The organism is Paenibacillus violae (assembly GCF_032461945.1).
Lineage (GTDB): Bacteria > Bacillota > Bacilli > Paenibacillales > NBRC-103111 > Paenibacillus_E > Paenibacillus_E violae.
The window spans coordinates 230,524-288,194 of sequence record NZ_JAWCUD010000008.1 but is presented as its reverse complement, the minus strand read 5'-3'; the positions used below and the strand labels follow the sequence as shown (position 1 = coordinate 288,194).

The window sequence follows — 57,671 nt, the reverse complement described above, 5'->3', positions numbered from 1 at the left end:
GTTATCTTCATCATCTTCCTGATCGAATGAACTATAAGGAATCTGTCCTTTGAAACGTTGTTCTTTCCGCAAGAAATCAATTAACCTTCTCCGCATGACAGTTTCGGCAAACCCGAGGAAAGATCTCCCCATCACAGAAGAATATTGATTAATGGCTTCGTTAAATGCCCCTAAAGCAATGCTGAATTCATCGTCCCTAGCCGGATCTATATACCTTTTACAGAACCTGCTTGTCACCTTAGCCACATAGGGCTGATAGTCTGAAATAAATTGATTCCTAAGTCTTAGGTCTCCGGATTGAATTTGATGTATGGTAACCTCAAGGGAAGAGGCATAGGATTCACTTTGACCCTGGGATTCCTTTTTTCCAAGGAACCTTTTGAATAGTACCAGTAGCACCTTTCCACCTCACAGTATAGTAATTTCGTCCTTATGTATATCAATTCGGGGGGTACAGCATATGTAAAAAAGAAATAAAAAGCAAATTTATTATAACATAGATGTCCAAATGAGCACCTACTGGGAAATAAAACCTTTGTAGACGATTTCAATTTAAACTAGAATCCTTTACAATTAAGGTAAGGAGGTGTTTCATTTGGAACAAGGTAATCAATTTGGCAAGTTTCTAGAGACGCTGCGAGGCAAAATGTCCTTGCGCAAAGTTGCCAGCAAAAGCGGCCTGTCTCATGCGTACATCCGAGACTTAGAGCTTGGACGTAATCGTACCACGAATGACATCATCAAGCCATCCCCTGACACCTTAAGGAAGCTTTCGCAAGCTTATCAATATCCTTACACGGATCTTTTAATGAAAGCCGGATATCTGGAAGAAGCGTCATCTTGGCAGACGCCTAACGAAATCCGTTTAGATAATGTCTGGTATGTGGAGTTCGGTACGAAATCAATCAAGTACGTCTCACAAGATGGAATGGTGGAAGAAAACGTAGAATCACTCGTGGCTTTTACTAGTTTCATAGAAGCATTAATGGATCTTCAATTTGCAAAAATGGATATGCACCTGTTCGTCAATCTGAACAAAATAAAAAAGTATGCCCCCTCGGAAGGCAAACTTTATTTTGATGCTTATGAAGATGGACCTTATGTTACTATCGCTGCCATGGCGCAGATGAAATATCATCAAACCCTTGTGGATTATGTGGCTCGCAATACGGGCGCTACTGCTCAGGCCGATGGCGATGCCCATCCCTTATCGTTGAAAGCTAAGCTCCTTACCTAGCATAACATAGATGAATAGAGCTGTTGCGATACCAAGCATTTGAATCGGCATCAGTGCGCTTAGCACATTGTTTGGATAGGAATGTCGGTAAATAATTCCAACCATCACGACAATAATAAAAAGATAGAAGCCTGCATTTTCTTTGGTTGGCATTATTCGCGTGTAATGCGTCAAGAATGTAAAACCAAGGCGAAGTTTATGTAAACCTGCAAGAATACCGCATTTCGCGCCTAATGCCAACAGCAGGACGATAACGAACTCATCCGGATCATTTTTCATAGACACATACGACGTGAGCGGAGTCAGTTCCCATATCGCAAAGACGCCTGTCGATACAATCACAGACAGGATATATCCGGATAATGCGAGAATGACGGCAGGTATCGGATAAAATCTCCAAACAGATATTAATAGCACACAGATGATACTTATGTATAAAATAGGCCTTTGGCCAAGGTATGTAACCAACGTTCCAGCAAGGAATGCCAAAGCAATCGGCAACCTGTGCGGCTTTATTTTTTGTCTGAATAGAACCAATGAGAATAGAATCATGGGAACAAAATCAAGACAGGTCAAGATAAATATCGCCCATGTAAACAAAGACTAACCCCTCATTTCTAAGCTTGCTCTTTAGAAATTACGTCACTTAACTCTACAACTAGAATTATACAGGATAATAGCTCTTTTGCGTTCAATGTGGACTAAGTTGGCTGTTTCTGAGCATGAGCTGACAGAATGCATGGATGATCGAGAGAAATGGAGTGCGATGATCGTATGGGGCTTCATTACACCGTTGCCATTGTGGAAGATAATCATTGGGTTGGTAAATTACTTGAAAGCTATTGTCAGCAGTGCGGATTGGATGTCGTCTCGATCGCCGCGGATGGCGAACAATTCATTCGGATGTATGACCAGCTTCTTCCGGATATCCTGCTCGTCGATATTGGCTTGGAAGGCAATCTGGACGGCATTACCATGGTACAGACATTACGCAGAGCCGGTTATCAGCAGAAGGTCATCATGGTTAGCGGAACGACCAATATCGATCATATCCTCACGAGTTTTCATGACCTGGGTTCTGTTTATTTCTTGTCAAAGCCCGTCATGCTGCCTAAGTTTCAAGCTGCCATTCGAAAGGCCATCGCCGAAATTCAATTGGAACGCAATCATGCGCAGCAAGCGCCGCCCCCAATGAAAATAAATTGGATTACTGTAAAAAATCAAAAATCGCAGTTGCCTATCTCAGAGGAATCGATTCTTTTCATCGAGAAAGAGGACAAGCGATTATCAAGAATTCATCTCAAGAATGGTGCACATATGGATTCCAGCACCAATTTATCGGACATCTTATCTCAGAGCTCACCACTGATGTTCAGCCCCTTCAAGGGCTTTCTTGTCAATATGCGGCATGTTGTCAGCTATGTGAAGGAAAGCGGGTTTCCTACATCCCGCAGATTTCTTATTCACTTGAATCATACGCCGATAAAAATCCCTTTAAGCAGAAGTCTGCAAAAAGAGTTCGGGCGATTGCTCCAGGAAATACATGACCAAGTCTAGACTCATCCAAACAAAAAGCCGCTCTCTCTTCCGTTAGGAAAAGATAGCGGCTTTTATCATTAGAACCTCTACATGGGCTTGGAGGTTTTTTTGTTTTTCAGCTTATCGCGGCGTACACTCAGCATTTTCAATCGTTTCATGAGCTGATCTTCCCATTCGGCATCCGCTAAGGATTTGGCCACCATGAGCAGATCCAGCGCCATATCGATTTGGCTGCGCACAATATCCATAGGCTCTTCGCCTTCATGATTCACACAATTGTCATGCAGCAGATGGTCTTTCCCATCTACGTATTCTACAAAATCAACCTCGGCAGCCCCATCACCGTGGGCGTATTCCGCCAATATTTCGTATTCGTTCTCTACCAGATAGTGAACCTCAATGTGGTGACATACCGGGCAGAAGAGAATCGGCACATTATGAATTTGTGTACGGATGTGCTTCAATGTACCTTTTGTTCCAATCATACTAGCGCCACAACAAAAACTCATCGATATCACTCCCTTTGCGTTTTCCGTGAGGAAAACTTGCATCATAGCATCATCTTTGTCACCCGGATTAATCCAATATATTCGCCTTAAAAGTGTGAAATTCCTTTTTTACGAGACATCTAGATTTTAGCAATCCACGCATATTTTTCTGTTGAAAAGCGAATGCTTTTACAAGAAAATGGTCGCCAGAAATGCGATTGCCCAGAAAAGAGGAATAGCCTTGAAAGCTTCACCAATCTCGGAGTATGAGGTTCCTGGAAGATATTACAAGGACTTACTCCATCTTATGGTTGTAGGTACAAATTCGCTCTATGTATATTGGGAAATATCTGACAGGCGCAGGTGGCTGGTGTCCCAGCATTTTGAATGCGACTTCGGCGCCATGCCGTGTGTCATCCGTTTGTACGATGTGACCCATGTACTCTTTAATGGACATAATGCCCATACCTCCTGGGATACAACCATACCGCCCGAAACTACGCATGCCTACTTGCATCAAGCTGGGGCTAATCGCAACTATATCGTGGATGTAGGGACGTATACGTGGGAGCATGAGTTCATCCCTTTACTTCGATCCAATTGTGTCGCAACCCCCAAAGATTCGGAAGAGAATTGGGGAGAACCGAGGTGACGATAAGTTTTGATTAATCGCTTGAAATCAAAGCCTGAGATTAAGGGGTATTTCGCCCTCGTCCTGCATGCTCATCTTCCTTATATCAGCCATCAAAGTCCGGACACTGCGTTGGAAGAACGTTGGTTTTTTGAAGCTATGACAGAAACGTATTTGCCATTATTGGAAGTCATGCAACAACTCTCGCAAGATCAAATTGATTTCCGCATGACCTTTTCCATAACTCCGACACTGTTATCTCTGTTCAGCGATCCGTTCTGGCAAGCCAAATATCGTGTTTATCTCCAAAAGCTTATTACGCTTACAGATAGCGAACAGGTTCGGTTACAACAGGACCCCGTCCTCCTCCCGGCTGCCTACCAGTATTCGCAAAGATTCCAAAAGCTGCAGGATTTGTACGAAAGTTATGACGGAAATGTCATTGTCGCCTTCAAACATTTTCAAGAATTAGGTCATATAGAAATCGTAACATCTGCCGCTACACACGCCTATCTGCCTTTGATGCAAACGGAAGAATCCATCAGGGCTCAGATTCTAACGGCGGTGAAAGATTTTGAGCGTTATTTCGATCAAAAGCCGCGCGGATTCTGGTTACCCGAATGCGGTTATACGCCGGGGATTGAGCGGATTTTGAGCGAAGCCGGCATTCGGTATATTTTCACGGACGCAACCGCCGTTGCTTTTGCATCCCCTCACCCCCATCGTGAACAGTTGGCTCCGTTGCTGACGTCGACTGACGGCATGACGGCTTTTCCATGCGATCTAGCATCTATTCATCAAATTTGCTCACCTGAGGATGGGTATAGCAGCGATTTTCTTTATCGAGATTATTATTCGGCTAACGACGCAGGGTTCAAATACGACCGCAATACAAGTAAAGGCCGGCTCAAAATGCCTTATCATCCGGCACGCGCCTCCGAAAGAGCGGAAGAGCATGCCGATGATTTTCTCAAACATCGCCAAAAGCAGGTGCAAAAAGCGCGTCGCTGGCTGGACCGAAAACCGGTTATCGTCTCCTCTTATCATGCGGAAATTTTTGGGCATTGGTGGTATGAAGGTCCCCACTTTCTGGAGCAGCTTTGCCGCAAAATGTTTCTCGATCAGACGGCGGTGAGAATGATAACACCCAGCGAATACCTAGATGAGTATCCAACGGCCGGTGTCGGCCAATTGAACCCTTCCAGCACAGGGCGCAACCACAACTCTGAAACATGGTTGCAAGCAAGCAATGACTGGATTTACCGTCATCTTCATGAAGCGGAGAAGCGGATGATTCACTTAGCCGCAAATCAGGAGCATCTCAATCACGCTGACAAAGCAAACGCCGATGTGTTCCAGCGTGCATTGAATCAAGCCGCCAGAGAGCTCATGCTGGCTCAGAGCAGCGATTGGGCCTTCCTGATGGACTCGGCAACCTATGCTGATTATGCCAGCCGCCGGATAAAAAACCATCTAGGCTGCTTCCACCAACTTTGTGATCAATTGAATCGTTATCAGATCGATGAGGATTTCCTTGCTGCATTAGAGGAGCACGATCATTGCCTTCCGGATGTCGAGTATCAAGCTTTCAGAAGCGTCAGCCTCCAGTCGCCTATTCCTATTATTCCTAGCAGAAGTGAATGGGAAGACTTACTCGAAGCTACAAAACATCGCCACAATGTGTTCATGCTGGCGTGGGAATATCCGCCCAAACAAGTCGGCGGTTTATCGAAAGCCGTCCATGAACTGTCGGAAGCCCTTGCTTCCCTTGGAGAAATAGTGCATGTCATCACGACGTCCTATGACGGCGCACCTTCTTTTGAGAATAAAAATGGCGTCTATGTCCATCGATTGCCTGTTCAGCATTCCGGTGATACATCCTTTTATCACTGGACTTTCGAAATGAATCTGGCCATGACGGATCATTTGGTCAATTGGGTGCATAATGGCGGCCGCATTGATCTGCTACATGCACATGATTGGATGGTTTTTCACGCTGCGAGAGAAATAAAAATGAGTTACAACATCCCTTTGATAGCGACGATTCATGCGACGGAATGGGGAAGAAATCAAGGGAATTTGGGCTCCGACTTACAGCGCAAAATTCATCAGTTAGAGTGGAAACTGACATATGAGGCCAACCGCGTTTTTGTTTGCAGCTCCTATATGAAAGAGGAAGTTGTCCGCATCTTCAGCTTGCCTCCGGATAAAGTCACCGTTCATCCAAATGGCATTCAGCTCTCTCTGTCATCCGGCAAGGAAACAGGGAAACGTCCTCGTGAAATTGCGAAACAGGATAAAGTCATTTTCTATATTGGCAGGCTTGTTTATGAAAAGGGAATTCACACGCTCATCCATGCCATGCCGGGCATCTTAACGCATGTGCCGCAAGCAAAGCTCATCATTGCCGGCTCAGGACCGATGGAAAACGAACTTCGCGCGTTAGCGGCCCATTTAGGAGATCGCATCTTATTTACTGGTTTCATAGATGATAGCTACCGTGCCCAGCTCTATCAATATGCCAATGTTTGTGTCATACCGAGCTTGTATGAGCCATTCGGAATCGTTGCTTTAGAGGCTATGGCCAGTCGGCGGCCACTCGTTCTCTCGGATACAGGCGGTCTGGCTGAAATCATTCGGCATGGCGTGGACGGCTACAAAGCTCTGCCGGGACACGTCGATTCGCTGGCATGGCATATTTCCGAAATGCTGCTGCATCCCAAATTAGCCGCCAAAATGGCCGACAGCGCCTACCAGCTGCTGCAGAAAAATTACCAATGGTACCATATTGCTGCGCATGTTCAGGAGGATTATCGCAAACTGACCACCAATCTCTCTGACATTCCGGTTACAGTAAAAAGTTAAGCAACTGCAAATGCTTACGAAGCAAGTTTTCTAAAGAAAACTCAAGCACACGCTTACGAAGCAAGTTTTCTAAAGAAAACTCTAAGGAGGACCCACTATGAAGGCTGTTATTATGGCTGGAGGCAAAGGCACACGGCTTCGCCCCCTTACCTGCCATCTTCCCAAACCCATGGTGCCTCTCCTGGGAAGACCGTGCATGGCCTATATTATTGAGCTGCTGCACAAACACGGCATCCAGGACATTGCCGTCACAATGCAGTATAAACCTGAAGTGATTCGCGACTATTTTGGCGATGGAGAAGCGTTTGACGTTAATCTCCACTATTTTGAAGAAATGAGTCCACTGGGTACAGCCGGAAGCGTAAAGCAGGCGCATGAGTTTCTAAACGATACCTTCGTCGTCATTAGCGGTGATGCCTTAACCGATTTCGATTTGGAGCAGGCGCTCGCTTTTCACAAAGAAAAGCAAGCCAAAGCTACGTTACTGCTGACCCGTGTCCCTCATCCGCTGGAATACGGTGTGGTCATGACCGATCAGAACGGCCTGATTACCCGCTTCTTGGAGAAACCAAGCTGGGGGGAAGTGTTCAGCGACACGGTGAATACCGGCATCTATATCATGGAGCCGGAGCTGTTGGAGCGCGTGCCGCCGGGCCAGGAATTTGATTTTAGCCAGCAGCTTTTCCCGGCATTACTTCAAGAAAATAGAGGGCTCTATGGCTATGTCAGCAGCGGATATTGGATGGACATCGGCAACTTGCAGCAGTATCGGCAAACCCAATTCGATATGCTCGATGGCAAAGTACAGCTCCATATCCACGGCACCCAAATCCGGCCTCGCGTATACATCGCAGACGATGTAGAGACCAGTGACACAGCCCGCGTCGTTGGACCCGCTTTTATCGGCAAAGGGAGTAAGATTGAGGACGGGGTAGAACTCGGAGAATACTGCATCGTCGGGGAAAATAATCGGCTTTCCAAGGGCAGCAAGCTCACGCGCAGCGTACTTTGGGACCATAACCACATCGCCCCCCATAACGAATTAGACGGTTCGACGCTAACCAGCCGCATTGTTTGCAAAGAGGCCTCGTATCTCGGCGAAGGGTCGGTCGTTGGCAATCATGTCATCATCGGGGAAAAGAGCCGAATCGAGCCTTATGTGAAAATATGGCCCCATAAACAAATTCGCGATAAATCCCGCCTTCATACTTCTCATATATGGGGGGAGCATGCTGCCAAAACGCTTTTCAAAACCCGCGGAGTCAGCGGCCTTCCCAATCTCGAACTAACACCCGAGATGACCGCCAAGTTCGGAACGGCCTATGGTGCAACTCTTGCTGCCGGTAAAACACTCACAGTAAGCTGCGCCCCGCATACATTCACTCGTTTGCTTAAGCGTGCTTTGACGGCAAGCTTACAATCCGTCGGCACGGATGTCATTGATTTGGGAGATTGCCTGGCTCCGGCAGCTTCGTTTGCCATTCGTCACTTGGGCGCCGCAGGAGGTATCCACCTCGATTGGTCAGGCAAGGAGAACGAACGGTGCCTGTTGGCTTGCATGGATGCCGAAGGGCTCCCTATTACAAGATCCGCCGAGCGCAAAGTGGAAAACAGCTTTTGGCAAGAGGATTACGGACGGGCATCGATGGAACACCTCGGCAGCTATAAAGATGAAACACATTGGTTTCAGACCTATGTCCGTACGTTATCTGAAGAAATCGCAGATGAAGGAGAAAAATTGCCCCTATCGACTATGAGGATCGTCATTGAAGCCAGCCCTTGGCTGCAGCCTTATCTGGTGCCGTTTTTCGAGAAATTGGGACTGGAAGCGATTCATGTGACCGCGGCAAATAACCAGGAACCACTCCCCCTGTTCACATCGCTAGCCGGGGCCAATTTGGGTTTGCGCATGTTGGACGACGGCCGCACCTTGCAGCTTGTGACGGAGAAGGGAGAGCTTGTCGATACGGATTTGCAGACCGTTTTCCTATACCTGTGCTACCTGCACAGTCGGCCAGGAGCAACCATCGGCGCTCCCGTCAGCGCGCCTGAGCTCCTGGAGAGCATGGCCGAGGGACTAGGCGCTACAATCATTCGCACCAAGGAATGGGAACGCTCCATTCTAGAAGCTACGGAGCAGACGCGGATGCATCCTTTGTTTGACTCGCTTTTTGCCATTGGACTTGTCGTTCTTCATCTAGGCAGAACCGGTTTACCGCTGTCAGAGCTTCTATCTCTGATTCCGAGTTTCTATCTGCACCGCGAGCAAATCGATTGCCCATGGGACGCCAAGGGAGAAGTGATGCGGAGTATGATGAACAAGGCCAAGGACACGCCTGTTGATTTAGTGGACGGGATCAAATTTTATCACGAAAATGGTTGGATTTTGCTGCTGCCCGATAGTGAAGACCCTGTTTTTAGGCTTGTCGCCCAGTCTCAGAATCCGGCTCTTGCCGAAGAGCTTGTCCATTCCTACCGAGACCACATTCTAAATGTGCTGCAATAAGCATACTATATGACAGATATATCCATTAGCGGGTGATCCGAAGTCTTAAGATGAAGGGGAGAGCGGCGTGAATATGATTCCAAGTGTTTCCAGGCAGATCGCTTTTGTGCAGTATGACGATCAATCTTCCAGTATGACGGTTCAATATCATACCGGTTTCAAGGCATCTTATACGAATATTAATCAGGATGATTATCTATTGATTCTGAGTTCTGTCAATCGATATGACTCTTTAATGAGGCTTACGGAGACCCGATACATGGAAGGTCAACCTCCAATCAAGTAAAGCACATACAGGAGATCTCCCCCTTCTTGAAAGGAGGAGATTTTTCGTTTCCTAGGTGCGTATGCTACAATGTTGTCCGAATGGTCTATCCCATTTATTTCCCATTACGACCTAAGAAAAGGTGAGTCTGATTCCTACTCAAGCTTTCTCTGCTCATTCAAATGACAGGGATACACTCTACTTGCTGGTGCAGTCATCGGCTAATCTTTTTGCTTATTGGCAGCTTTCTTCGCGAAAAAAAAGGATGGTGCAGGATCACTTCGGAGCGGACTGGCTCCTGCTTCAGCCCACTCTGCGTTTTTATGAAACAACTGTCGAACAAGCCGTCAGCACTCACCGGCCAGATACAATTTCTGAACTCCCCCTTCCACAAGGAGAATGCTGCTTCCTGAACGGTTTCCTACCCGGCCGGTTTTACTTCGCAGAACTCGGCATTAAGAATGAGCAGGGACAATTTCTCCCGCTTCTGCGTTCTAATACGATTCAGACTCCCCATATACATACGAATCAAGAATTTCCTTCAAACGTTTTAACAACGGAAAACCAAGTTACTTACAGGCCTGCTGCCGTTTCCATTCAGCTTAAGGCTTCTATAGCTCATGAGTATTTCTCGGCCTACTCCGTGTACTTACCCAAGTGCACACACCCAGCAGATTCGGAATTCGGAGGCGATCTCGATTGAGCACAAACGTACACGGTTATGTTGCTCTGCTACTGCATGCCCATATCCCTTACGTGCGTCATCATAAAGCGGAAATTACGTTAGAAGAACGTTGGTTTTTCGAAGCGGTTGTGGACAGCTATCTGCCTCTCATTGAAATGATGGATCGGCTGCTTGAGGACGGCGTGCCCTTCGCGCTGACTTTATCCCTATCTCCGCCGCTGCTTGCTATGCTGGAAGATACCGGCTTGCAGAAACGGCTTCGCAAGCATCTGGCCTCCCTCTGCGAGCTGTCCCAGCGCGAAGTGATTCGCCTGTGGGGTCATGCCGACTTCGGCCCAACAGCCAGGCTCTACGCCGATCACTATCATCGGCTGCTTGCTTTGTACGATCGCCTGAGGGGCGATCTGATCGGAAAATTCCGCAGCCTGAGAAGCTCAGGCTGCTTAGAGTTAATAACGTGCGCCGCGACACATGCCTTCTTGCCCCTGGTCAAGAACGACGCCGCTCTGCGCGCGCAGCTTGAAGCCGCCGTCCAGGAATTCAGGCGGCATTTCGGATCCGCTCCGGCAGGCATCTGGCTGCCGGAGTGCGGCTATACGCCTGCCGTGGAGCCTCACTTGCAGGCACTGGGGCTGCGCTATTTCGTGGTGGATGCCCATGCCTTTGCCGGGGCACCCACAAGCTATCCCCTGCGCACGCCAAACGGCGCCTGCGCCTACGCTCGGGACCTCGAAGCCGGCGCTCAAGTATGGAGCGCCGAAAGCGGTTACCCGAGCGACCCCGACTATCGCGAATATTACCGCGATATCGGCTTTGACCTCGGCCACAGCGGCGGGGCCGAATGGGAGTACTTGAAGCCCTATGTGCTGCCGGACGGCGCACGCATTCATACGGGCTTCAAGTACCACCGCGTCACCGGTAAGGGTGACGCCAAAGCGCCCTACCACCCGGCGTTGGCCGCGCAGAAAGCTCAGCAGCATGCTGAGCATTTCGTCGCCAGCCGGGTGGCGCAGCTTCGCGGCTGCGCGGATCAGCAGCCGCACCCGCCGGTCATCGTATGTCCATACGATGCCGAGCTGTTCGGCCACTGGTGGCATGAAGGCCACCAGTGGCTGGAGGCCGTGCTGCGCGGCTTTGTCGCTGCGCGCTGCGAGACGGCGACATTAGGCGGCTATGCAGCCGCCTATGCGCCGACCACGGCCACCACGCTGCCGGAGTCCAGCTGGGGCCGTGGCGGCTTCGCCGAGGTCTGGCTGCAGCCGCGCAGCCAGTGGGTGCATCCGCTGCTGCATGCGGCGGAGGATCGCTTGGTGCTTGCGGCGCATAAGCACCGGAAGCCGGAGCTGCTCAGCGGCCTGCAGGTTCGTGCGCTGAATCAAGCCGCGCGCGAGTTGATGCTCGCGCAAAGCAGCGACTGGACCTTCATCCTGGATGCTGAAACGGTAACCAGCTACGCCGTGAAACGAATCGAGACGCATCTCGCTTCTTTCCATATATTGTTAGATGCTGTTGACGACGAGAATAAAGCTGAAATGACAGACAAAGCACTTTCCGAGCTTGTGCTGACCCTGGAGCGGCAAACGCCTTTTATGCCCGAGGCGCATTACCGTCTTTTTCAGCCTGCTTCATCGATCAGCTTTTTCCCTGATGCCGCCGAGCGTTCATTCCTTGCGCCTTCACAGCCGGAAGCTCCAAAACCTCTACGCGTTCTGATGCTTGCCTGGGAATATCCGCCACGAGTCATCGGAGGTCTCGCCAGAGCCGTTCGTGACCTATCTGTACAGCTTGCTGCAAGCGGTTTGGAGATCCATGTCGTCACATGCCTGTCTCCCGAATGCTTGTCCTACGAGCTGCTCGACGGTGTGCATATTCACCGTGTAGACGTATTTTCTTCTGCTGAACCCCTTCATTTCCTGGATTGGGTGTTTCAGATGAACCTGGCATTCTCGGATACCGTCCAGCGCCTATTCGCTCAAGGACAACAATTCGATATCATCCATGCTCATGATTGGCTCGTCTACTATGCCGCGAAAGAGTGCAAGATGATCCTGCACATCCCTCTTCTAGCCACGATTCACGCGACGGAGTCGGGACGCAATCTGGGCAAGTTGGATACGCCAGCGCAAAAGCGCATTCATGCCCTAGAAAATAAATTAGCGCACGAAGCCGATCACCTGGTGGTCTGCAGCCCCTATATGCTGCAAGAAGTTATGCACCTTTTTCATACTCCTTTTCATAAAATGACCCATATCCCTAATGGCGTTATGCCATTTCGGGTACCCGGCGCTCATGATTCAGCGGTTAACCTGGAGCTTTCTCGCGTACTCTCGGTTATGGATGGAGAGGCTGCTCGTCCCATTATCGCTTTCCTCGGCAGGCTTGTTTATGAGAAAGGCGTGCACCTCTTGATTAACGCCATGCTGCACGTTCACAAGGAGTATCCTAGGGTTCAGTTGGTGATTGCCGGTACAGGACCAGAACTTGAAGCGCTCCAACTCTCGGCTGCCCCGCTCGGCGACAGTGTCAATTTCACGGGTTTCTTGGATGAATGGGACAAAAGCTTGCTATTACATCATGCCGAGCTTTGTGTATTTCCCAGCCTCTACGAGCCGTTCGGCCTTGTGGCCTTGGAAGCGATGGCCAGCGGTACACCGCTTATCGTTTCGGATACAGGAGGTCTGTCCGATATCGTAGACCATGGAATTAACGGATATAAAGTTCCTGCAGGTGATGCTAACCTGCTTGCTTTGCAAATTGTTCAGCTTTTACAAAATCCCGCTGCTGCTTCTGAACTTGCTGCTCAGGCTTTGGCCAAAATCCATGACAACTTTGGATGGGAGCAGATCGGTGCCATAACGGCTACTTTGTACACGAAATTAATCGCTCACGAGCGGTCATCGGGTATAATCCCGCATCAAAAGGAAATAATCAAATAATATGGACATCTATGCCAAATGAAAGCGTATTCGGTCGAAATTTTCAGAATTTTTTCAAAGAAACATTGATTCCTTGGTAATTATTAGGTAACCTATTGGCAGGCCTTGTGCTAACGATGTTCGATTTTGATCAAACAAAAGAGTGGGGAAGTGATTGTATTGCCTAGACATCTGGTCATCGGAAACGGAAAATTTCTTATTAATCTCGATCAGCATTCCTATATGCGAGATCTGTACTATCCTTTCGTAGGCCAGCTTAATCATATTGGCGGTTATCAGTGCCGTGTCGGTATTTGGGTGGATGGTGACTTTGCCTGGCTGAATTCCCCCGAGTGGCAGTTCCAGCTTGGTTATGTGGAAGATTCTCTTGTTACTGAAGTAAGAGCTACGCATCCTGGTCTTGGCATCACTTTACTCATGAATGACGGCGTTCATCAGCGAGAGGATATTTATATTAAACGCATCCAAATTACGAATCACAATCATACCGTTCGCGAAGTGAGAATGTTCTTCAATCAGGACTTGCTCATTAATGAAACTGAGGTCGGCGATACCGCTGCCTTCTATCCTTTGACGAATACGGTATTCCACTATAAAAAAGACAGATATTTCATGTTCAATGGCAGCACCGGAACAGAAGGCATTTATCAATACTCTACAGGTGTCAAAAGATTTTATAACGCGGAAGGCACATGGCGCGATGCGGAAGACGGGCATCTCATGGGCAACGCCATTGCCCAAGGATCTGTCGATAGTACGATCTCCTTTCGACTTTTTGTGCCGCCAAATGCCGACCAAACGCTCTACTACTGGATGGGCGCCGGCAAAACGCTTGAGGAAGTCAAGAAGCTTGACGCCTACGTCAAAGACAGCCACCCCGGCAAGCTGCTCGATCGCGTAACGGTTTATTGGCAGCGCTGGGCGAATAAGATCGAGAGAGATTACGGAGATTTGAATCCCGATGTACAGCGCCTCTTCAAACAAAGCTTGCTCCTTGTCAGGACGCAAACCGATGTGAACGGCGCGATTATCGCCGCGAACGATTCGGATATCATGCAGAGCAACCGCGATCATTACAGCTACATGTGGCCTCGGGACGGCGCCCTGATCGCTTATTCCATGTCCATGGCCGGCTACCAAGGGATGATTATTCCTTTCTTCAACTTCTGTGCGAATGTGCTGTCTCCTGAAGGTTACCTGCATCATAAATATAATCCGGACGGCACCGTAGGCTCCAGTTGGCATCCTTATATTCATTCCGGACGTGTCCAGCTCCCTATTCAAGAAGATGAAACAGCGCTTGTGCTCTTCGCTCTCTGGGCCGATTTCCAGAAAAATGGAAGCCTTGAATTCGCCCAATCTCTCTATCGCAATTTAATTCGCAGAGCGGCCAGATTCATGTCCACTTATATCGATCAGGAATTGAACTTGCCGAAGCCTAGTTATGATCTATGGGAAGAGCGTTACGGAATCTATACCTTTACCGCTTCAGCGGTGTATGGCGGACTTATCGCAGCTTCCAATTTCAGCAACCTCTTCGGGGACGAAGAGCGCAGCAACCGCTATAAGCATACAGCGGAGAAAATTAAAGCCGGTATTCTCAAGCATCTATGGGATGAGAATGAAGGCCGATTCGTTCGCGGTTTGTACATGGAGGACGGCGAATGGGTCAAAGATATGACGCTCGAAAGCTCGGTTTACGGTATATTTGAATTCGGCGTCCTGCCTGCTGACGATGAGCGTGTTGTCGGTACCATGAAAGCGAATAAAGAAGGTCTTAGAATTAAAACAGGCGTCGGTGGCATTGCCCGCTATCATCATGATTATTACTTCCAACGTTCCACCGATATCGAAAATGTACCCGGAAACCCTTGGATCATCTGTACGCTTTGGATCGCAGAGTGGGAAATCGAATACGCCAAAACACTCGCTGATCTCGAAGCGCCTCGCCAGACGTTAGAATGGGTCGTCAAGCACGCTATGGAAAGCGGCGTCCTCTCTGAGCAGTTGGATCCTTTCTCAGGCGATCCGGTCTCCGTCGCCCCTCTTACCTGGTCGCATGCGACTTATGTGCTTGCCGTTGTGAAGTACTTAAACAAATACAAGCAGCTCTCCAAACAATAATGCAACTGGTCCGCCGGGTTAACACTTTTTTTGAATAAGTGCTAACCCGGCTGTTTTTTTGCTGATTCCATTAACTTCGATTCAAACCTTTGCTTTGGACATAGCGTGTAAAATGATGCACCGGGTTCATTGGATGAAAACCAATAAATTGGCTAAACTGGCGGGTAATATCTCATTCTCGTTGGACAAAATCCAATAAAGCTGACTTTTTTGCGCCGAAAAAGGGCCAAATTCAGTCCTTTCACTGGAATTCATCCAACGAGATGACCTTTGTAGCCATTGAAATCGCCGTTTCATTGGAAGACGTCCAATGAAACAGGCTTCAATCCGGCTACACCAATAAAAAAGCCGCAAGACCCTGTAAAGTAGTCCTACGGCTTTCGGCTGTACCCTCACTCAAACGAATAACTCAACGCATACGTCTGCGCATCCCACAGCTGCTCCAGCTCCGAAGGCTCGCTGCATGCTACTCTGAACAGCCACCCTTTATCATAAGGCGACTCAATCAGCATCATCACAGCCCGCTCCAGCAGCATGTTAACAGCAATGACCTCGCCGGATAACGGCGCTAACAAATCATGCTCACTTTCAGCAGTCTCCAAGGAGCCTGCATAATCACCTTGCCCAAGCACCGCTCCGCGTTCCGGAAGCTCGATGAATAGAACCATCCCCCAGGCAAGCAAGCTGATTTCCGTCAGGCCGACGACAGCCTCATTCCCTTCTATGCGTATCCAATAATGATCTCTTGTATATTGCAGATGCGTAGGTACAGTCACGTTCATTCTCCTTCATGAAGAAAAGCTCCCCCCGCCGCATTCGCATGCCAGCTAAGAGGAGCTTGTCTATGTAAAAAAAAGCTTATTTTACGACAAGGTTTTTGTCGCCTGGTTTCCAGTTCATTGGGCACAATCCGCCGGATTGTAGCGCTTGAAGCACGCGAAGTGTTTCTTCTACGCTGCGGCCTACATCGTTGTGGTTAACAACTTCGTATTTCAATTCGCCTTCTGGATCGATGATGAAAAGACCACGAAGTGCGATACCTTCTTCTTCGATTAGAACGCCGTAGTCACGTGCTACGGATTTCGTGATGTCAGCAGCAAGTGGGAATTCCAATTTGCCAAGACCATTGTCGTTAACAGGTGTATTGATCCATGCTTTGTGCGTGTGGATGCTGTCGATGGAAACGCCAAGAATTTCAGTGTCCAATTCTTTGAATTGAGCAGCAGCATAGCTAAGCGCTGTAATTTCTGTCGGACATACGAATGTGAAGTCCAATGGGTAGAAGAACAATACTAACCATTTGCCTTTGTAGTCGGACAAAGATACTTTGCCAAACCCTGTACCGTCACCTGTAGCTGTCTCCATTGTGAAATCTGGAGCTTGTTTACCAACTAAACGCTCTGCCATGTGTATAATTCCTCCTCAAATCTATCTTCTTCGTATAAAATGGTATCATCCGAATAGATGAAAGTCAATAATTAGACCACATACAACATAATAATTACTTTAAAATATGAAAGGTCCTTGAACACGTTTAATTGCGCTTCCTTTTCCATCCTAATCCCACGTATCACTAAAAAAAGAGCTTGCTCGCTGCAGCACAGATGCTTAGCGGGCAAGCTCTTATTCTTATTTACGCATAGCGTCTACAATCAGTTGGCCCATAGCCAATGTTCCGATTGCTTTGCTCTTATCGACAGCGATGTCGCCTGTACGGTTGCCTGCATCAAGCACTTCTTTCACAGCGCGTTCGATGGAATCCGCTGCATCGTGGTAACCGAAAGTCAGGCGGAACATCAAAGCAACGGATAGAATCGTTGCGATTGGGTTGGAGACACCTTGGCCTGCGATATCAGGCGCAGAACCGTGTACCGGCTCATACAAGCCAAAGCTGCCTTCGCCAAGCGATGCGGATGCCAGCATCCCGATGGAGCCTGTCAGCATTGCAGCTTCGTCGCTCAGGATGTCACCGAACATGTTCTCTGTCACGATGACGTCGAAGGAAGATGGACGACGCAGCAGTTGCATTGCACAGTTGTCTACAAGCACGTGCTCAAGCTCAACATCCGGATAGTCAACCGCAATACGGTTAACCGTTTCGCGCCATAGGCGGGAAGTTTCCAGAACGTTTGCTTTGTCAACGGAAGCAAGTTTTTTGCGGCGTGTGCGGGCAATGTCAAACGCTTGACGAGCAATACGCTCGATTTCAGAAACGTTATATGCGCAAGTATCTACAGCTTCTTGACCGTTCGCTGTTTCACGACGGAATTTCTCACCGAAGTAGATACCGCCTGTCAATTCACGAACAACGATCAGATCCGTTCCTTCAAGTACTTCCGGTTTCAATGTGGAAGCTTCTTTCAAGCAGTCAAAGATGAAAGCCGGGCGAATGTTAGAGAACAAACCAAGCGCTTTACGAATACCCAGAAGACCTGTTTCCGGACGCGTTTCTTTCGGGTTGTTATCCCATTTCGGTCCACCTACAGCACCTAGAAGAACAGCATCTGCGGATTGACAAACTTTCAATGTTTCTTCCGGAAGTGGTGTACCTGTTTGATCAATGGCAATTCCACCGAACAAAGCATGCTCTGTTTCAAATTGGTAACCGAAAAGCTCTTCGGTACGCTTCAATACTTTTTCCGCTTCTGCAACGACTTCTGGACCAATGCCGTCTCCAGCGATTACAGCAATTTTTTTCACATCTGCCATGACTGTCATTCACTCCTTAAATTAGTAAAGCTGCTTGGTAAGCATCTCTATCGACTATATGATGCTCTCATTGTAACATAAGATAACCCTTTTCATTAGATATAAAAGCTATTGCTTTAATAGGTTCCTCCTATAACAGCAATCTAGCTCCTTTTAAATACAAGGATATTGACACATTTCCGAGTAGTAACTATAATGGTTACAATGGTGGTGAATGATTTTGAAACAAATCAGTACTCGTTTTTCAATCGCTGTACATACACTTTCCCTGATTGCAGTCAGTTCGAGTGAGGACTGTACAGGTGATTACATTGCGGGAAGTGTGAATACCAATCCTGTGATTATCCGAAGAATTATGGGTTTGTTGAAAAAGGCAGGATTAGTGGAAGTACGTCCAGGGGTTGGGGGCGCTTCTCTGCTCAAAACACCGGAAGACATTACGCTTCTGGATATTTACCGGGCTGTACACGTCATTGAAGATAACCAGTTATTCCGATTTCATGAAGATCCGAATGAGGGGTGCCCTGTCGGGAGGAACATTGAATCCGTTCTTCAGTCGGAGCTCAGCGAGGCTCAATCCGCTATGGAACACAGGCTGTCACAGACAACTTTGAGTCAACTTACCGAGAAGTTCAAATAAGTAAGAGCTCCATATAGAGAGCTTTTATTTTATATATAAGTTGTAACAATTATTGTTATAACGAAGATGATTACAACACATAATTTTAGGAGGATAAGAACATGAAAATTTTAGTCACAGGCGCAACAGGAAAATTGGGATCGAGAGTAGTAGACGTTTTGTTGAAAACAGTACCGGCAAGTCAACTGGCTGTGAGTGTCCGTAATCCGGAGAAAGCCGAAGGATTGCGTGCTCGCGGCGTAGATGTTCGCCTGGGGGATTTTGATCGTCCAGAAACCTTGCAGACTGCTTTTACAGGGATCGATCGCTTATTAATCATCTCGGCGGATGGAGATACAGAAACAAGAATTCGCCAGCACAACAATGCTGTAGCTGCTGCAGAGCATGCTGGCGTTACATTTATTGCCTATACCAGCATAGCTAATGCAAGTGGCAGCACCAATTTCCTGGCCCCGGTGCACCGTACAACAGAAGAAGCTATCGTCAAAACCAGCATTCCTTATACCTTCCTGCGCAACAACTGGTACTTGGAGAATGAACTGTCGAGTATTCAAGGCGTGATGGCTGGAGCTCCTTGGGTGACCTCTGCCGGTTCTGGCAAGGTGGGTTGGGCACTGCAGCAAGAATACGCGGAGGCGGCAGCGGCTGTGTTAGTCGGGAACGGACACGAGAATAAAACCTATGAGCTTTCAGGTCAATTACACACGCAAGATGAGCTCGCATCTGCACTTGGTGAAGTGCTAGGCAAGGAAGTTTCTGTGCAGCAAGTCGATGATGCCACTTATGCGGATATTTTGAAAGGCGTAGGGGTTCCCGACTTCGTTGTCCCTATCCTTGTAAGTATTCAACAAGGTATTCGGGAAGGTACGCTTGAGATCGAAAGCGATGATTTCGAGAAGCTGCTCGGCCGCCCGGCAACGCCAATCCGTGAAGCGCTGGCTCAGATCGTTAAGTCGTAATTTACAATTGGAAAACAGAGCGGTAGTCTAGGAGTTTTTTACGTCCTTACTACCGCTCTGTTTTATACAAATTCACGTTTATTTTTACCTTTCACTAACTAGGCTTTACAATCATAAAAATGAACAAAATAAGACCAATAGCCGATGCACCATAGAAATATTTGCGTGCCTTTATCCATTGCATGAGCTGCTCGGCTGGCAAGTTCGAAGCCTTTTGATTGGCTGGATCGAGTACCCAACCTCCGAGCTTTTTCTGATAGGGTGTAGCGAAACCAATAGCAATAATTTGAATCAACACGTAAGCAACCAGCGATCCGAACAGCCAAATTTGCATGAAGGAGCCGTAATCGCCCAGCCAAATCAGCAGTAATCCTGTCAATACAGCAAGTGATCCTCCTATTTTCGGAAAAATCTCAAGCCGTGCTCCTACACGTAAAGACGAGCGAAGTTCATCCAGCGATTGATTTTTCCTAAGAAGCACATGAGCGAAATACGTCGGGCCAACCCCGATGATGGCTGAAAGCACATGGATCAGAACCAGAAGCTTCATTCTGAACACCCTTTCGCATGTAATATAAAGACAACGAACTGCTTCATCATACAATCGAAGGAATTGTACCATCCATGTTTAATTTGTTAGATCTGGTTTCCCGATCCAGTTAAATGATTAAGTTTTCATCAAATTTAGATTCGCAGCCATGTCGCATGCCAATAACAAAAGGACTATCTCAACAGTAGAAGCATCTACTCTCGGGATAGTCCCTTCTTTTTATACGCTTTGTAGGTAAGATTCCATGGCTTTCGCCAGTTTTTGCATACCAAGAATCGTGTTCTCACGATCTGTGTGTGTATAGTTCAGGCGCATCGTGTTGTACTGTGGGTTCTCCGCATAGAATGTGGACCCCGGAACAAAAGCTACGCCTTCTTTTACCGCAATTTTCAGCAGATCTTCTGCGCGAATACCTGGTGGAAGTTCCACCCAGATGAACATGCCGCCCTTTGGTTCTTCCCACTTCAGACCCGGCCAATTCAACTCTTTCAAAAGACCCGACATGAATTTCATCCGGTCCAAATATTGCTCACGAATCAAAGAGATGTGCGCGTCAAGATCGAAATGCTCAAGCAGATGATACAGGGTTTGCTGATCAATCGTACTGGAGTGCAAATCCGCCGACTGTTTGAAACGAGCGATTTGACGAATAAGCGTCTCATCCCCCATCACCCAGCCTGTCCGGAAAGCAGGTGCTACCGTTTTGGAGAAGGTGCTCGTGTACACCACATTACCGCCTTCGGCTTTACCGCCAAGCGAGAAAATGGATGGATACGTTTCATTCTCATCGAATTGAATTTCACCATAAGGGTCATCCTCAAGAATCAGGACATCTGCTTCACGGCAAATGTTCAGCAATCCTTGACGGCGCTCTAAGCTCCACGCACGGCCTGCGGGATTCGAAAATGTCGGAATGACATAAACCAGCTTCGGATTATGCTCAGCAACCTTGGCAGCCAAATCCTCAAGAATCATACCGTCGTTATCACTATCTACGGAGTAAATCTTCGCTCCTTTAGCTTGAAAAACTTGAATCGCCGCCAAGTAAGTCGGTCTTTCGACCAAGATGACATCGCCTTCATCAATGTATACGCGCGTCAACAAATCAATCGCTTGCTGAGAACCTGTCGTTAGCAGCATCTCGTCTGGCGTGACTTGCATGTTTTTGGCACCCATACGTTTGCATAAGGATTCGCGCAGCGGCTTGTACCCTTCGGTTAATCCATACTGCAGTGCTGACTTCCCGCCGCCAACAACTCGTTTAAACGCATCGCTCACCGCGTCCAATGGGAAAAACTCTTCCGCTGGCAATCCGCCGGCAAAAGAAATAATCGAGCTGCCTTGTGTCAGCTTCAGAATTTCTCTTACCGCCGAGGATGAGAAACCTTCTAGCGATTTAGAAAATCGATATTTCATAAATGGACGCTTCCTTTCGCATTTGTAGAAAGCACCCCTCCTCTAGCTTGGAGGTGAGGTGCTTATCTAGTAGTCCCGTGGACTTAGGGTTATTAAATCAACGTAACGTTGCTTCTATTGCTTGTTGGGGTTTTGCGTTTATCAATAAGTCTGTTCACAGCGTCCAGGTAAGCCTTGGCGCTTGCTTCCAGAATATCTGTCGAGATACCGCGTCCTTGAACGGACACATCGTTCTGTTTCAGAACGACATGCACTTCCCCGAGCGCATCTTTCCCGTGAGAGACCGACTTGATGGAGTAGTCATCCAGCTCGACTTCTTCCTTTGTCGCTTTGTCAATGGCGTTGTAAATCGCATCAACAGAACCATTACCCACAGCGCTTTCCGTCACTTCGCCGCCGTCTTGGAAACGAACGTGCACCGTCGCTGTCGGTGTCATTTGATTGCCGTAGGCCACTTGAAGCGTGCCAAGAGCGAAAATTTCCGGCGTTTCGATCAGTTTCTCTTCGATCAGCGCACGAATATCTTCGTCTTCCACCTGCTTCTTGCGGTCGGCCAAATCCTTGAACTTACCGAACGCCACGTTCACTTGCTCGTCTGCGAGGTCGTAGCCGAGGTCGATCAGCTTCTCACGGAACGCATGGCGGCCGGAGTGTTTACCCATCACGAGCTTACTTTCCTTGACCCCAATGGTCTCCGGGGAAATAATCTCGTAGGTCGTTTTCTCTTTGAGCATCCCATCCTGATGGATGCCGGACTCATGAGCGAACGCGTTAGCGCCGACGATCGCTTTATTGCCTGGCACCACCATGCCGGTCAGCTTGCTGACCAAACGGCTGGTACGGTAGATCTCGTTCAACACAAGCGAAGTTTTCGCTTGGTAGAAGTCCTGGCGTGTTTCCAGCGCCAGCACAACTTCCTCGATCGAGGTGTTCCCTGCTCGCTCGCCAATGCCGTTGATGGTGCCTTCAATTTGATCGGCACCATTCAGAACCGCCGCTAGCGCGTTAGCCGTCGCCATGCCAAGATCGTCATGGCAGTGCGCGCTCAGTTGGATTTTCTCAATGCCTGGGACTGTGTCCTTCAGCATTTTGAAAATATTCCCATAGTCGTACGGTGTCATATAACCGACTGTATCGGGAATATTCACGACCGAAGCGCCGGCGCGGATCGCCATTGCTGTTACTTCTGCGATGAAATCAAGCTCCGTACGTCCGGCATCCTCGAGTGAAAACTCGATTTTGCTGAAATACTTCTTCGCATATTTAATCGCAGCTTCCGCTGTCTCCAGCACTTGGTGCTTTTCCATCTTCAGCTTATGCTTCCGATGGATCGGGGACGTCGCCAGGAACAAATGAATGCATGGGTCTTGAGCGCCCTGCAGCGCTTCACGGACAGCCTCGATATCCGTCTCCTTCGAGCGGGACAGACCGATTACAGAGGCGTTCTTAATCGCTCTCGCTACGGCATTAACGCCTGCCAAGTCACCAAGTGATGCAGCCGGGAAGCCGGCCTCCATCCGATCGACACCCAGCTTCTCTAGTTGAAGCGCGATTTCGACCTTCTCCTGTGTGTTCAGGTTCACGCCTGGCGATTGTTCTCCGTCTCTGAGCGTTGTATCAAAGATGTAGATTTTGCGCACCATGGTCACCTCCTAAAAGATTCTTTGTAAATGAGTTACAACCTTACCCTAACTGCTGACCGTTCCGTTCTTCCGTATTTGTCTCCGATCGTTCCTTGAAACCGTGTCCCCTGATTTGAATAAAACAAAAAGTCGGGACACGTTTTCAAATACGAACGCTACGCTTCTCCGACAAACACTGAGCCCTCCACTTGGCATTTCAGGGAAGGTTCTAAAAATTTACAGATTAATTTTTACTCGTCTACATAGTATTCACAGGGAGTGACTGGGAAATTCTCCGCAATCACTCCCTGTGGGATGAATAACTATATGATTCAATAAGGCATTACATTACTTTTTGATCCAGTGCATCATTTCGCGCAATTGAGCACCCGTAACTTCGATTGGGTGTTGAGCTTCGTTGCGGCGAGTTGCGTTCATGAACGCGAAGTTGGATTGGTTCTCCAAGATAAAGTCGCGAGCGAATTTACCTTGTTGGATGTCAGCAAGAACAGCTTTCATCTCTTTTTTCGTTTCAGCTGTGATGATGCGAGGTCCTGTTACGTAGTCACCATACTCCGCTGTGTTGGAGATGGAGCTGCGCATGGAGGAGATTCCGCCTTCATACATCATGTCAACGATCAATTTCAACTCGTGCAAGCACTCGAAGTAAGCCATCTCAGGTGCATAACCAGCTTCAACCAATGTTTCGAAACCTGCTTTAACCAGTTCAGATGCACCGCCACAAAGAACAGCTTGCTCACCGAACAGATCCGTTTCTGTTTCTTCACGGAAGGAAGTTTCGATAACTCCTGCGCGAGTACAGCCAATACCTTTCGCATAAGCAAGTCCGATTGCTTTTGCATTGCCTGTAGCGTCTTTCTCGATCGCGATCAGACCAGGAACGCCGAAGCCTTCAACATAAGTACGACGTACCATGTGACCTGGGGATTTAGGAGCAACCAAGAATACATCTGTACCTTCAGGAGCTACGATTTGACCAAAATGGATGTTGAAGCCGTGGGAGAACATCAAAGCTGCGCCTTTTTTCATGTTCGGTTGAATGGACTCACGGTATACGCGAGCTTGTGTTTCATCCGGCATCAAGATTTGAATGACATCAGCGCGTGCTGCTGCTTCTTCAACGGATACAACTTCGAAACCGTCATTTTTTGCTGCGTTCCAAGAACGGCCTTCACGAAGACCAATAATTACATTCAAACCACTGTCACGCAAGTTTTGCGCTTGTGCGTGCCCTTGGGAACCATAACCAACAACTGCAATCGTTTTGCCTTTAAGTACCGCTAAGTCTGCATCTTTTTCATAGTAAGTAGTAACTGCCATTTCGTATAAATCCTCCTTTGATATGATGAATCCGTAATGTCTACCCCTTGAGTGGGTGTTTCAACGATTAACCCTGAACAACTAGCCTTTTAAAGCGCTAAAGAGTCTATCGCTCAAAGCCCCACTCAAGGAGGCTTTCCCTACTTTTTCACATTGTTGACTATTCTTTATTTAACTGAACCCCGAATCATCGCCGTCGCTCCCGTACGGGAGAGCTCACGGATACCGTATGGACGAAGCAATTCTACCATAGCATCTATTTTATCTGAATCTCCGACAACTTGCACGATAATTGAAGATGGACCAATATCGACAACCGCGGCACGGAATGTTTCGACAATTCCGAGTATTTCAGGACGCATGATAGGTTCAGCATTTACTTTAATAAGTGCTAATTCTCTAGCGACCATCGGGTTGGAGCTGAGGTCGATGACTTTAATGACATCAATCAGCTTGTACAGCTGCTTGGAAATTTGCTCCAAAGTGCTGTCATCCCCTGTTGTTACAATAACCATCCGGGAAAGTCCGAGTTCTTCGGACTCCCCTACAGTAATACTTTCGATATTAAAGCCTCTGCGTCCGAACAAACCGGATACTCGCTGCAGAACACCAGGCTGATTGTTTACGAGTACGGAAACTGTATGTTTAGTTGTCGTCATCATTCCGAATCCCCCATTAACATGTCGCTAATTGTATCGCCCGCTTTAACCATCGGGAACACGTTCTCTCCTTTTGGTACGACGAAATCAATCAAGACCGGTCCAGGTGTATCAAGCGCTTCCTGCCAAGCTTTTCTTGCTTCTGCCTTCGTCGTGGCACGCAGGCCTTTCACGCCGTAAGCTTCAGCAAGCTTCACAAAATCAGGGCTGCCGGCCAAATCAATATGACTGTAGCGGTTGTCATAAATGATTTCCTGCCATTGACGAACCATGCCAAGTACTTGGTTATTCAAAATAACAATTTTCACCGGAATATTGTTAATTGCACAGATCGCAAGCTCTTGCGCGCACATTTGAACGCCGCCGTCGCCATTGATGGATACAACCAGTTTATCCGGGTTCCCCATTTGAGCACCAATCGCGGATGGGAATCCAAAGCCCATCGTACCAAGTCCACCGGACGTTACCAAGGAGCGAGGGTTTTTGAATTTGTAGAACTGAGCAGCCCACATCTGGTGCTGACCAACGTCAGTTGTAACAATCGCTTCACCGTTTGTCGTTTCGCTGATCATTTCAACCACGTATTGTGGTTTCAATTCTGTTTCCGTATCACCGTATTTGAGCGGGAATTTCTCTTTGTTCGCTTGAACTTCAGCAATCCAAGCTTCGCTTTTCGCAGGCTTCGCTTTAAGATTCGCTAAAGCAAGAACTGCTTTCACATCGCCAACACACGGGATATCCGTTTTCACGTTCTTGCCGATTTCCGCAGGATCCACATCGATATGTGCGATTGTTTTCACCTTCGGTGCAAAACCGTCCAAGTTCATTGTCACACGGTCATCGAATCTCGAACCGATGGAAATCAGGAGGTCCGCATTCTGAATGGCTGTGTTCGCCGTGTACGTTCCGTGCATCCCCGGCATTCCAAGCCATAGCTCGTGGGCACTTGGGAAACCGCTGAGTCCAAGAAGCGTAGTCGCTACCGGAATTTGCGTAGCATTCACGAACTCGATCAGCTCTTTGGAAGCGTCTGAGTAAACAACGCCGCCACCTGCGATGATCACTGGACGTTCAGCTTCTTCGATCGCTTTAAGTAATTTGTCAACTTGCAGCTTGTTAGGCTGAACAGTCGGGTTGTAGCCGCGGATATTTACTTCTGTTACCGGCTTAAATATCGTTTTATGAGCGGAGACATCCTTTGGTATGTCAATGAGAACCGGACCTTTACGACCTGAGTTCGCAATATGGAACGCTTCATGAATGATGCGCGGCAGATCTTCTACATCACGAACCAAGTAGCTGTGTTTCGTAATCGGCATCGTAATCCCCGTAATATCTGCCTCTTGGAAAGCATCCGTACCGATAAAGTTCGTTGCAACGTTCCCTGTAATAACAACGAGTGGAACAGAATCCATATAGGCGGTAGCTATCCCAGTGACGAGATTCGTAGCCCCCGGTCCTGATGTAGCGATACATACGCCAACCTTGCCTGTGGAACGTGCATATCCATCGGCAGCGTGAATGGCTCCTTGCTCATGTCTTGTCAGTAGGTGGTTAAAATCGGAAAAGCCATGCATCGCATCGTAGATGTACAGAACAGCGCCGCCCGGATATCCAAAGACGCAGTCCACACCCTCCAGCAATAAGCTTCTTAGCAAAATCTCAGATCCTGTGATCAGGTCCGGCTTCATCAGCTTGTCAATCAGTTCTTCTTTCGACCTCTTTGGTTCAGTTTGAACATTCATTGTGATCCTCCTCTCAAAAAATAAGTCCATGTTATACTTCGAGCTTTCTTAGACAATAAGAAAAACCCCTGTTCATCCCGTACACGCACGTAACGTGTTAAACGGGACGAAAGGGGTTTAAGCTTCCGTGGTACCACCCAAATTTGCTACATGCCTCACAGCATACAGCCTTAGCAGGTATGTTCGCATAGAACAATACCCTCAGCACGATAACGTGTGCTTTTCCGATTCTCCCTAGTGCTTACAGACAATGCCGTAAGTCTTCAGGAAAACAGCTCCGAGGTGACTTCGTACGTAAGGGATTAAGGCGATGGTTTCAGCAGGTCCAACGCTCTCTGCGCATAAGTGCCCTTATGACTTCTTCCTCTTCATAGCCGATTTATTCGTGAACACCATCCGTTAAGATGATATTAGAGATTATTATATGCATCCCCGGAGCATTAGTCAATAGCATATCGAATAAAACAAACGAAAGTGAGGGAATATACTACCAATTCAGGAAATGAGGGCTTCGCTGATGACATCTTCTCTGCAACCCGCTCTCCCTTTAGCAACCGATTTGCATACGAACATCTCGAGACTGAGAGAAGCGCTTGGCGATTCTCCAGACTTCATTACTCGCCTGCTCGATGTGCAGGTTACTCAGGATCACCTCTCCGTTGCTTTACTCTACATAGATGGGCTTGTCCAATCAGAATCTATCCATAAGCACCTTATAGAGCCCTTATTAAATGTTCAAGCAACTGAGCAGACAAGCGAGCAATATTGCGGAGTTCACGAAATCCTGCAGCAAACCATTTCCGTTGGCGAGATCTATGAAGCCAAATATGATAGTGAGCTGCTGAATGCCATTTTAGAGGGCAGCACGGTTATTTTGATTGATGGATTCGACGAAGCCTTTTTCGCCTGCACGAACGGCTGGGAGAAACGAGCGATCGAAGAACCCCAATCGCAAACCGTGATTCGGGGACCGAAGGAAAGCTTCACGGAGGATATTCGAACAAACTTGACTCTGCTCCGCAGAAAAATCAAGTCGGCTGATCTTCGCTTTGAGAGCATGAAGATTGGCCGTTACACCCGGACTGAGATCATCTTGGCCTATCTCGATGGCGTCTCCAATGAAAAAGTGCTGAATGAAGCACGCAGACGGCTTAAGCTTATTGATACGGACAGCATTCTGGAGAGCGCGTATATCGAGGAATTTATCGAGGATAAGGGTTATACGCCTTTTCCCACCATGTTAAACACAGAAAGACCTGACACTGCAGCAGCCGGTTTGCTTGAAGGACAAATCATCATTATGGTCGATGGAACTCCTTTCGCTTTAATGGCTCCCGTATCGTTCTTTAAGTTCCTGCAATCCAGTGAGGACTACTACCAACGATATGATATCGCATCCTTCGTGCGTCTGATCCGCTACGCATCTTTTTTCGTCTCCATGCTGCTCCCGTCTCTCTATATCGCGATTACCACGTTCCATCAGGAGATGCTGCCCACAACACTGCTCATCAGCCTCGCTGCGCAAAGGGAAGGCGTGCCTTTCCCCGCGCTTGTAGAAGCGTTCCTGATGGAGATCACATTCGAGGTGCTGCGGGAAGCAGGGGTGAGGATGCCCCGCGTTGTCGGGCCCGCCATCTCCATTGTAGGCGCGCTTGTCCTCGGGCAAGCTGCCGTACAAGCCGGTCTCGTGTCTGCAGCGATGGTGATCGTCGTGTCATTTACAGCCATCTCCAATTTTGTCACGCCCGCGATTAACTTGGCTGTAGCAGCAAGGCTGATCCGCTTCATGCTTATGCTGCTTGCCGGTCTACTCGGATTGTTTGGGATTTTATTCGGCTGTATGTTCATTCTTATTCACATGTGTTCAATTAAATCGTTCGGACTTCCTTATATGGCACCAATTTCTCCGTTTATTCCGTCCAATGTGAAAGATATCTTCATTCGTCTTCCATGGTGGAAGTTAATCACGAGGCCGTTGGTACTGACCAAGAACGTTTATAGACAGCGTCCAACAGCAAAAAATCCAAAGAAAAAATAACTGCGCACGGAGGAGACTGGATGCATGCGAACCAAGCGCCGAGTGGTGTTGACAAGCCTGATCTCTTTCGTTATTTGCTGCTTATGCACGAGCTGTTGGGACCGGACTGAACTAAATAAGATCGCCATCACCGCAGCAACCGCCGTCGATTGGGAGAATGATCACTGGAAGGTCTCTTATCAAGTCGTCATCCCTCAGTCCATTTCCAGCACAGGTGGAATGGCGATTCAGCAGGCTCCTGTACTGGTGTTCTCAACGAACGGAGATTCCATCCAATCTGCCGTTCAAAGAGCCAGTTTAGAGATGCCTCGTACGATGTTCTTCGCTCATAACCGAGTCGTCGTCATTGGCGAAAGTGCAGCTCGGAAAGGCATTTCTCCCATCATCGACGTTTATTTAAGAAGCGCGAATTCCAGGGAAACCGTAAGCTTGCTCGTGAGCAGAGACGAAGGACGAAAAATCCTGGAGCAAATTTTACCGCTTGAAAAAATTCCAGGCGCAGCGTTAAGAAACATGGTGCTTAACGAGGACAAAACCGATGGCAACCTTAAACAAGTCATGCTTTATCAGCTCGCGATGAGGATGGCTAGCGATTCCGGCTACTCCACCATCCCTGAAGTGTTTATCTCAGGCAAGGGTATCGAATCGACCTCGATTGAAAATTTAAAGAGCACCAATTTCGATACCAAGCTCAAAATGGGGCGCATTGGCGTTTTTCAAAAAGATAAGCTCGTCGGCTGGATGACTGGACATGAAGGTTACGGACTCAGCTGGCTTAAAGGAGAGATCAATCAGTCCACCTTATTTTTCGGGTGCTCGGAGAAAAGTGAGAAATCTCGCTCCGCCATACGTATTACCAAGGCTTCAACCAAACTGACCCCCGTGAATATCCAAGGCAAGTGGATCATCCAAGCTGCGGTAAAAGCTAGCGGACAACTGCTTGAAAATGGGTGTGTGATTGATGCCTCAAAGCCAGAAGGCAGTCGTGAGATGGAGAAGCTCATCGGAGAAACAATCTCGGAGCTTATGTCGACTTCCTTACGTAAAGCCCAAAGCATGAAAGCAGATGTTCTTGGATTTGCAGGTCTTATCCATCGAAAGGATCCGAAAGCGTGGGAGAAGTTAAAGCCAGACTGGGAAGAATATTTTGCCCAAATCCAGATGGAGTCATCTTTCCAAATCGACATTGAGAACATCGGCATGAACAGCAAGTCCGTTAAGCAGCTTATTGAGATCGACAATCGCTAATGGCACTCGGAAGAAGAAGGAGTCTAACCGCATGGAACGAATCAGCAACTACCAAATTGCCGTTATGATTATTCTTTTCCAAATCGGCAGCACGCCTTTATTTGCCATTGGCAGTAAAGCGAAACAGGATTCATGGGTTGCTATGATCGTCGCGGCAATCATTGGCTTAATCCTGCTGCGAATGTTCCTCTATATCCAAAGCATCGCGCCGGATCAGTCTCTCATCTTCTTAATGCGGATGTGCTTCGGCAAAATAGCAGGCGGCATGCTAAGCAGCTGCTTTCTTATTTATTTTGCTTATGAATCCATGAGAAACGTGCGCGACTTCGGCGAAATCACAAGCGTCACCCTGCTCACGCGAACACCCAAATTTGTCGTCATGCTGCTCGTCATCCTGCTGGCCGCCTATACGATAATTATGGGCATTGAAACCTTTTGCCGCGTTGCCGAAAGTTTAATATTGCCGATAGTTTTTAGCTATAGCATCCTTTGTCTCCTCATTTTTGGTTCCAAATTAGTCAAGCTTGAGCGTATACAACCCATTATGGAAAAGGGCTTCAAGCCAATCCTAACGGCAGCTTTTCCCGATCTGGTCTCTTTCCCTTTTGGCCAAATGGTCGTATTTCTGATGTTTTGGCACCTCATGGCAGACAGCAATAAAGTGAAACGCATCAGCATTTTCACCTATCTTGGAGTAGCGGTATTCCTCGTTGGGATGAATATGATAAATGTGTTGGTGCTTGGCCCTTCCTTGATTGGCAACAGCACCTTGCCCTTTTTGCAGACCGTGCAGTTAATTCAGGTTGGCGATATTTTTGAACGGCTGGACGTCTTCGTGACCCTGCTGCTTTTTCTCGGCTTATTCGTGAAACTCACAGCGTTTTTCTGGGCGGCCTCTTATGGGGTTTCCCAGCTCACAGGCTGCAGAGCCAAGGTTTCTATCTGCATAGTCGGCTCTGTCATATTCGCCTCTTCCTTTCTAGAGCCTAACTACACCTATCACATCTGGTTAGGTCTAGCCGTGAGCGTTAAGCTGTTCCCCATCTTTCAAATTCTGCTCCCTCTCGCCATGTTCATCGCCATTTTATTCCGCAAGCTCAAGAAAAATCCACCTTCAGAGGACACCCCAGCCCCCCGCGAGAATGCGTGTTAAAATAAAAAAAGCTTGCCCCCTTGCGGGGACAAGCTTCCTGTACGCGAAGCCAAGCTTACGCGTTTACTTTTGCTTTTGCAGCTGTTGCCAAATCGTTGAACGCTTTAGCATCGTTTACAGCCAAATCAGCCAAGATTTTGCGGTTGATGTCGATACCAGCCAATTTCAGGCCGTGCATCAATTTGCTGTAGCTCAAGCCGTTTTGACGAGCGCCTGCATTGATACGAGTGATCCACAGTCTGCGGAAATTACGTTTCGTTTGGCGACGGTCACGGTAAGCATACACTAAAGATTTCATTACTTGCTCTTTAGCTGTTTTAAATAAACGGTGTTTGGAACCGAAATAACCTTTTGCCAATTTCAAAATTTTCTTACGACGATGAGCGCGAATAAATCCGCCCTTGACTCTTGCCATTGTTAACTACCTCCTGGGATGTATAAATAATGTTCGAATGCTAAAGAATTAACCTTTGATTAGTGTCAGTTGTTGTTGCAAACGACGTACATCGCCAGGAGCCATTACTGGGTTCGTGGACAAAACGCGTTTTTGCTTGGATGATTTACCGGAAAGCAAGTGGTTCTTACCTTGTTTGTATCTCATCACTTTGCCTGTGCCAGTAATTTTGAAACGGCCTTTCAGGCTGCTGTGTGTTTTCATTTTCGGCATGGTGTGTTGTTCCTCCTAATTTAGTATACCGCCTAGGTTGTTGCCTTCGGCGTTAAGATCATGATCATGCTTCTTCCCTCAAGCTTAGGAGCGCGCTCCTGTGAGGAAATGTCGGCTGTTTCAGTAGCCAGACGTTCAAGCACTCTGCGACCAATCTCCGAGTGCGCTATTTCGCGCCCGCGGAACCTGACGCTGGCTTTCACTTTATCGCCATCGCCAAGGAACTTAATCGCATTGCGAAGCTTCGTTTGGAAGTCATGCTCATCAATTGTCGCGCTTAAGCGAATCTCTTTGATATCCACGATCTTCTGGTTCTTACGAGCTTCTTTCTCTTTCTTCTGTGTTTCGTAACGGAATTTACCGTAATCCATAATGCGGCATACCGGCGGCTTCGCCGTTGGTGCCACATTTACCAAATCCAGGTTCGCGTCTTGTGCGATTTGAAGAGCTTCGCGAATCGGCGTAATGCCAAGTTGTTCTCCGTCCGCCCCAATCAGGCGTACTTCCTTCACACGAATCTCATCATTAATCATATGGTCTTTGCTAATAGTGTTCCACCTCCAGAAAGTATGTACCTCTATCCAATATAAAAAAGATGTGGGCACGGTAACGGCCCACATCTTCATCAATAACAGGTTTAAGCAACCTATTGAGCATTCATGATGATTCATTCAAACCAGCCAACAGCGTAGTTGGTCAGGTGAGAAGCGGGCGCTTCTGCTTTTACTTGAAGTATAATATCATCTCGGTGAAGAAAAGTCAACTGACTTGTTTACTTTTCATTTCATCCAGGCGAATGACGCGTGTATGCTCCGTGTGGCTCCATTGCTTGTTGTTTTGCGTAAAGAACGCAAAGAACGTAATCGGCCACCAAGAGACCATAAACACAGGATATAAGATTAAATATTTATACACTTGGCGCGGCGCCTTCTCAATCATCATAGAGATTGGCAGCAGCACGAAAATGGCAAAACTCACAGAGTTAAAGAAAACCGGATTGATATCAGCAAGCATCGGTGTTTCGGACCAGCCCGGCGTTATGGATTTGATCCACAGCAGCACGGTGATAATCGCTCCGAAGAAGAAGTTATATACGTTAGCGGAGTAAATAGCCGCGTCAATCTTCGTCCAACTGCCTTCTTTGATACCTTGCCACAATAGCGGGAAGAAGTAACGCTTGGCCACGTCAAAGTGTCCTTGCATCCAGCGCAGACGCTGTTTGGCAGATGCTCTGAACGTAAGCGGCTTCTCATCGTAAACGAACGCTTCGTAATTGTAAGTCGGTCTAATTCCCATTTTGATACAACGCATCGAGAACTCCAAATCCTCAACCAGGCTGGTAGCTCCCCATCCAATCTGCTTTAACAGCTTGGACTCAAAACACATGCCCGTACCGCCTAAATAGTTGGCAAGGCCCAAGTTCGTGCGGGGCATCTGCCAGAAACGGTTTGCAAAATAATACGAAATTGCGTAGGAGCCAGTAACCCAAGAATCGTTCGGGTTCTTGCTATCTAAATAAGCCTGAATAACTCTGGAGCCGGAACAAAGATCATTGTTCATGTGAATCAGGTAGTCCGGGCTGGCGAGATTGTCGGCATCGAACATGACCACCGCGTCATACTGGCGTTCGCGCTTCCAAAGCTCCTTCAGCATCCATTCAATCGCATAACCTTTGCCTCGTAGATTCGGGTTGTGACGCTCCATGGCATAAACGCCATGACTGCGCGTAATTGCAGCCGTGTTATCCGTACAGTTATCACAAATCACGAAGATGTCATAGAGCTCTTTGGGGTAATCCAAAGACTTCAGATTCTCGATCAATGCGCCAACGACTTGCTCCTCGTTATGAGCTGCAACCAGGACAGCAAACGATTTTTGCGGCGCAAATTTCTGTTTGTTTCTTGGACGGTACCATCCGAAGAATGTTAAAAAAAACTGATACGCACCGACGAGCGCCAAGCCAATCTGAAACGTAAGCACAATCTTGTCAAGCATGAAGCAAAGTCCCCCTTTTTGTTTATGCACACAAGCTATCTTTTTATACGCATAGTGCGCAATTATGTACAGGTGAATTAACCGTTCTTGATTTTCCTCTCTTTCCCCCTATTTGTCAAAGTCTACAAAAACCGAAAAATAGCCAGTTCTCAGAGATTTAAGGGGAACGGACACATACTTTGCCGTATGTGCTTGAAATCAGATCGTTAAAGTCCTGTTTTCAACGTTTTTCATTTTATTGTGTACAAAAAGTTCACCATTTAGACCAACCAGCAACCCCTCATGTGTTTCGGGTTTATTATAATTCACCCGAGCTTCTCCTGACAACTTTTGCCGGGTTCAATCAAGCAACGGTTCCTGTAAGCTTTTCAGAGGTATCCTTCATAACATTCGCTGGGTTTCCACGCAGAGAGTCCGTCATCGGAAAAACTCATTCACAAGCACCATAACGCCCGACTTACAGCATAACGGACTTCGCAACGTCGATGCCATACGACCTAAGCACTGACTTTCTTTCGGGCATTTTCAGCCTGAACCGCGCAACGTCGACATCAAATCCAATAAATCCCAATTTGAAAGGGGTTACAAAACAATCGTTCTAGGCCCAATGGAACGGGATAGCACTTCGACATTTAGGGTAAAATAAAAGGAATACTCTACCATTATTTCCATCATTACTTCTTTTTACCCGACCTTAAAAGTGTAAACGTATATTTCTAAAAATTTATTACTGCGTTAATCTCCTTTTAATAAATGATCTATATAATTTGAAATAACAGATATCTCAAGTTTCGAAGGAGGCTACTACTCATGAGCAGAGTCGTGAACTGGCTTCAGCATCATGAAACACGCATGTTCCACTTTGTGAATCAACGTATTCAGCACTTCTTCCTCGATCATTTCTTTTCTAGAATTACGCATTTAGGAGGAGCTACGGCGACGATCGTGATTTCACTTTGCTGTGCTTTATTTGGGCAAGGAGCACTGCAAACCGCTGGTATTCAAGCTCTAATCGCCTTAACCATCAGCCATATACCGGTTGCTATCATTAAAAAGAAATATCCGCGGCTCCGCCCTTATCTCGTACATCCTCAAACGATTACGTATAAAAATCCATTAACGGATCATTCTTTTCCGTCCGGACATACAACCGCTATTTTCTCGATCATCATTCCGTTTATAGCAGCCATGCCTATCCTGGGAATCATTCTTTTGCCGCTTGCATTTATCGTTGGTCTATCACGTATCTATCTTGGGCTGCATTATCCTTCCGATTGTTTCGTCGGCAGTTTGATCGGTACGGCAGCAGCACTAACAACTGTAGCTCTATGGGGGTAAAATGAATGGATGCTGGGCAGGGTAAAAAGCGGGTTCTCATCCTCTCCGAAGGTTTCGGAGCAGGTCATACGCAAGCAGCTTATGCGCTCGCAGTAAGCTTAGAAAAGCGATGCACAACGATTGAAACACGTGTATTAGAACTGGGGTCTTTCCTGCATCCGACTATTGCGCCATGGATTATCCAGGCTTACAAAAAGACGCTGACCACAAATCCCAAACTTTATGGTCGATTATACCGCTCTCAGTACAAGAAATCGTTAAATCCGTTGACACAATTAGCACTGCACCGCATTTTCTACGCACAGACCGCGGAGATTATCCAGAACTGGGCTCCCCAAGCAATCGTCTGCACGCACCCTTTTCCCAGCGTCGTCGTGTCTCGGCTCAAACGAGCCGGCCTTGCCATTCCGCTGTGCACAGTCATTACGGATTATGACGTACACGGAACATGGGTCAGTCGTGAAGTGAATAAGTATATGGTCTCGACAGAGGATGTCAAAAATAAGCTGCTTGGTCGGGGAATCCCCGCGGCTCAGGTCGAAATTACAGGGATCCCTGTCCACCCAAGTTTCCGTGTAGCGCACGATAAAGCCATCATCCGACAGCAGTTCCAATTAGCCGCGATGCCAACAGTACTCGTCATGGGCGGCGGTTGGGGTCTAATCGGGGGCGATTCGCTCAGTGAGCATCTCGTTGCCTGGAGAGACCGCGTGCAGTTCATCTTTTGCCTAGGAAATAACGCCAAAATATTAGCGAAACTCTCCGCGGACGAACGGTATCAGCACCCGAACATCCGCCTGCTCGGATTTACGCCAGACATTGACAAATTAATGGAAGTTTCGGACTTGTTGGTTACCAAGCCAGGTGGAATGACCTGTTCAGAAGGTCTTGCTAAGTCCATTCCGATGCTGTTCTACGATCCGATCCCGGGACAAGAGGAAGAGAATGTGCACTACTTTACCGAAAAAGGATTCGGTGAACCTATCCGGTCCGCCGATACGATCTCGAACTGGTTGTCGATGCTCGTCAGCCGCTATACGGATGTCCAGGCCAGACGCGTATGGAATTACCGTCAACGAATGAACACGCCTTCAGCGGATTGTTCAGAGGTTATTCTGCAAGTGATGGGCTAACCTATCATTAAATGTACAAAGAGGCTGCCCCTAAAGTCATCAAATGACGAAGGGGAGCCTCTTTTTTGGTTTTTTATGGCGAGATAACGATGAGTTTATTCCGCTTTCGCCTTGTTCAATTGATCGAGATGAGCGGCCAGCACGTCCTGACCAATCACCACTTCACAACGAAGGATGTTCATACCCTTTGTGGCGAATTTGGTTTCGTATTCCGTCATGACATGATCCGGGTGGAACCCCTCAGCATGTAGGTTCAAAGAAATATTGCGCATTCTTAAACCCATATCGGCAAAAGAATTCAACGAGAATTCAAATAGTGACTGCGAATCTGTTTTCAAATGAATCTCGCCGTTTTCGTTCAAAATTTGCTGATATTTAGCCACAAAACCTGGATGTGTCAGACGTCTCCGGGCATGCTTTTTCTTCGGCCACGGGTCACTGAAGTTCAAATACACCCGCTCCAGTTCACCTTCAGCAAAAGCTTCTTCAATATGTTCGATATTGAACAGCATCAGCTTCAAATTCGGGATGTTATTCACTGATTCTGATTCTTCCTCGGTATTAATCTCATGAGCGATCTTCGCTTTCTCACTCGCTTTGCGGATCAGCTCATCATACATATCGACGCCAATGAAATTAATATCGGGGTATTTCTTGCTCATTTCACTGATGAAACGCCCTTTCCCCATCCCAAGCTCAGCATGAATAGGGTTATTATTGCCAAATAACTCCGCCCATTTGCCCTTATAATCTTTGGCATTTAGAACAACGAGTTCTTTCTGGCGTTCAATATCTTCTCGAATTCCTTTTCTTCCCCGTAACCGCATCTATTATTTGCCTCCTACACGTACAAGCTATCGAATACAAATCATAGACCATTCTTGGGAAAAAATCAAAGGGAATTGAACTTCTTCACAGTAAGTAAGTTCAACAGTCAAGGTGTCTCTCGATAAAGTAGTTTCGGTTTAAAGAGATAGCTTTATGAATGGCAGATCATGAGAATAACATAAAAAAGCTTATTCAGACTCATGCCAGATTCCGTTAGCAACGTTCTATGTTGTATTTTTTACAATCATTTAGCTGTAATTGGGCCTTAGCCCGCCCTTATGTTGTACTTCATACAACGATATAAGCACTAAACTGCTTATATCTCACCTTTTCGCAACAAATCGATGTATTTTGTGCAACGAAAGACAACATTCGCCGTCAAATCAAGCATTTTTGTTGTATATAATGCAATGTAGGCCTGGCCCTATTATGGGTAAACTTCGCCTACACAACAAAAACGCCCTCCATCAGGAAGGCGTCCATTGTTCATTCGTTATTTGTAACTCTCATCTCTGTTTCTATTGCCACCTCTTAATCCTGCTAACCCTATTAACCCTATCAATCCAAGCCATCCCCAGTTCATGCTCTTGTCAGATGACGTGGTCGCATAAGCGCGATAAGATGACGTATCATAATTGCCGCGATTCGTTCCTGTTGTGCTTGTTGTGCTCATCCGGTCCATGAGATTATTGCCATAGCCATTGATTTGACCTAACACGCCAGTACCCGTGCTTTTTCCCGTATACGTGTTAGTCGTTGTTCCGTCTGGTCTGTACAAGCCATCATATCTGTGTGGATTAGTAGTTGGAGCCACAGCATTTGGACTTGTAATTGGAGTTGTAACTCCGTTGTACGTATTCGTGTTGGTCATCGTCCCCGTTCCGTTCAACAAGCCTGTTCCGACGCTAGTCCCCGTCGTAGCGTCATAAGTACTGCCCGAATAGCCCGATGTTGTCGTAGTCCCCGTCCCCATAGTCCCTGAAGTACCCGTATGAGCGTTCATTGTCGGTGTACTCATGTTAGCGTGCGCCCCAACTGCCCCAAAGCTCAATGCTGTCGTTAAAGCTACCGCCAATGTCACTGTACGAAACTTTTTCACTTTTTCATTTCCCCTCTCGGCATATGATCGTCATGCAAAGTTATCATGCTCCGATAAGCCCTCTTTTAACGGGGAAGTTGGTGGAAAGGCAGGGGTCGCTTTCATGTTTATTTTTCGCTACAATAGGGTGGAAGGAAAGGAGTTCTAATCTGATGTCTACAATCATACAAGAATCGCCTCAGCTCTGGGGGGATAAACGTTTCCATACATGGAATTATGAAATGCGCGAAGCGTTCGGCGGCAAAGTGTTTAAAGTCATGCTCGACGCAGGCTTCACTTGTCCGAATCGCGACGGCAATATTGCAACCGGCGGCTGCACGTTTTGCAGTGCCCGAGGCTCCGGCGATTTCGCCGGAAGCCGCCGCGACGATCTCGTTACGCAGTTTAACAAGATCAGAGATCTCCAACATCAAAAGTGGCCGGATGCCCAATATATCGGTTACTTCCAAGCTTATACGAATACGTATGCACCTGTGGAGCAACTGCGCGAGTATTATGAAGTCATTTTACAGCAGCCAGGCGTAGTTGGCTTATCCATTGCAACGCGGCCCGACTGCTTGCCGGATGATGTCATTGAATACTTGGCCGAGCTGAACCAGCGAACCTATCTTTGGGTCGAAATGGGCTTGCAGACCGTTCATGAATCAACGTCCCAGCTGATCAACCGCGCACATGACACTCAGTGTTATTTGGATGCTGTGGCTAAACTCAGGAAGCATAATATCCGCACGTGTGCGCACATTATTTACGGATTGCCTGGGGAAACCCATGACATGATGCTGGACACCGGCAGAGCAGTCGCTCAAATGGATGTGCAGGGCATCAAAATCCATTTGCTTCATTTAATGCGTAAAACACCTATGGTGAAACAATATGAAGCCGGACTGCTCCAATTTCTTGAAAAAGACGAGTATGTGAAGCTCATTGTCGATACACTCGAGTTTCTGCCACCGGAAATGATCGTTCATCGGCTAACGGGAGATGCTCCTCGCGATTTGCTGATAGGGCCAATGTGGAGCCTTAAGAAGTGGGAAGTGCTAAATAGCTTCGATAAACTATTAGCAGAAAGAAATACATGGCAAGGCAAGTATTGGAAAGGCAAGTCCAACAAATAAATAGCGGCTGGGATCAAACCCATTTCGATTTTGAACCGTTTCCTATTATATAGTGAGAGCTTATATGAAGGAGATGGGTGCGATGAAGAAAAGGGTTGGAGCAGCTTTTGTTGGGTTCATGCTAATCCTGTCAGGATGCGGAGCGGCGCCCGAAACAGCGGCGCCGGTTTCTGTATCGCCGTCACCGTCCGTGACGGCAAATGCCACACCTGCCTCTGCGGCGCAGGCGGCGACACCAACAGCCGCGGCTACGCCAGCGGCAGCTACAACAACGCCGGCCACGCCAGTGCCGGCGGCAAGCAGCACGCCGCAGCCTAGCGCAGCGGCTGCGACACCTAGCGCAGCGGCAGCAACCGCTGTGCCGCCAGTGGCGTCGGCTACGGCGAAGCCGACGCCGGTGTCAACACCAACGCCTGCGCCTGCAAGCGAGGCGCCTCCGCCATCCCCGAAGCCGCAGGCTACGGCGGATGCCGGTGTTACAAGCGCAGCGCAGGCTGAAGCGCTGTTCAAGAACAACTGCATGGCCTGCCACGGGGCTGGCCTTGAAGGAGACTTCGGGCCGAACCTGACGAAGGTCGGTTCGCGTAAAACCAAAGATGAGATTGTGCAGCAAATCATCAAGGGCAGTGGCGATATGCCACCTTTCCAGAAAGCCTTAAAGGCTGAAGAGATCGAAACGCTGGCCTCATGGCTGGCAGCCAAAAAATAACTGTCGCTCACCAGCACAACAGCATGGAGGCTTTCTTCATATGGGTTTTGTTTCTGTTTTAGGTTATGCTCATCAACTAATCGGCCAGCGTGTTCAACCAGGCGATACCGCCATTGACGCGACACTCGGCAACGGCGTTGACACCGTCTTCCTTGCGAAGCTGGTGGGACGCCGCGGCCGCGTGTACGGCTTTGACATCCAGCAGCAAGCGCTGGATCAAACGAAGATGCGTCTGGAGAAAGAACTTCCGGACGCATCTTCTTCTGTGCACATGAGCTTATGCAGCCATGCGCTCATGGAGACGGCTGTGCCGGAGGACCGCCACGGCAAGGTGGCCGCGGTCACCTTCAACCTCGGCTACCTTCCCGGGGCCGATCCAGTAACGATCACGAAGCAGGAATCGACGCTTCCTGCTTTGGAAGCCGCGCTCCGCCTGCTTCGCAAAGGCGGCATTGTAACCATCGTGCTCTATAGCGGGCACGACGGCGGCTCCGAAGAAGCTGCAGCCGTCGAAGCTTGGGCACAGCAGCTGCCGCTTGCAGCTTATCAGGTGCTTCGCTACCAATTTATGAATACTAGTGCGCATGCCCCCTATCTCTTGGCTCTAGAAAAAAGATAGACCCATGGTATAATGCTAGGAGAGTAGTAGGTTTACTCCTTTACTACCTATTAAATACATAGAGAGAAAGTAGGGATAGCAGTGAAATCATACCCGCTTCAATTTCAACCTGAAATGAAAGAACGTGTCTGGGGAGGCAGAGCCCTGGAGAAGTTTGGATTTCAGCTGCCGGAAGGCGCGATTGGCGAAGGCTGGATGATCGGCGATCACCCGAACGGAACAACGAAAGTTATTAACGGAGAGCTCGAAGGTCTTGGGTTGGACGAAATCCGCCAAAAATACGGTAAAACGTTATTCGGCACCAAAGGCTTTTCCGAAAAAAACGGACGTTTTCCACTCCTGATTAAACTTTTGGATTGTGAAGACGATCTGTCCGTTCAAGTTCACCCCAATGATCACTACGAACATTTGGCCGCGGGAGAGCTAGGCAAAACCGAAATGTGGTACATCCTAGACGCCAAACCCGGCGCCAAAATTATATATGGCATGAAGGAAGGCGTTACACGTGAAAGTTTAGCGCAAGCCATTAGCGAGAATCGTATTTTGGACTGCCTGCAGGAAGTTCCTGTAGAAGCCGGCGATTCCTTCTACATCCCTGCCGGTACTGTTCATGCGCTTGGCGCTGGCGTATTGGTGGCGGAGATTCAGCAAAACTCCGATACGACTTACCGTCTGTATGACTACAACCGTCCGGGACTGGATGGCAAACCGCGCGATCTTCATATTGAAGATTCACTGAACGTCATTGCTTATGAAGGTTCAGGCTCCACGCGCATGAAAACAAACCTGAGCGAAACCGGCACATGGTTAACGTTAGCCAAGTCTCCTTTTTTCATCGTGGAAAAAGGTTTGGTAGGACCTAAGTGGGAGCTTAGCACATCACCTGAAAGCTTCGTGATTCTCGTCATTGCTGACGGAAATGGCACGCTTCAATGGGAAGATGGCACCATCTCCACCAAGCCAGGCGACTGCTTCCTGCTTCCGGCTGACCTGGGCAGCTATGCGTTAGAAGGAAACATGACGGTAATTCGCAGCTACTTGCCTTAATACCTATCAAGCAACAGCCAGCCGTAAATGGCATACAAAAAGCGCTCCAACCGACATCCAATCGATGTGGTGGAGCGCTTTTTATTTAGGAATACCGTCTATTCTTCCGACAGGGAGCTTTCTTTTAAAATAACGTCGTGTGCGCCGCCCTCTACTAAGCTGGTTGCCGAAACAAGCGCAATTCTCGCTTTGCTTTTCAGCTCATCCAAAGTAAGTGATCCGCAGTTGCACATGGTGGATTTAATTTTGCCAAGTGTTTTATCCAAGTTCTCTTGGAGGCTACCCGCATAAGGGACATAGGAATCCACGCCCTCTTCGAATAAAAGCTTGCTTTTGCCGCCTGTGTCATAACGCTGCCAGTTGCGGGCACGATTGGAGCCTTCGCCCCAATACTCTTTCACGAAGTTGTTGCCTACCTTCAGCTTTCTGGTTGGACTTTCATCGAAACGGGCGAAATATCTGCCAAGCATCACGAAATCAGCGCCCATAGCTAAGGCTAGTGTAACGTGGTAGTCATGCACAATACCACCATCGGAACAGATCGGAATGTACGTCCCTGTTTCTCTGAAATACTCGTCTCTGGCTTCGACGACTTCCATGATGGCGGAAGCTTGACCGCGGCCAATCCCTTTTTGTTCCCGTGTGATACAAATCGAACCGCCACCGATTCCTACTTTCACGAAATCTGCACCAGACTCCACGAGGTAGAGGAAGCCCTCACGGTCGACAACGTTGCCGGCCCCGATTTTCACATTGAAATTTTCTTTCACGTACTGAACCGTTTCACGCTGATATTCACTGTAGCCATCAGAGGAATCGATGACCAGAATGTCTACTCCCGCCTCAACGAGAGCAGGAACTCTTTCTTTATAATCCTTGGTATTGATTCCCGCACCAACAATATAACTTTTGTTAGCATCAAGAAGTTCCATCGGATTTTCTTTGTGCTCATCATAATCTTTGCGGAAAACAAGCGTTTCAAGCTTCAATTGCTCATCGACAATCGGCAAGCAGTTCAGCTTGTGATCCCAAATTAAATTGTTCGCTTCCGATAAAGTAATTCCCGATTTTCCGTAAATCAGCTTATCAAAAGGCGTCATGAACTCACGAATCGGACGATCCAGCGGGTCACGGCTTTTGCGGTAATCACGACCTGTTACAATACCCAGCAGCAAGCCGTTCGCTGTACCGTCGTCCGTAATCGCTACTGTGGAATGGCCCGTCTCTTCTTTCAATGCCAGCACATCGCTTAATGTATGATCGGGCGTCAAGTTAGAGCGGCTTACGACGAAGCCAGCCTTATACCCTTTCACTTTCCGTACCATCTGTGCTTCCTCTTCGATCGACTGCGAGCCAAAAATAAATGAAATCCCGCCACAACGCGCCAAAGCAATCGCCATTCCATGATCGGATACGGCTTGCATGACAGCAGATGAAAACGGGATATTGAGCGAGATTGCAGGCTCCTCGCCTTTATTGAACTTGACAAGCGGTGTTTTGAGCTTAACATTCGCCGGTGTACAAGCCTTTGTTGTCAGGTTAGGAATTAACAGAAACTCGCTGAATGTGCGGGATGGTTCCAAGTAATACGTAGCCACTTTACAATTTCCTCCTCATCGATCCATAGGTAAATTTTTTCAATCGTATCATTGAACCTCACCTGTGGTCAATGGTTTTTTCAGGAAAACGTATATTTACCCCTTCCAGATCTGCGTTTCAGCCTCACCATTCATATATTCCATGTACGAAGGCGTGATGTCGAGGACGACGTAGTTGGGATCCTGCGGACCGTCAAACCACTTTGCCATCTCGTCTGTCCACAGCTTTTCACGCAGCGTATTATCTTTGCTTATCGTCGCTGTCCCTTGAATCTGCAAAATGTCAGAGGATTTCCTCCCATCATATCCGACCAGGATATGGACATTGGGATTGTCCTTCACCTCGTCCACTTTATCCGTCTTCCGATTCGTAGTTAGATACAGGGTCAGCCCTTCATGATGCAGCGCCATATAACGGACTTTCGGCTTCGTTCCTTCAACCGTGGCAAACGAACAAATTTTATTAGCGTCGAGAACTTGTTCAATCTGCTCTTCCAGTTTATTCTTTGTCTCGTTCATTCAGCAAAACTCCTTTCAGATCAGGTGCTAGTTTAGCAAGCAGCTTATGGGTCAACTCCCCTAGATTACCCTGAAAAGGCCTATTTTTATGCGAAAAAAAGCCCCTTCCCATCATCATGACGACGGGCGTGGGGCTTTTTTCTAGACAGTCGCCGTCTGGTGCAACGGCATACTGTAGCAGCTAGCCGGGAGCTGGGCATCCGGCGGGAAGTGTACGATAAGCAGCTCCTGACTGGAGCTGTCGATCTCACCTGTTTGCAGATAAGTCTGCAAAGCGAAAGGCAGTACCTCAAGCATCGCATGCTTGTGGAGATCTTTTTCATTGATGCGCAGCAGATGGAAGTCACCGCTTGCAAGTTCCGGCTGCTCAGCCAGAAGCTTGAGGTAAGCGTTCTGTTCGGACTTCTCCAATGTGAAATCCCACCAGATTTTACGCGGCTTATACTTATGTCCCAGGAAATAATCCAGCTTCATGAGACCTTCAATTACAGGCATGTTCTTCGCTTCGCGTTGAAGGAGGAACTCGCGCAGGCGGGTAAATAGATCCTCGAGCTGATGCCCGATTTTCTGCCAGCCTCGGCCTTCCCAGAAATCTCCGAATTCTTGGAAGAAATCGAAGGCCGACGCAAATTCATGAGCGATCAAATATTTGACCGTATGGTCCATGCGGTGTGCATTCCAATATTTCTCGAGCACGTCCTCTACCCGCTTGATGCGAATTAGATCCGTGAACGGCAGGATGTCATTGCCCAGAATTTCATACGGAGCATGATCCATATACACGTAGCCATATTTATGCGCGTCTTTGCGCATCCCGGTGCCGCGCAGCATTTTGAGGAACCCAAGCTGCAGCTCTTCCGGTCCTAGCTCAAAAACATCATTAAACGTCTTACGGAACGATTGGTAGTCCTCTTCAGGAAGACCAGCGATCAGATCGAGATGTTGATCGATTTTGAAACTGTTTTTCACTTTGGAGACCGTTCGGCTCAGTTTCATGAAGTTTTGTCTGCGCTGCACCAGCTCATTCGTGGTATCATTCGTCGACTGTACGCCGATTTCAAAACGGAACGTGCCCGGTGGCGCATTTTCAGCCAAATAATCGAGAACCTCCGGCCGCATGATATCCGCCGTAATCTCGAATTGGAACACGACGCCGCGGTGATTGGCAATCAGAAATTCGAAAATTTCCATCGCGTAGTCCCGTTTGATATTAAACGTCCGGTCAACAAATTTAATCAGCTTCGCGCCTGAATCGATTAAGTACAGAAGATCCGACTTCGTCCGTTCCATATCAAAGTAACGCACACCCACTTCAATACTGGAAAGACAGAATTGGCAAGAGAACGGGCAGCCGCGGCTCGTTTCGAAATAGACGACGCGGTTCGCTAAACTCGGCAAATCTTCTTTGAACCGATGCGGTGACGGGATGTCATCGAGCTTGAGCTTCGGTCTGCCTGGCATGAGCACGACTTCTTCGCCTTTGCGGTACGCAAGCCCGTACACGAAGTGATATTTGCGCGTCGTCGAAATTTCCGTCAGCAATTGGTGGAAGGTCTCTTCGCCTTCGCCCATAACGATGAAATCCACCTCTGGAATGCGCTCCATCCAGTAGTCCGTATCGTAAGATACTTCAGGGCCGCCGAGCACGATGAGGATTTCGGGCCTGATTTTCTTAATCATTTTAATAATATGAATCGTTTCTTCAATGTTCCAAATGTAACAGGAAAAGCCCAGCACGTCCGGCGCCTTCTGGTACAGGTCGGAGACAACGTTCATCACTGGGTCCTTGATCGTATATTCGGTAATTTCAACATCAAAATCCTTCTCGCAGAACGCTTTCAAATAGCGCAGCGCCAAGGATGTATGAATGAATTTGGCATTCAGCGTCGTTACTAGTACTTTCATTGTAAAAAGACCTCGTTCTATTCTCGTTTATCGTTCTCTCTAATTCTACACGAAAACCGAGGAAATACAAAGGAGCAGTGAAAGATGCACGCTTCGCAACGGTTATAACACCATATCATCGTCGAGCTGCGGATTTTCATAGGGAAACTGCAGATATGAGGCTTCTTGGATCGCATTTTTCCATCTTTCGGCATGAGACTGCAGCTGCTGTTCGACATCTTGAATCCTTTGTTGCAGATCGCTGCTGCTCTCTGCCGTGCCGCTTTGCAGCGCCTGCTGCAGAGATGTGCGTTCTTCAAACCACTGCGTTAATTGATATAAAAGCATAGGGAAAACCACCTTTTCTCACACATTGAGTACAAGTAAGTATTCCCTATGCCGGGGTTGCGCATACCGATGGCAAAACGTCGCCTCAGCCCGGGAGCTGGCTTCGCTGCCATTGAGTAACGCCGATTACTCCTGCTAATTGCCAGACTCCTAACCGCTTTCTAACAATTAATTGGATTTTCCACCGCTAATTTCACCAAATCTCGCAGATTCGTAGTTACCGATGAATTAGCTGGAGCTTCTACCACTACTGCACTCCATGCGGCAGAACAACGCAGATTAACGATAATTTTTCCATCTATCCCAGTTGAGGTGGTTAAGCTGACCCTACGAGAGCAACGCCCCATCCTGCAAAAGCAAAGCCTGCAGCTCGTCAATATCGATCTGGCCCGGCAGTACGCCGTGCTTAACGGCAAGACCGGCAGCCGAACCGGCCGCTTGCCCCGTTGCCATGCAGCTCGGAGTCAGGCGCGTCGTGGCTAACGCTTCATGCGTCGTCGAGATACAGCGTCCTGCGGTGAGCAGATTCTCGATCTTTTGCGGGAGCAGACAGCGGTAAGGGATGTCATAGGCGCCATCGCCTTTGACCCAGGCTGCCGTCACGCCTTTGCCGGAAGGATCGTGGATGTCGATCGGATACCCGCTTCGCGCGATGACATCCTCAAAATGGCGGCCTTGCACGACATCGTCCACCTGCAAAGCGTACTGGCCGTCGATGCGGCGCGTTTCTCGAATGCCGATCTGGGCGCCAACCGATGAGATCGACGCTTTTTCGAAGCCAGGCAAGTTATTTTTCATGAACTCCGCCACCATCAACACCTGCTTGCGTCCAAGCTCTTCCGCTTCGGTCAAATCCTCCACGTTAGTACCGTCAAGCCCTTGTACACGCGTAGTGTTGACCAGCACTTCGTCGGCTTCAGGTCCAGTGAAGAAGAGCACCTGATCGCGATTAATCGGCAAATTCGCTTCCTTCCAGTGCTTGAAGTAACCCAGAACACCGGACAATGGCAGCTCAGCCAGTTCGGAGAACGGTGTTTTTTTATAAAACTCATCCGGATGATCGAGCATGTACTGCTTCACGCCGGCCAAGTCCACGCCGCGCATACGGAATTTCATCGTCATCGGCTGTGTCAGCTTATCCCCGTCACGGCCTTGCAGGCACGGAGCGCCAGACAAGTAAGCCAGATCGGCATCCCCCGTCGTGTCGATAAATACTTTACCACGCACATCGATTCTGCCGGACTTGGACGTAAGCTGCACCGTTTGAATACGGTTATTCGCGGTCTCCACTTGATCGACAAAGCTGTGGAATAGCAGCTTAACCCCCGCTTCCTTGAGCATATCCACCGCCAGTACTTTGTAAATCTCAGGGTGATACGGCGTTATGGTGTTCACGAAGCCAACGGTGTCTCGGAGATGCCCCGGGGAAGCATTCATCGCCATAAGACGATCGATAATCTCCTGAGCAAGTCCTTTGATCACCTGCTTGCCGTCCGTCGTATGAAAGGTCATCCAGGGATATACAAGGGCAGCCGTGGACATCCCGCCAATAAACCCATACTTTTCGATTAAAACCGTCTTAGCCCCGCTCCGCCCTGCAGCAATGGCTGCATTAACCCCTGCCGGACCGCCCCCAACTACAACAATATCCGCTTCTATGATTTTGTTCATTTCAATCTCTCCCTTGTATCGAATTCTGAATTCAGGCTGTTTTCTCGCTTTTCCCAAGTATAGATGAAATTTAACTTTCAATTTAGTTTAAAATTAGTTTAAAATTACTACATACTTGTACAAGGGGACTCCGGAACTTATGCGCAAAAGAATAACACTCCATGATCTCGCCGCTCAGCTTGGCTTAACGATTCAAACGGTGTCCAAGGCACTTCGCGGATTGCCTGGCATGTCTGAACAAACACGCAGTGAAGTATTTAAGCTTGCGCGCGAGCTTGGTTATATGACCAAAGACCAGAAGCAAACGCTGCAGCTCGATCATATCTCTCCGTACCCTGTCGTTCAGCGCAGATTTGTACTCGTTCAAAACAAGATGTCATTGAATTTCAATCGCTTGCTGCTGCAAGGCCTCCATGAACGGTTCATGGAATTTGGACATACCGTCCAGCCGCTGCTTATCCCGCCCGATCTGAAGCCTTCACAATTTCAAAGCTGGGCGGAAGATCAGGAACTGCTATATGCAGAAGGAATTTTCATAGCGCCGAGAATGAATCACGATCTATTGGAGCAGAAGCTGCTGGAGCTGCCGCTGCCACGGATTCTGCTCAATTTCCCCCCACCGGAATCAAAAGTGGATAGTGTCATTTGGGATGTTTACGAAGCGATGTTCCAGGCCGTACGCAGGTTAGTTCGAATGGGACATCGGAATATTCTGTACGTGGGAGATACGCAAGATCAGCGGGGGTTCGTTATTCGATGGCAAGCGTTTTGCGAAGCCATGAAGGAAGCCGGCTATGCAGTCGATATGCGGGAACACGTGACCAAACGCGATGGCACAGACAAGTGGCTGCAAGATGTGGAGCAGCTCTATCAACAGCGCAAGCCTACAGCTGTTATTTGCGGCATCGACGAAGAGGCGGCGCCGGTTTACTATACCCTGCGCCGAATGGGCGCCCAAATTCCGCAGCAATGCTCATTCGTCTCGCTGCTCAACGAGCAAACCGACACGCTGCCGCTGTGCTCACGCCCGCAGCTGCCCATCCGGGAATCGGGGTATCGCGCCGCAGACCGCATGCTCTGGCGGATTGCCAACCCGCATTTACCCTTCGAACATGTGCGGCTGCAGGGGGAGTTTTTCATGGGGAGCACACTATCTGTGCATAAGTATAACGAATAAAAAAGAGGGCAGCTTGACCAAGCTCCCTCTTACTCTTCTTCACTGGTATAATAATTAGCAAGCTTCTTAAATTCGGCTGCTTTCATGACATTGCCCCTCTTCTTCTCCTGTCCGGACATCCAAGCGGCAAGAACGCCCAGCCTGAATTCTGCTCTTGCTTTTTTCTCAATGAACCATTGGTCAAAAATACCTGGCATAATTTCCTTATTGCGCATAAAACGAAACAATCTTTTACAGCTTTCATACATCTCCGCTTCGTTATCCTCATGATGCAAAGTCTGTTTGATATGTTCAAAAAAATCAAGTAGATCGCACTCAATCTTGCATTGCAAATATAAATGCTTACGATCCGTTTTCAAAATTGAGTTTTGATCTTGATCATAGGTAAGCAACTTTTTCAAATAGTTAAGATAGACCTTTAAATTTTTCAGGGCAATAGGCAATGGCAGCGATGGAAATATCGCATCACACAGATCTTCTCTGGTTGAAGACGGGTGTAAAACCAAATAGACGAAGATGTTTTGGGCATACCGTTTGTTCCAGCCATCCAAAATTTCTTGTCCGTTCACGCTCACCCGAAATCCGAATAAAAGTTCCACTTTCACGACGGGTACCGGATTTTGTCTGCTAGGGATCAACGTTTGCAGGTAAGAATCCCACATGTGTTGAATGGAACTTGCCATTTCCGACGGCTCCACACCTTCAGTTTCTACTGGACGATTCCTCTTCCTTTGAATAAAGTCCTTGATCCACTCGACGGTTACATCAGGCTGATCGATAAATATGGCATTCGCCGCATTTGGAACGATGTAAAACGTAGCGTCCGGAATAAGCTCGGCCGTCATATTTTGGAAAGAAGAAGGATAAACTGTATCACATTCCCCAGCAAGCAGCAGAGTGGGACTTTGAATCCATGATAATTCACTAACAGGTCGTTGCTCAATGTGCAACTTAAATAGTTTCATGTAACTTTCAACGGGCACATCTGCATACATATTGTACAAACGCTGAGCTTCCTCATGCCGAAACGGATAGACCGTTAACGAAGGGAGAAGAAAATGTTGGAGCATATAGCCCATACCGTATTTTTCAATCAAATCCATATAGTTCTTAATGACAGTGCTCCCACTCGTCTCTGGAAACAGCACGTTAATCGAGATAAGGACGAGACATTTCACTAACTTAGGGTACCGGATGGCGAAGAAAATAGCCAAGGACCCTCCAAAACTATGTCCTATCAGATGAAAAGTTTGTAGATTCAAGTGCCCGATCAGCGTATAAATATCATGGACAAATAGGTCCCATGAGATCTCGCCTAAGGTTGATTCACTTTTTCCACATCCACGCAGATCAACAAGCAGAAGATGATAATCCTCTTTTAAGCCGTCAATCAAGTGTCCCCATCGTGAGGAGTCAAAACCGTTTCCATGAAAAAAAACGATCGTTTCTTCGGAGTCGCGCGTGGATGTAATAAATTCGTAGTAAAGGCTAACGCCATTGACTTGCGCAAAAGACACCGATGCACCACCATTCCGTTCTATGTTAGGTTCTATCATATAAGGAACGGGGCATTTAAACAATATGACTAGCTGTACAAAAATCTTTGGAGGTTTCCACCTTTCCAACAAAAAAAGCGCAATCCGCAGAGTGCACCTTCCAAAGCTTTCTATTTAATTCGCAATGCGCAGTGGCGTTTTCACAATAACCATGGCGTTCGCGATGGTCACTCTATAGCCCAGATTAACAGCCTCAGAAATAATCATGACAACTTGCTCTTGATGCAAAGCGGTTGCGGGAAAAAACTTTTGGTAAACGGTGCGAACATCCTCATATACCAACTCCAAAACTTCAAACGGAGGTAACACCGTGTTATAGTACTCATCAATAAAAGCATCGCTTTCTATAAATACATCTTCCGTAGGAAGGTTGTAGCCCCTGGCTTCCAGAACAAGTTTGGCAATCCGATTACCTTTAATTGCTGCATAACAAATAATGTTGTCTCTAAAAAGCTGCATTTCTTCCGGATTCAAAATCTTCAATTGCGGCGCTGCACCCGTCAGGAAAACCTCCCACATGGTTTCCAGCATAACTTGCATATTCTGCAAGAGCGTGTCCGCACGGTCGTCGATCGCCGCTTTCGTGTTGCACAAAATCGTTTCACGGTTCTCATTTAATCGCGTATTCACAGTTGCCATATAGGAGTCCAGCTTCGCTTGATTCCGCTTGATGGCTGCAATTTCTTGGGCGACAACGCCTTTTTCCATCTGCTCCTTCACAGCCTCTATGAAAGGTCTCTGCTTCGTTACGTACCAATAATAACGACCAGTACCCTGCTCAAAAGCTCCCTCGATCCAGACAACAGGCTGAGAATCGATCGTATCAAAACCCAAGCTGGTTGTTTGCAGCAGCGGGAACCTTTCCATCGTTTTTTTATTTCGGTCAAAGAATGCGATATAATGGTTCGTCACCGCAAGAATGCCCTGATTGGCGTCTGGGTGACTTGCCTCTGTAAGAAAATGCGGCGTTTCGTTCGTTTGCTCCCGAACATACGTGATTGCACTCGTTCTATACAAAAATTGAATCCCTTGCATGAAGATCCTGCGTGCTTGCCGGAACGTTAAGAAATCGGTCGATTTTCCCATTTTGAAAAGTACCCGCCCTTTCATCTATGTAAGGAGCAATATTTCTTTTGATATGTTCTTACTATACGCTTTCAGAGGTTACACAAAAGTTACAGGCGCTGAGTTTTCCGCTTCTGCACACATGAAATTCCCTGTTAACGTTTCTATTGTTTTTGTGAACATGATATATTGTTAGACATACACGATTAGATCGGCGTGCGTATGTATTGAAAAGGAGGTCATTTTATGCCAAAAAAGCAAGGCAAGCATCAAAGCCCTGGCAAAAATCAAAATCACAACCCCAAGCTCAAAATCAGCAAGAGCCAAACGCATAAACCTGTTTCAACCAAGGCCATTACGGAGGCGAACACGCGCCAGTATACGGTTAAGGAAGCAACGGAACTGCTGCCCTTTTTATTGGAAAAGCTCTCCGGCGTTGGCCGAAATTCCGTGAAAGCCACCCTGGCACGCGGACAGGTTTCCGTGAATGGAAAAGCCGTCACCGCTTACAATCACCCCCTGCAGCCTGAGCAAACGGTAACCATCAGCAAAGAGAAAATCGTAGAAAATATTCCGCTCGCCGGGATGTCCATTCTGCACGAAGATGAGGATGTTATCGTCATTCAAAAGGATTCCGGCCTTCTATCGATCGCGACCAATCCAGAGGAAAACCAAATTACCGCCTACCGCCAGCTGACGGCACATGTGCGTAGCCATGATCCGAAAGCCCGAATTTTCGTTGTGCATAGACTTGACCGGGATACTTCAGGTGTCATGATGTTCGCCAAAAACGAAAAAGCTCAGCAGCATCTGCAAAACACCTGGCAGGATAGTGTGAAAGAGCGTACATACGTAGCCCTAGTGGAAGGGTTGGTCAAAAAAACAGAAGGCACCGTTACTTCCTGGCTGAAGGAGCATCCCAAATCTCTCAAAATGTACTCCACACCTTATCCAAATGACGGCCAGCATGCTGTAACGCATTACAAAACGCTACAAGCGAACCGGAGTTTCTCCCTGCTTGAAGTTAATCTGGAAACCGGACGTAAGAATCAAATCCGCGTCCACATGCAGGACATCGGACACCCTGTCGTCGGCGATAAGAAATATGGATCGAAAACAAAAGAAATTGGCCGCCTCGGACTTCATGCGCGCGTACTTGCCTTTTTGCATCCGACAACGGGTGAGCTGCTGCGTTTTGAAACGAATATTCCGAAGGTGTTCATGAACCCTTTCCGTGAATTACCTGCAAAAAAATAAGCCAGTAGGAGTAATTACAAATGCGAATTGTTGTGCTTGACGGTTATACGTTAAATCCCGGCGATTTGGACTGGGAAGGTCTACACGCTCTCGGAGAAGTGATTGTCTATGAACGCACCACTGCTTCACAGATTGTTGATCGTGCAGCTGACGCTGACATCGTGTTAACGAACAAGACGCCGCTTTCCGCAGCCACGTTACAGCAGCTTCCTAAACTTCGCTACATTGGCGTCCTTGCGACTGGCTATAACATCATTGACTTACAAGCAGCTAAGGAGCATAACATTCTTGTGACCAATGTACCTGCATACGGTACGCAATCGGTTGCTCAATTGGTTTTTGCTCTATTGCTGGAGTTTTGCAACCGAGTACAGCAGCATAGCGATAGCGTTGTAAATGGAGGTTGGTCCAGCTCAATCGACTTCTGCTACACGGTATCTCCACTGACCGAGTTAAGCGGAAAAACGATCGGTCTCATCGGCTTAGGCCAAATCGGCAAGCAAGTGGCGCTCATCGCCAAGGCCCTGGGCATGAACGTAGTAGCAACAGGCAGCGGTAGACGTACGCCTGAGGCTGTCGAAGGTCTAACTTGGGTTTCGCTGGGTGAGCTTCTGCAGCAGTCCGATGTCATCTCGCTCCACTGTCCATTAACCCCGGAGACCAAAGAGCTTATTGATGCAGACCGAATTGCCCTTATGAAACCTACGGCTTTTCTCATCAACACGGCTAGAGGCGGCCTTCTGAATGAGGCCGATGTTGCGCAGGCCTTGAACCATGGGCGTCTGGCAGGCGCCGGTCTCGACGTATTGACGGTAGAGCCGCCGACGCCGGATAATCCCTTGCTGCATGCGCGAAATGTGCTCATCACGCCGCATATTGCTTGGGCAACGAAAGAAGCGCGCGCCAGGCTGATGACGACTGCCGTTAGCAATGTGCGTGCCTTCCTTGAAGGGCAGCCACAGAATTTGATCGGGTGATACTCGCGAGGATAACGATGCAACAGAAATGAAAAGAGGGCCGAGATTCCAACAGGGTTGGGATTTCGGTCCTCTTTTTGTTGATAGTGCTACCTGCGTGTCCTTACGGAAGTATAGGGCGCTATTTGGTGTGAATAGTGGGAAATAGCTGATTTGGCGGAACTACAGGGCGCTATTTCAACCCAAAAGAGTGCTTTTCTCCGAGTATTGGGAGAATAGCGGACTTCAGTTCCCTTTGCTGCCGGGCACGGTGGTTTTAACACTAAATAGGGGACTGTAGTTCCCCTACCTACCTCAACAGTGCCGCATAATCCATCTGCGGCACAATGCCAGCCTCTGCTGCGCGCTGAAGCAGCGTCAAAACAGCGCCATACCCGTCATCACCAAGATTCGCGGTGAACTCGTTCACGTACAGGTCGATGTGCGCCTGAGCGACCTGCGGGTCCATCTCCTGCGCGTGCTGCATGACGTAGTCGCGCGAAGCTTCCGGATGCGCCCACGCGTACTCCACCGAGGCACGGGCCCAGCCCGCAAGCGCCTCAAGATCCATCGAGCGCCGCGCTACAATGGCGCCGAGCGGGATCGGCAAGTTGGTGTCTTCTTCCCACCAACTGCCCAAATCTTTGAGAAGCGCTAACCCGTACGACGGGTAAGTAAAGCGCGCTTCATGAATCACGAGGCCGGCGTCAATCTGGCCGTCCCGCACGGCTGGCATGATCTCGTGGAACGGCATGACCACGATTTCGCCGACGCCGCCGGGAACGTTCTGTTCCGCCCAGAGGCGGAACAGCAAGTACGCGGTCGAGCGCTCGCTTGGCACGGCGACCCGACGGCCGCTTAGCTGAGCCGGGTCAGGGTTTGTTCCGCCGGACTGCGTCAGCACGAGCGGGCCGCAGCCTCTGCCCAAGGCGCCGCCGCAGGGCAGCAGGGCGTACTCCTTCAGCACCCATGGGAGTGCGGCGTAAGAGATTTTGAGCACGTCGGGTCCGGTGCCGTCGGCAGCCAGCTTATTCGTAATGTCGATGTCGGCATATAAGACATCCAGCTCTGGAGCGCCGGGGATTAAGCCGTGCGCCCAAGCATGGAACACAAAAGTATCATTGGGACAAGGTGAATACGCAATTTTCATTTTAAAGCACCTCCGCTAAGACTGAACTTGCTGCTTCTAAAGCTTGTAGAGCGTCCCCGATGCGCCAGGCATCGCGGTCGCGTGGACCAACCGCGTTGGAAATCGCGCGGATTTCAATGACAGGCACGCCGCGCAATGCAGCGGCCGTGGCAATGCCGAAGCCTTCCATGGCTTCGGCGGCGGCTCCAGGCACTCGCGCTGCGAGCTGAGCGGCGGTAGCGGCCGTCCCGGTAGCTGTCGCTACCGTGAGCACCGGTGCTGTGCGCGCGCTAAGGCCGGCGGCTGTGAGCGCCGCCGTCAGTCGCTCGGCTATGTCGGCTGCAACGCTGATGCGCGTTGTGCCGAAGCCGAGGTCGTCGAGGGAGCTGAAGCCGTCCAGCAGCTCCACGCCAAGATCCGCGGCGATGATTTCGCTCGCGACCACAAGCGATCCGATCGCCGCTTGCCCGGGAAATCCGCCGGCAATACCGGCGATAACAACCAAATCATATTGTGCTGCGGCCAGCACCATGGCACCATTAACGGCTGCTGCCGCAAGTCCTACGCCGGCCAAAGCGAATTCAAACCTGATGTCATGGCCAAGCCCCCGCTGCACAGCATCCCTTTCAGGCGCTACTGCCGTCATCATAAGTACACGCATTATTAGGCCAATCCCCTTTTAAACTAAAACCATGATGAATTCTCTGTCTATTATTTTACATGACTAGAACTAAATAAGAAACTTTTGAGCACTTCCGCTCCACCTTCTTGACTTGAATGATTAATTTAATTATCATCTAATTAGACGCATGATAAATTAGTTATTTATGAAGAGGTGCCCACCATGCAGTTAGATAAAATTATTACCTACCATAAAGCACTGTCTGACGCGACGCGAATTCGTATGCTCATTTTGCTGAGAGATGGGGAACTGAACGGTCAAGTGCTTGCGGAGAAACTAGGCGTTACACCCGCTACAATTACGCATCATGCTGCTAAGCTGCGTGAAGCCAGCCTCATTCACGAACGGCGAGACAAGAATACGATTTATTTCGCGTTAAATGAGTATTTTATCCGCAGCAACGCCAGCGCGACAGCCGATCTCATTTTCAAAAATCAGAAAGGAGAAGCCAGCACCATGCAGACCGAAGACACCCGTCAGAACCTGAAGCAATCCATCATTCGCAACTTTTTCACGCAAGACGGCAAGCTTAAGCACATCCCTTCTCAACTTAAAAAGAAGCTAATCGTTCTGGGGCATCTCATTGACCAGCTCGACAAGGGGCGCACCTATACGGAGAAAGAACTTAACGAGTGGATTAAGCAGTATCATCCCGATTTTGCAACGATTCGCCGGGAGTTTATTATGCATCAGTTTATGTTCCGGGAAAACGAAATTTATGAGCTGAATCCGCCCGAAATGTGGGCCAAATGGGAAACTTTATCTTGATCGGCCTCTGCGTCGCAACGTCAAGCGGACACGTCCCCAAATAAAATGAAGCACTATGGACATTCATCCATACATCATTTAGATGAATGACATATAGTAATTTTGTGAAGGGAGGGATAGACATGAGTTATGGATGCGGAACAACCTATAATGGAGCTGCTGTAGTCCTCGTTTTATTCATCCTCTTGGTTATCGTATTAAGTACCTTCGGATTTGGTTGGTAATGACGATTACAAGCGGCTGGGACGATGAATTCGTCTCGGCCGCTTACTTTTTTATGAGCTTTTACGTTATAATGAAAGCCTGTATCATTCTTTACCTATATGACCTACTCAGGATGGAGACGAGGTATTGTGGCTACTCCGATTTTAACCATTGTGGTCCCTTGTTATAACGAAGAAGAAGTTCTTCCGGAAACGGTATTCCGGCTTAGCAGTGTCATCGACGCCCTCATTACAGATAATCTGGTCGCAAGCACAAGCACCATGCTCTTGGTTGATGATGGCAGCAAAGACGCAACGTGGTCGCTGATCGAACGCTTTCACGCCTCAAACTCCTTTGTTACCGGGCTAAAACTGGCGCGAAATGCGGGGCATCAAAGCGCCTTGCTTTCCGGTCTCATGCACGCCAAGTCTTATTCCGATTGTGTCGTATCCATTGATGCGGATCTGCAGGATGACACGGATGTTATCCGAGAATTCGTCCTCAAATTCCGCGAGGGCTTCGATATCGTATACGGTATCCGGCAGGACCGGTCTGCAGATACCTTTTTCAAACGGGCAACCGCGCAAGGTTTTTATAAGCTAATGACTTCCCTAGGGGTAAAAATACATTACAATCATGCGGATTTTCGCTTAATGAGCAAGCGTACTCTCGATAATTTGGAGAAATTCCAAGAGGTAAATTTATTCCTGCGTGGCATGGTGCCGCTGCTTGGTTTCCCGTCCACTCAAGTGTATTACACTCGGAAAGAACGTTTCGCCGGGGAATCCAAATATCCATTGCGCAAAATGCTTGCCTTCGCTTTCGACGGCATCACGTCTTTCAGCGTAACTCCGATCCGCTTCGTTACATTGATGGGGTTCGTCCTGTTCCTTCTTAGTGTCGTTGCCGCCTTATATGCTATTATCGGCAAACTGCTGGGAGCGAACGTAA

At 48.2% G+C, this 57,671-nt stretch carries 53 protein-coding genes, 1 pseudogene and 1 other annotated feature (2 of these 55 only partly in view); of the genes and pseudogenes, 27 read left to right on the top strand and 27 right to left on the bottom strand.

The genetic code is table 11. From position 1 onward, the window contains the following. A protein-coding gene (gene sigI / locus RQP52_RS22720) for an RNA polymerase sigma factor SigI (protein ID WP_315953956.1) crosses the window boundary here: on the bottom strand, positions 1–399 show its 5' portion. Its footprint begins 381 nt before the window's first position; only the first 399 of its 780 coding nucleotides appear in the window; the start codon lies at positions 397–399; the stop codon falls past the left edge of the window. Between the two features lie 196 nt (positions 400–595). On the opposite strand from sigI, the gene RQP52_RS22715 reads away from it, so the two are divergent. Continuing rightward, positions 596–1,237 (top strand): helix-turn-helix domain-containing protein, encoded by a 642-nt coding sequence (locus tag RQP52_RS22715; protein ID WP_315953955.1) that lies wholly within the window; start codon positions 596–598, stop codon positions 1,235–1,237. On the opposite strand, the gene RQP52_RS22710 is transcribed toward RQP52_RS22715, so the two are convergent. Then, positions 1,208–1,789: a hypothetical protein gene (locus tag RQP52_RS22710; RefSeq protein WP_315953954.1), complete on the bottom strand. Its 582-nt coding sequence runs from the start codon at positions 1,787–1,789 to the stop codon at positions 1,208–1,210. The two genes, RQP52_RS22715 and RQP52_RS22710, sit on opposite strands and share 30 nt — an antisense overlap. Before the next feature lie 204 nt (positions 1,790–1,993). On the opposite strand from RQP52_RS22710, the gene RQP52_RS22705 reads away from it, so the two are divergent. After that, positions 1,994–2,794: a LytR/AlgR family response regulator transcription factor gene (locus tag RQP52_RS22705; RefSeq protein ID WP_315953953.1), complete on the top strand. Its 801-nt coding sequence runs from the start codon at positions 1,994–1,996 to the stop codon at positions 2,792–2,794. A 68-nt stretch (positions 2,795–2,862) separates the two neighbouring features. On the opposite strand, the gene RQP52_RS22700 is transcribed toward RQP52_RS22705, so the two are convergent. After that, on the bottom strand, positions 2,863–3,285 hold the full coding sequence (locus tag RQP52_RS22700) for a hypothetical protein (RefSeq protein ID WP_315953952.1): 423 nt from the start codon (positions 3,283–3,285) through the stop codon (positions 2,863–2,865). Positions 3,286–3,505: 220 nt separating this feature from the next. On the opposite strand from RQP52_RS22700, the gene RQP52_RS22695 reads away from it, so the two are divergent. The 8 genes and pseudogenes from RQP52_RS22695 to RQP52_RS22665 all read left to right on the top strand — a co-directional run bounded on the left by RQP52_RS22695 (position 3,506) and on the right by RQP52_RS22665 (position 15,276). Continuing rightward, complete coding sequence (locus RQP52_RS22695; protein ID WP_315953951.1) at positions 3,506–3,916, top strand: DUF4912 domain-containing protein; 411 nt, start codon at positions 3,506–3,508, stop codon at positions 3,914–3,916. Between the two features lie 9 nt (positions 3,917–3,925). Next, positions 3,926–6,760 (top strand): 1,4-alpha-glucan branching protein domain-containing protein, encoded by a 2,835-nt coding sequence (locus RQP52_RS22690; RefSeq protein ID WP_315953950.1) that lies wholly within the window; start codon positions 3,926–3,928, stop codon positions 6,758–6,760. A gap of 97 nt (positions 6,761–6,857) precedes the next feature. Beyond that, positions 6,858–9,266, top strand: a complete 2,409-nt coding sequence (locus RQP52_RS22685; protein WP_315953949.1) for a sugar phosphate nucleotidyltransferase — start codon at positions 6,858–6,860, stop codon at positions 9,264–9,266. Positions 9,267–9,339: 73 nt separating this feature from the next. Beyond that, positions 9,340–9,552, top strand: coding sequence for a hypothetical protein (locus RQP52_RS22680; protein ID WP_246069161.1), 213 nt, complete (start codon positions 9,340–9,342; stop codon positions 9,550–9,552). 121 nt (positions 9,553–9,673) lie between these two features. Then, on the top strand, positions 9,674–10,234 hold the full coding sequence (locus RQP52_RS22675; RefSeq protein WP_315953948.1) for a DUF4912 domain-containing protein: 561 nt from the start codon (positions 9,674–9,676) through the stop codon (positions 10,232–10,234). Further along, positions 10,189–10,890 (top strand): annotated as a pseudogene (locus RQP52_RS36515) (1,4-alpha-glucan branching protein domain-containing protein); the annotation flags it as partial. The gene RQP52_RS22675 and the pseudogene RQP52_RS36515, both read left to right, overlap by 46 nt. A gap of 177 nt (positions 10,891–11,067) precedes the next feature. Beyond that, positions 11,068–13,152, top strand: a complete 2,085-nt coding sequence (locus tag RQP52_RS22670; RefSeq protein WP_379173354.1) for a 1,4-alpha-glucan branching protein domain-containing protein — start codon at positions 11,068–11,070, stop codon at positions 13,150–13,152. A gap of 159 nt (positions 13,153–13,311) precedes the next feature. Next, positions 13,312–15,276: a glycoside hydrolase family 15 protein gene (locus tag RQP52_RS22665; RefSeq protein ID WP_315954025.1), complete on the top strand. Its 1,965-nt coding sequence runs from the start codon at positions 13,312–13,314 to the stop codon at positions 15,274–15,276. Positions 15,277–15,668: 392 nt separating this feature from the next. Here the strand turns inward: RQP52_RS22665 and RQP52_RS22660 are convergent, their stop codons facing one another. The 3 genes from RQP52_RS22660 to leuB all read right to left on the bottom strand — a co-directional run bounded on the left by RQP52_RS22660 (position 15,669) and on the right by leuB (position 17,985). Next, complete coding sequence (locus RQP52_RS22660) at positions 15,669–16,052, bottom strand: glycine cleavage system protein H (RefSeq protein WP_315953946.1); 384 nt, start codon at positions 16,050–16,052, stop codon at positions 15,669–15,671. Positions 16,053–16,134: 82 nt separating this feature from the next. Then, a complete protein-coding gene (locus tag RQP52_RS22655; RefSeq protein WP_127455530.1) occupies positions 16,135–16,683 on the bottom strand; it encodes a peroxiredoxin in 549 nt (182 codons plus the stop codon). A 222-nt stretch (positions 16,684–16,905) separates the two neighbouring features. Next, on the bottom strand, positions 16,906–17,985 hold the full coding sequence (leuB, locus tag RQP52_RS22650; protein ID WP_315953945.1) for a 3-isopropylmalate dehydrogenase: 1,080 nt from the start codon (positions 17,983–17,985) through the stop codon (positions 16,906–16,908). Between the two features lie 220 nt (positions 17,986–18,205). Between leuB and RQP52_RS22645 the strand changes: the two genes are divergently transcribed. Together RQP52_RS22645 and RQP52_RS22640 are read left to right on the top strand one after the other, a co-directional pair. Continuing rightward, positions 18,206–18,625, top strand: a complete 420-nt coding sequence (locus tag RQP52_RS22645) for an Rrf2 family transcriptional regulator (RefSeq protein WP_379173350.1) — start codon at positions 18,206–18,208, stop codon at positions 18,623–18,625. Between the two features lie 101 nt (positions 18,626–18,726). Next, positions 18,727–19,584 carry an SDR family oxidoreductase gene (locus RQP52_RS22640; protein ID WP_315953943.1) on the top strand — a complete coding sequence of 286 codons (858 nt, stop codon included), beginning with the start codon at positions 18,727–18,729 and terminating at the stop codon, positions 19,582–19,584. A 94-nt stretch (positions 19,585–19,678) separates the two neighbouring features. Here RQP52_RS22640 and RQP52_RS22635 read toward each other — a convergent pair whose 3' ends face one another. The 6 genes from RQP52_RS22635 to ilvB form a co-directional block, all read right to left on the bottom strand. Continuing rightward, a complete protein-coding gene (locus RQP52_RS22635; protein WP_315954024.1) occupies positions 19,679–20,134 on the bottom strand; it encodes a DUF2269 family protein in 456 nt (151 codons plus the stop codon). Between the two features lie 219 nt (positions 20,135–20,353). Then, positions 20,354–21,550, bottom strand: a complete 1,197-nt coding sequence (locus RQP52_RS22630; protein WP_315953942.1) for an aminotransferase-like domain-containing protein — start codon at positions 21,548–21,550, stop codon at positions 20,354–20,356. A 92-nt stretch (positions 21,551–21,642) separates the two neighbouring features. After that, the gene (locus RQP52_RS22625) at positions 21,643–23,190 is read right to left on the bottom strand and encodes a 2-isopropylmalate synthase (RefSeq protein ID WP_315953941.1); all 1,548 of its coding nucleotides are present in this window, start codon (positions 23,188–23,190) and stop codon (positions 21,643–21,645) included. 330 nt (positions 23,191–23,520) lie between these two features. Beyond that, positions 23,521–24,513, bottom strand: a complete 993-nt coding sequence (gene ilvC / locus RQP52_RS22620; RefSeq protein WP_127455524.1) for a ketol-acid reductoisomerase — start codon at positions 24,511–24,513, stop codon at positions 23,521–23,523. A gap of 167 nt (positions 24,514–24,680) precedes the next feature. Beyond that, complete coding sequence (gene ilvN, locus RQP52_RS22615) at positions 24,681–25,172, bottom strand: acetolactate synthase small subunit (RefSeq protein ID WP_127455556.1); 492 nt, start codon at positions 25,170–25,172, stop codon at positions 24,681–24,683. Continuing rightward, on the bottom strand, positions 25,172–26,917 hold the full coding sequence (gene ilvB / locus RQP52_RS22610) for a biosynthetic-type acetolactate synthase large subunit (protein WP_315953940.1): 1,746 nt from the start codon (positions 26,915–26,917) through the stop codon (positions 25,172–25,174). The genes ilvN and ilvB overlap by 1 nt, the downstream gene beginning before the upstream one ends. 517 nt (positions 26,918–27,434) lie before the next feature. On the opposite strand from ilvB, the gene RQP52_RS22605 reads away from it, so the two are divergent. The 3 genes from RQP52_RS22605 to RQP52_RS22595 are packed head-to-tail and all read left to right on the top strand — an operon-like array spanning position 27,435 to position 31,356. After that, positions 27,435–28,955 (top strand): spore germination protein, encoded by a 1,521-nt coding sequence (locus RQP52_RS22605; RefSeq protein WP_315953939.1) that lies wholly within the window; start codon positions 27,435–27,437, stop codon positions 28,953–28,955. A gap of 24 nt (positions 28,956–28,979) precedes the next feature. Continuing rightward, a complete protein-coding gene (locus tag RQP52_RS22600) occupies positions 28,980–30,203 on the top strand; it encodes a Ger(x)C family spore germination protein (RefSeq protein ID WP_315953938.1) in 1,224 nt (407 codons plus the stop codon). A 31-nt stretch (positions 30,204–30,234) separates the two neighbouring features. Beyond that, on the top strand, positions 30,235–31,356 hold the full coding sequence (locus tag RQP52_RS22595) for a GerAB/ArcD/ProY family transporter (protein WP_315953937.1): 1,122 nt from the start codon (positions 30,235–30,237) through the stop codon (positions 31,354–31,356). 55 nt (positions 31,357–31,411) lie between these two features. Here the strand turns inward: RQP52_RS22595 and rplT are convergent, their stop codons facing one another. The 4 genes from rplT to RQP52_RS22575 form a co-directional block, all read right to left on the bottom strand. Continuing rightward, positions 31,412–31,771: a 50S ribosomal protein L20 gene (gene rplT / locus RQP52_RS22590; protein WP_127455519.1), complete on the bottom strand. Its 360-nt coding sequence runs from the start codon at positions 31,769–31,771 to the stop codon at positions 31,412–31,414. 48 nt (positions 31,772–31,819) lie between these two features. Then, a complete protein-coding gene (gene rpmI, locus RQP52_RS22585; RefSeq protein ID WP_145658092.1) occupies positions 31,820–32,023 on the bottom strand; it encodes a 50S ribosomal protein L35 in 204 nt (67 codons plus the stop codon). A 32-nt stretch (positions 32,024–32,055) separates the two neighbouring features. Continuing rightward, the gene (infC, locus tag RQP52_RS22580) at positions 32,056–32,556 is read right to left on the bottom strand and encodes a translation initiation factor IF-3 (protein ID WP_127455517.1); all 501 of its coding nucleotides are present in this window, start codon (positions 32,554–32,556) and stop codon (positions 32,056–32,058) included. Positions 32,557–32,606: 50 nt separating this feature from the next. Beyond that, positions 32,607–32,752 (bottom strand) — a sequence feature (ribosomal protein L20 leader region). Positions 32,753–32,782: 30 nt separating this feature from the next. Next, positions 32,783–34,018 carry a glycosyltransferase family 2 protein gene (locus RQP52_RS22575; RefSeq protein WP_127455516.1) on the bottom strand — a complete coding sequence of 412 codons (1,236 nt, stop codon included), beginning with the start codon at positions 34,016–34,018 and terminating at the stop codon, positions 32,783–32,785. Positions 34,019–34,828: 810 nt separating this feature from the next. Between RQP52_RS22575 and RQP52_RS22570 the strand changes: the two genes are divergently transcribed. Together RQP52_RS22570 and RQP52_RS22565 are read left to right on the top strand one after the other, a co-directional pair. Then, positions 34,829–35,356: a phosphatase PAP2 family protein gene (locus tag RQP52_RS22570; protein ID WP_315953936.1), complete on the top strand. Its 528-nt coding sequence runs from the start codon at positions 34,829–34,831 to the stop codon at positions 35,354–35,356. Positions 35,357–35,361: 5 nt separating this feature from the next. Further along, positions 35,362–36,489, top strand: a complete 1,128-nt coding sequence (locus RQP52_RS22565; protein ID WP_315953935.1) for an MGDG synthase family glycosyltransferase — start codon at positions 35,362–35,364, stop codon at positions 36,487–36,489. A 95-nt stretch (positions 36,490–36,584) separates the two neighbouring features. On the opposite strand, the gene trmB is transcribed toward RQP52_RS22565, so the two are convergent. After that, positions 36,585–37,316: a tRNA (guanosine(46)-N7)-methyltransferase TrmB gene (trmB, locus tag RQP52_RS22560; protein WP_315953934.1), complete on the bottom strand. Its 732-nt coding sequence runs from the start codon at positions 37,314–37,316 to the stop codon at positions 36,585–36,587. Between the two features lie 494 nt (positions 37,317–37,810). Next, a complete protein-coding gene (locus RQP52_RS22555; RefSeq protein ID WP_315953933.1) occupies positions 37,811–38,416 on the bottom strand; it encodes a WGxxGxxG-CTERM domain-containing protein in 606 nt (201 codons plus the stop codon). 152 nt (positions 38,417–38,568) lie between these two features. Here RQP52_RS22555 and RQP52_RS22550 point away from each other — a divergent pair, with 152 nt between their 5' ends. The 4 genes from RQP52_RS22550 to RQP52_RS22535 all read left to right on the top strand — a co-directional run bounded on the left by RQP52_RS22550 (position 38,569) and on the right by RQP52_RS22535 (position 41,906). Then, positions 38,569–39,531, top strand: a complete 963-nt coding sequence (locus tag RQP52_RS22550; protein WP_315953932.1) for a TIGR01212 family radical SAM protein — start codon at positions 38,569–38,571, stop codon at positions 39,529–39,531. Positions 39,532–39,613: 82 nt separating this feature from the next. Continuing rightward, positions 39,614–40,240 carry a c-type cytochrome gene (locus tag RQP52_RS22545; protein WP_315953931.1) on the top strand — a complete coding sequence of 209 codons (627 nt, stop codon included), beginning with the start codon at positions 39,614–39,616 and terminating at the stop codon, positions 40,238–40,240. A 40-nt stretch (positions 40,241–40,280) separates the two neighbouring features. Further along, positions 40,281–40,859 (top strand): class I SAM-dependent methyltransferase, encoded by a 579-nt coding sequence (locus tag RQP52_RS22540; RefSeq protein ID WP_315953930.1) that lies wholly within the window; start codon positions 40,281–40,283, stop codon positions 40,857–40,859. An 81-nt stretch (positions 40,860–40,940) separates the two neighbouring features. Continuing rightward, the gene (locus RQP52_RS22535) at positions 40,941–41,906 is read left to right on the top strand and encodes a type I phosphomannose isomerase catalytic subunit (protein WP_315953929.1); all 966 of its coding nucleotides are present in this window, start codon (positions 40,941–40,943) and stop codon (positions 41,904–41,906) included. Between the two features lie 98 nt (positions 41,907–42,004). Here RQP52_RS22535 and RQP52_RS22530 read toward each other — a convergent pair whose 3' ends face one another. From RQP52_RS22530 to RQP52_RS22510, 5 genes are all read right to left on the bottom strand, one after another. Further along, complete coding sequence (locus RQP52_RS22530) at positions 42,005–43,504, bottom strand: IMP dehydrogenase (RefSeq protein WP_315953928.1); 1,500 nt, start codon at positions 43,502–43,504, stop codon at positions 42,005–42,007. A gap of 96 nt (positions 43,505–43,600) precedes the next feature. Further along, a complete protein-coding gene (locus tag RQP52_RS22525; protein ID WP_315953927.1) occupies positions 43,601–44,023 on the bottom strand; it encodes a pyridoxamine 5'-phosphate oxidase family protein in 423 nt (140 codons plus the stop codon). 141 nt (positions 44,024–44,164) lie between these two features. Beyond that, positions 44,165–45,928 carry a B12-binding domain-containing radical SAM protein gene (locus RQP52_RS22520; RefSeq protein WP_315953926.1) on the bottom strand — a complete coding sequence of 588 codons (1,764 nt, stop codon included), beginning with the start codon at positions 45,926–45,928 and terminating at the stop codon, positions 44,165–44,167. A 102-nt stretch (positions 45,929–46,030) separates the two neighbouring features. After that, a complete protein-coding gene (locus tag RQP52_RS22515; protein WP_127455504.1) occupies positions 46,031–46,255 on the bottom strand; it encodes a hypothetical protein in 225 nt (74 codons plus the stop codon). Between the two features lie 327 nt (positions 46,256–46,582). Beyond that, entirely contained in the window at positions 46,583–47,926 is a 1,344-nt protein-coding gene (locus RQP52_RS22510) for an FAD-dependent oxidoreductase (RefSeq protein ID WP_315953925.1), read from the bottom strand. 139 nt (positions 47,927–48,065) lie between these two features. On the opposite strand from RQP52_RS22510, the gene RQP52_RS22505 reads away from it, so the two are divergent. Then, the gene (locus RQP52_RS22505; RefSeq protein WP_315953924.1) at positions 48,066–49,103 is read left to right on the top strand and encodes a LacI family DNA-binding transcriptional regulator; all 1,038 of its coding nucleotides are present in this window, start codon (positions 48,066–48,068) and stop codon (positions 49,101–49,103) included. A 29-nt stretch (positions 49,104–49,132) separates the two neighbouring features. Here RQP52_RS22505 and RQP52_RS22500 read toward each other — a convergent pair whose 3' ends face one another. After that, positions 49,133–50,659, bottom strand: coding sequence for an alpha/beta fold hydrolase (locus RQP52_RS22500; protein ID WP_315953923.1), 1,527 nt, complete (start codon positions 50,657–50,659; stop codon positions 49,133–49,135). Positions 50,660–50,773: 114 nt separating this feature from the next. Next, positions 50,774–51,745, bottom strand: a complete 972-nt coding sequence (locus RQP52_RS22495; protein ID WP_315953922.1) for a hypothetical protein — start codon at positions 51,743–51,745, stop codon at positions 50,774–50,776. 225 nt (positions 51,746–51,970) lie between these two features. Between RQP52_RS22495 and RQP52_RS22490 the strand changes: the two genes are divergently transcribed. Both RQP52_RS22490 and RQP52_RS22485 read left to right on the top strand, forming a co-directional pair. Continuing rightward, complete coding sequence (locus tag RQP52_RS22490; protein WP_315953921.1) at positions 51,971–52,981, top strand: RluA family pseudouridine synthase; 1,011 nt, start codon at positions 51,971–51,973, stop codon at positions 52,979–52,981. Positions 52,982–53,001: 20 nt separating this feature from the next. Further along, complete coding sequence (locus RQP52_RS22485; protein ID WP_315953920.1) at positions 53,002–53,958, top strand: D-2-hydroxyacid dehydrogenase; 957 nt, start codon at positions 53,002–53,004, stop codon at positions 53,956–53,958. A 289-nt stretch (positions 53,959–54,247) separates the two neighbouring features. Here the strand turns inward: RQP52_RS22485 and RQP52_RS22480 are convergent, their stop codons facing one another. Together RQP52_RS22480 and RQP52_RS22475 are read right to left on the bottom strand one after the other, a co-directional pair. Continuing rightward, positions 54,248–55,087, bottom strand: coding sequence for a 1,4-dihydroxy-6-naphthoate synthase (locus tag RQP52_RS22480; protein ID WP_315953919.1), 840 nt, complete (start codon positions 55,085–55,087; stop codon positions 54,248–54,250). 1 nt (position 55,088) lies between these two features. Continuing rightward, entirely contained in the window at positions 55,089–55,727 is a 639-nt protein-coding gene (locus RQP52_RS22475; protein ID WP_315953918.1) for a futalosine hydrolase, read from the bottom strand. Positions 55,728–55,910: 183 nt separating this feature from the next. Here RQP52_RS22475 and RQP52_RS22470 point away from each other — a divergent pair, with 183 nt between their 5' ends. From RQP52_RS22470 to RQP52_RS22460, 3 genes are all read left to right on the top strand, one after another. After that, positions 55,911–56,516, top strand: a complete 606-nt coding sequence (locus tag RQP52_RS22470; RefSeq protein ID WP_315953917.1) for a DUF2087 domain-containing protein — start codon at positions 55,911–55,913, stop codon at positions 56,514–56,516. Positions 56,517–56,638: 122 nt separating this feature from the next. Next, positions 56,639–56,740 carry a YjcZ family sporulation protein gene (locus tag RQP52_RS22465; protein WP_127455494.1) on the top strand — a complete coding sequence of 34 codons (102 nt, stop codon included), beginning with the start codon at positions 56,639–56,641 and terminating at the stop codon, positions 56,738–56,740. Positions 56,741–56,869: 129 nt separating this feature from the next. Further along, a protein-coding gene (locus tag RQP52_RS22460) for a glycosyltransferase family 2 protein (protein ID WP_315953916.1) crosses the window boundary here: on the top strand, positions 56,870–57,671 show its 5' portion. The gene runs 215 nt beyond the window's last position; 802 of the gene's 1,017 nt are visible here — the first part of the coding sequence; it begins with the start codon at positions 56,870–56,872; the stop codon falls past the right edge of the window.

What these genes read in the sequence shown, in the direction of transcription:
- RQP52_RS22710 (WP_315953954.1), bottom strand. Translation starts at nt 1,789, where the DNA reads ATGATTCTATTCTCATTGGTTCTATTCAGACAAAAAATAAAGCCGCAC.
- RQP52_RS22705 (WP_315953953.1), top strand. Translation starts at nt 1,994, where the DNA reads ATGGAGTGCGATGATCGTATGGGGCTTCATTACACCGTTGCCATTGTG.
- RQP52_RS22700 (WP_315953952.1), bottom strand. Translation starts at nt 3,285, where the DNA reads ATGAGTTTTTGTTGTGGCGCTAGTATGATTGGAACAAAAGGTACATTG.
- RQP52_RS22685 (WP_315953949.1), top strand. Translation starts at nt 6,858, where the DNA reads ATGAAGGCTGTTATTATGGCTGGAGGCAAAGGCACACGGCTTCGCCCC.
- RQP52_RS22680 (WP_246069161.1), top strand. Translation starts at nt 9,340, where the DNA reads ATGATTCCAAGTGTTTCCAGGCAGATCGCTTTTGTGCAGTATGACGAT.
- RQP52_RS22655 (WP_127455530.1), bottom strand. Translation starts at nt 16,683, where the DNA reads ATGGCAGAGCGTTTAGTTGGTAAACAAGCTCCAGATTTCACAATGGAG.
- leuB (WP_315953945.1), bottom strand. Translation starts at nt 17,985, where the DNA reads ATGGCAGATGTGAAAAAAATTGCTGTAATCGCTGGAGACGGCATTGGT.
- RQP52_RS22640 (WP_315953943.1), top strand. Translation starts at nt 18,727, where the DNA reads ATGAAAATTTTAGTCACAGGCGCAACAGGAAAATTGGGATCGAGAGTA.
- RQP52_RS22635 (WP_315954024.1), bottom strand. Translation starts at nt 20,134, where the DNA reads ATGAAGCTTCTGGTTCTGATCCATGTGCTTTCAGCCATCATCGGGGTT.
- RQP52_RS22630 (WP_315953942.1), bottom strand. Translation starts at nt 21,550, where the DNA reads ATGAAATATCGATTTTCTAAATCGCTAGAAGGTTTCTCATCCTCGGCG.
- ilvC (WP_127455524.1), bottom strand. Translation starts at nt 24,513, where the DNA reads ATGGCAGTTACTACTTACTATGAAAAAGATGCAGACTTAGCGGTACTT.
- ilvN (WP_127455556.1), bottom strand. Translation starts at nt 25,172, where the DNA reads ATGACGACAACTAAACATACAGTTTCCGTACTCGTAAACAATCAGCCT.
- ilvB (WP_315953940.1), bottom strand. Translation starts at nt 26,917, where the DNA reads ATGAATGTTCAAACTGAACCAAAGAGGTCGAAAGAAGAACTGATTGAC.
- RQP52_RS22605 (WP_315953939.1), top strand. Translation starts at nt 27,435, where the DNA reads ATGACATCTTCTCTGCAACCCGCTCTCCCTTTAGCAACCGATTTGCAT.
- RQP52_RS22600 (WP_315953938.1), top strand. Translation starts at nt 28,980, where the DNA reads ATGCGAACCAAGCGCCGAGTGGTGTTGACAAGCCTGATCTCTTTCGTT.
- RQP52_RS22595 (WP_315953937.1), top strand. Translation starts at nt 30,235, where the DNA reads ATGGAACGAATCAGCAACTACCAAATTGCCGTTATGATTATTCTTTTC.
- rplT (WP_127455519.1), bottom strand. Translation starts at nt 31,771, where the DNA reads ATGGCAAGAGTCAAGGGCGGATTTATTCGCGCTCATCGTCGTAAGAAA.
- rpmI (WP_145658092.1), bottom strand. Translation starts at nt 32,023, where the DNA reads ATGCCGAAAATGAAAACACACAGCAGCCTGAAAGGCCGTTTCAAAATT.
- infC (WP_127455517.1), bottom strand. Translation starts at nt 32,556, where the DNA reads ATGATTAATGATGAGATTCGTGTGAAGGAAGTACGCCTGATTGGGGCG.
- RQP52_RS22575 (WP_127455516.1), bottom strand. Translation starts at nt 34,018, where the DNA reads ATGCTTGACAAGATTGTGCTTACGTTTCAGATTGGCTTGGCGCTCGTC.
- RQP52_RS22570 (WP_315953936.1), top strand. Translation starts at nt 34,829, where the DNA reads ATGAGCAGAGTCGTGAACTGGCTTCAGCATCATGAAACACGCATGTTC.
- RQP52_RS22565 (WP_315953935.1), top strand. Translation starts at nt 35,362, where the DNA reads ATGGATGCTGGGCAGGGTAAAAAGCGGGTTCTCATCCTCTCCGAAGGT.
- trmB (WP_315953934.1), bottom strand. Translation starts at nt 37,316, where the DNA reads ATGCGGTTACGGGGAAGAAAAGGAATTCGAGAAGATATTGAACGCCAG.
- RQP52_RS22550 (WP_315953932.1), top strand. Translation starts at nt 38,569, where the DNA reads ATGTCTACAATCATACAAGAATCGCCTCAGCTCTGGGGGGATAAACGT.
- RQP52_RS22545 (WP_315953931.1), top strand. Translation starts at nt 39,614, where the DNA reads ATGAAGAAAAGGGTTGGAGCAGCTTTTGTTGGGTTCATGCTAATCCTG.
- RQP52_RS22540 (WP_315953930.1), top strand. Translation starts at nt 40,281, where the DNA reads ATGGGTTTTGTTTCTGTTTTAGGTTATGCTCATCAACTAATCGGCCAG.
- RQP52_RS22525 (WP_315953927.1), bottom strand. Translation starts at nt 44,023, where the DNA reads ATGAACGAGACAAAGAATAAACTGGAAGAGCAGATTGAACAAGTTCTC.
- RQP52_RS22520 (WP_315953926.1), bottom strand. Translation starts at nt 45,928, where the DNA reads ATGAAAGTACTAGTAACGACGCTGAATGCCAAATTCATTCATACATCC.
- RQP52_RS22515 (WP_127455504.1), bottom strand. Translation starts at nt 46,255, where the DNA reads ATGCTTTTATATCAATTAACGCAGTGGTTTGAAGAACGCACATCTCTG.
- RQP52_RS22510 (WP_315953925.1), bottom strand. Translation starts at nt 47,926, where the DNA reads ATGAACAAAATCATAGAAGCGGATATTGTTGTAGTTGGGGGCGGTCCG.
- RQP52_RS22505 (WP_315953924.1), top strand. Translation starts at nt 48,066, where the DNA reads ATGCGCAAAAGAATAACACTCCATGATCTCGCCGCTCAGCTTGGCTTA.
- RQP52_RS22500 (WP_315953923.1), bottom strand. Translation starts at nt 50,659, where the DNA reads ATGATAGAACCTAACATAGAACGGAATGGTGGTGCATCGGTGTCTTTT.
- RQP52_RS22495 (WP_315953922.1), bottom strand. Translation starts at nt 51,745, where the DNA reads ATGGGAAAATCGACCGATTTCTTAACGTTCCGGCAAGCACGCAGGATC.
- RQP52_RS22490 (WP_315953921.1), top strand. Translation starts at nt 51,971, where the DNA reads ATGCCAAAAAAGCAAGGCAAGCATCAAAGCCCTGGCAAAAATCAAAAT.
- RQP52_RS22485 (WP_315953920.1), top strand. Translation starts at nt 53,002, where the DNA reads ATGCGAATTGTTGTGCTTGACGGTTATACGTTAAATCCCGGCGATTTG.
- RQP52_RS22480 (WP_315953919.1), bottom strand. Translation starts at nt 55,087, where the DNA reads ATGAAAATTGCGTATTCACCTTGTCCCAATGATACTTTTGTGTTCCAT.
- RQP52_RS22475 (WP_315953918.1), bottom strand. Translation starts at nt 55,727, where the DNA reads ATGCGTGTACTTATGATGACGGCAGTAGCGCCTGAAAGGGATGCTGTG.
- RQP52_RS22470 (WP_315953917.1), top strand. Translation starts at nt 55,911, where the DNA reads ATGCAGTTAGATAAAATTATTACCTACCATAAAGCACTGTCTGACGCG.
- RQP52_RS22465 (WP_127455494.1), top strand. Translation starts at nt 56,639, where the DNA reads ATGAGTTATGGATGCGGAACAACCTATAATGGAGCTGCTGTAGTCCTC.